The 57,671-nt window shown below is 57.6% G+C and carries 46 protein-coding genes and 1 pseudogene (2 of these 47 cut by a window edge); 26 read left to right on the forward strand and 21 right to left on the reverse strand.

Annotated features, from left to right (window positions below):
- From FEZ21_RS12260 to FEZ21_RS12270, 3 genes and pseudogenes are all read right to left on the reverse strand, one after another.
- Positions 1-149, reverse strand: the 5' end (the start) of a protein-coding gene (locus FEZ21_RS12260) for a DUF1254 domain-containing protein (RefSeq protein ID WP_160627240.1). It extends 1,291 nt beyond the left edge of the window; 149 of the gene's 1,440 nt are visible here — the first part of the coding sequence; its start codon is at positions 147-149; the stop codon falls past the left edge of the window.
- Positions 146-307 (reverse strand): hypothetical protein, encoded by a 162-nt coding sequence (locus FEZ21_RS12265; protein ID WP_160627242.1) that lies wholly within the window; start codon positions 305-307, stop codon positions 146-148. Before FEZ21_RS12265 ends, FEZ21_RS12260 begins: the two co-directional genes overlap by 4 nt.
- Before the next feature lie 9 nt (positions 308-316).
- Positions 317-1,107 (reverse strand): annotated as a pseudogene (locus FEZ21_RS12270) (hypothetical protein).
- 251 nt (positions 1,108-1,358) lie between these two features.
- Between FEZ21_RS12270 and tpx the strand changes: the two are divergent.
- The 5 genes from tpx (at position 1,359) to FEZ21_RS12295 (ending at position 11,083) form a co-directional block, all read left to right on the forward strand.
- Positions 1,359-1,859: a thiol peroxidase gene (tpx, locus tag FEZ21_RS12275; RefSeq protein ID WP_003447601.1), complete on the forward strand. Its 501-nt coding sequence runs from the start codon at positions 1,359-1,361 to the stop codon at positions 1,857-1,859.
- A 281-nt stretch (positions 1,860-2,140) separates the two neighbouring features.
- Positions 2,141-3,442, forward strand: a complete 1,302-nt coding sequence (locus FEZ21_RS12280) for an MdtA/MuxA family multidrug efflux RND transporter periplasmic adaptor subunit (RefSeq protein ID WP_029612455.1) — start codon at positions 2,141-2,143, stop codon at positions 3,440-3,442.
- On the forward strand, positions 3,439-6,540 hold the full coding sequence (locus FEZ21_RS12285) for an MdtB/MuxB family multidrug efflux RND transporter permease subunit (RefSeq protein ID WP_160627244.1): 3,102 nt from the start codon (positions 3,439-3,441) through the stop codon (positions 6,538-6,540). The genes FEZ21_RS12280 and FEZ21_RS12285 overlap by 4 nt, the downstream gene beginning before the upstream one ends.
- Entirely contained in the window at positions 6,537-9,644 is a 3,108-nt protein-coding gene (locus FEZ21_RS12290) for an efflux RND transporter permease subunit (RefSeq protein WP_160627246.1), read from the forward strand. Before FEZ21_RS12285 ends, FEZ21_RS12290 begins: the two co-directional genes overlap by 4 nt.
- Positions 9,641-11,083: an efflux transporter outer membrane subunit gene (locus tag FEZ21_RS12295; RefSeq protein ID WP_010656083.1), complete on the forward strand. Its 1,443-nt coding sequence runs from the start codon at positions 9,641-9,643 to the stop codon at positions 11,081-11,083. Before FEZ21_RS12290 ends, FEZ21_RS12295 begins: the two co-directional genes overlap by 4 nt.
- 34 nt (positions 11,084-11,117) lie before the next feature.
- On the opposite strand, the gene FEZ21_RS12300 is transcribed toward FEZ21_RS12295, so the two are convergent.
- From FEZ21_RS12300 to FEZ21_RS12310, 3 genes are all read right to left on the reverse strand, one after another.
- Positions 11,118-12,191, reverse strand: coding sequence for a GGDEF domain-containing protein (locus tag FEZ21_RS12300; RefSeq protein ID WP_178092375.1), 1,074 nt, complete (start codon positions 12,189-12,191; stop codon positions 11,118-11,120).
- Between the two features lie 178 nt (positions 12,192-12,369).
- Positions 12,370-13,080 (reverse strand): HPP family protein, encoded by a 711-nt coding sequence (locus FEZ21_RS12305; RefSeq protein WP_010656082.1) that lies wholly within the window; start codon positions 13,078-13,080, stop codon positions 12,370-12,372.
- A 190-nt stretch (positions 13,081-13,270) separates the two neighbouring features.
- Positions 13,271-14,191, reverse strand: coding sequence for a MurR/RpiR family transcriptional regulator (locus tag FEZ21_RS12310; protein ID WP_003447610.1), 921 nt, complete (start codon positions 14,189-14,191; stop codon positions 13,271-13,273).
- Between the two features lie 286 nt (positions 14,192-14,477).
- Here FEZ21_RS12310 and iolC point away from each other — a divergent pair, with 286 nt between their 5' ends.
- The 10 genes from iolC (at position 14,478) to FEZ21_RS12360 (ending at position 28,091) form a co-directional block, all read left to right on the forward strand.
- On the forward strand, positions 14,478-16,415 hold the full coding sequence (gene iolC, locus FEZ21_RS12315) for a 5-dehydro-2-deoxygluconokinase (protein ID WP_160627248.1): 1,938 nt from the start codon (positions 14,478-14,480) through the stop codon (positions 16,413-16,415).
- A 367-nt stretch (positions 16,416-16,782) separates the two neighbouring features.
- The gene (iolE, locus tag FEZ21_RS12320; RefSeq protein ID WP_160627250.1) at positions 16,783-17,676 is read left to right on the forward strand and encodes a myo-inosose-2 dehydratase; all 894 of its coding nucleotides are present in this window, start codon (positions 16,783-16,785) and stop codon (positions 17,674-17,676) included.
- Entirely contained in the window at positions 17,673-18,482 is an 810-nt protein-coding gene (iolB, locus tag FEZ21_RS12325; RefSeq protein ID WP_010656080.1) for a 5-deoxy-glucuronate isomerase, read from the forward strand. Before iolE ends, iolB begins: the two co-directional genes overlap by 4 nt.
- Positions 18,483-18,500: 18 nt before the next feature.
- On the forward strand, positions 18,501-20,003 hold the full coding sequence (locus FEZ21_RS12330) for a CoA-acylating methylmalonate-semialdehyde dehydrogenase (RefSeq protein WP_160627252.1): 1,503 nt from the start codon (positions 18,501-18,503) through the stop codon (positions 20,001-20,003).
- Between the two features lie 94 nt (positions 20,004-20,097).
- Positions 20,098-22,035, forward strand: coding sequence for a 3D-(3,5/4)-trihydroxycyclohexane-1,2-dione acylhydrolase (decyclizing) (gene iolD / locus FEZ21_RS12335; protein ID WP_127196709.1), 1,938 nt, complete (start codon positions 20,098-20,100; stop codon positions 22,033-22,035).
- A 39-nt stretch (positions 22,036-22,074) separates the two neighbouring features.
- Positions 22,075-23,112, forward strand: a complete 1,038-nt coding sequence (locus tag FEZ21_RS12340; RefSeq protein ID WP_003447624.1) for a Gfo/Idh/MocA family protein — start codon at positions 22,075-22,077, stop codon at positions 23,110-23,112.
- 118 nt (positions 23,113-23,230) lie between these two features.
- Positions 23,231-24,262: a Gfo/Idh/MocA family oxidoreductase gene (locus tag FEZ21_RS12345; protein ID WP_003447626.1), complete on the forward strand. Its 1,032-nt coding sequence runs from the start codon at positions 23,231-23,233 to the stop codon at positions 24,260-24,262.
- A gap of 152 nt (positions 24,263-24,414) precedes the next feature.
- Complete coding sequence (locus FEZ21_RS12350) at positions 24,415-25,341, forward strand: sugar ABC transporter substrate-binding protein (RefSeq protein ID WP_003447628.1); 927 nt, start codon at positions 24,415-24,417, stop codon at positions 25,339-25,341.
- Positions 25,342-25,435: 94 nt separating this feature from the next.
- Positions 25,436-27,001, forward strand: a complete 1,566-nt coding sequence (locus FEZ21_RS12355) for a sugar ABC transporter ATP-binding protein (RefSeq protein ID WP_003447629.1) — start codon at positions 25,436-25,438, stop codon at positions 26,999-27,001.
- Between the two features lie 61 nt (positions 27,002-27,062).
- Complete coding sequence (locus FEZ21_RS12360) at positions 27,063-28,091, forward strand: ABC transporter permease (protein WP_003447631.1); 1,029 nt, start codon at positions 27,063-27,065, stop codon at positions 28,089-28,091.
- A gap of 484 nt (positions 28,092-28,575) precedes the next feature.
- On the opposite strand, the gene FEZ21_RS12365 is transcribed toward FEZ21_RS12360, so the two are convergent.
- Positions 28,576-29,106 carry a glyoxalase superfamily protein gene (locus FEZ21_RS12365; protein ID WP_003447633.1) on the reverse strand — a complete coding sequence of 177 codons (531 nt, stop codon included), beginning with the start codon at positions 29,104-29,106 and terminating at the stop codon, positions 28,576-28,578.
- A gap of 377 nt (positions 29,107-29,483) precedes the next feature.
- Between FEZ21_RS12365 and FEZ21_RS12370 the strand changes: the two genes are divergently transcribed.
- Together FEZ21_RS12370 and FEZ21_RS12375 are read left to right on the forward strand one after the other, a co-directional pair.
- A complete protein-coding gene (locus FEZ21_RS12370; protein WP_003447634.1) occupies positions 29,484-30,179 on the forward strand; it encodes a tRNA (adenine(22)-N(1))-methyltransferase TrmK in 696 nt (231 codons plus the stop codon).
- Between the two features lie 402 nt (positions 30,180-30,581).
- Entirely contained in the window at positions 30,582-31,880 is a 1,299-nt protein-coding gene (locus FEZ21_RS12375; protein WP_238839921.1) for a hypothetical protein, read from the forward strand.
- A gap of 325 nt (positions 31,881-32,205) precedes the next feature.
- On the opposite strand, the gene FEZ21_RS12380 is transcribed toward FEZ21_RS12375, so the two are convergent.
- The 3 genes from FEZ21_RS12380 to FEZ21_RS12390 form a co-directional block, all read right to left on the reverse strand.
- On the reverse strand, positions 32,206-32,637 hold the full coding sequence (locus tag FEZ21_RS12380) for a GFA family protein (protein ID WP_160627254.1): 432 nt from the start codon (positions 32,635-32,637) through the stop codon (positions 32,206-32,208).
- Between the two features lie 195 nt (positions 32,638-32,832).
- A complete protein-coding gene (locus FEZ21_RS12385) occupies positions 32,833-34,212 on the reverse strand; it encodes a DUF1329 domain-containing protein (RefSeq protein ID WP_003447641.1) in 1,380 nt (459 codons plus the stop codon).
- 39 nt (positions 34,213-34,251) lie between these two features.
- The gene (locus tag FEZ21_RS12390) at positions 34,252-35,733 is read right to left on the reverse strand and encodes an MBL fold metallo-hydrolase (protein WP_160627256.1); all 1,482 of its coding nucleotides are present in this window, start codon (positions 35,731-35,733) and stop codon (positions 34,252-34,254) included.
- 366 nt (positions 35,734-36,099) lie between these two features.
- On the opposite strand from FEZ21_RS12390, the gene FEZ21_RS12395 reads away from it, so the two are divergent.
- The 3 genes from FEZ21_RS12395 to FEZ21_RS12405 all read left to right on the forward strand — a co-directional run bounded on the left by FEZ21_RS12395 (position 36,100) and on the right by FEZ21_RS12405 (position 38,335).
- Complete coding sequence (locus FEZ21_RS12395; protein ID WP_373683731.1) at positions 36,100-36,645, forward strand: hypothetical protein; 546 nt, start codon at positions 36,100-36,102, stop codon at positions 36,643-36,645.
- A gap of 121 nt (positions 36,646-36,766) precedes the next feature.
- On the forward strand, positions 36,767-37,039 hold the full coding sequence (locus FEZ21_RS12400) for a hypothetical protein (protein ID WP_010656072.1): 273 nt from the start codon (positions 36,767-36,769) through the stop codon (positions 37,037-37,039).
- A 249-nt stretch (positions 37,040-37,288) separates the two neighbouring features.
- Positions 37,289-38,335: an alpha/beta fold hydrolase gene (locus tag FEZ21_RS12405; RefSeq protein WP_160627258.1), complete on the forward strand. Its 1,047-nt coding sequence runs from the start codon at positions 37,289-37,291 to the stop codon at positions 38,333-38,335.
- Positions 38,336-38,463: 128 nt separating this feature from the next.
- Here FEZ21_RS12405 and FEZ21_RS12410 read toward each other — a convergent pair whose 3' ends face one another.
- The 5 genes from FEZ21_RS12410 to phnD all read right to left on the reverse strand — a co-directional run bounded on the left by FEZ21_RS12410 (position 38,464) and on the right by phnD (position 43,165).
- The gene (locus FEZ21_RS12410; RefSeq protein WP_003447651.1) at positions 38,464-39,033 is read right to left on the reverse strand and encodes a YceI family protein; all 570 of its coding nucleotides are present in this window, start codon (positions 39,031-39,033) and stop codon (positions 38,464-38,466) included.
- A 332-nt stretch (positions 39,034-39,365) separates the two neighbouring features.
- A complete protein-coding gene (gene psrA / locus FEZ21_RS12415; protein ID WP_160627260.1) occupies positions 39,366-40,544 on the reverse strand; it encodes an iron-containing alcohol dehydrogenase PsrA in 1,179 nt (392 codons plus the stop codon).
- Between the two features lie 136 nt (positions 40,545-40,680).
- Positions 40,681-41,499, reverse strand: coding sequence for a phosphonate ABC transporter, permease protein PhnE (phnE, locus tag FEZ21_RS12420; protein WP_010656069.1), 819 nt, complete (start codon positions 41,497-41,499; stop codon positions 40,681-40,683).
- Positions 41,496-42,299: a phosphonate ABC transporter ATP-binding protein gene (phnC, locus tag FEZ21_RS12425; protein ID WP_160627262.1), complete on the reverse strand. Its 804-nt coding sequence runs from the start codon at positions 42,297-42,299 to the stop codon at positions 41,496-41,498. The genes phnE and phnC overlap by 4 nt, the downstream gene beginning before the upstream one ends.
- Positions 42,296-43,165 carry a phosphonate ABC transporter substrate-binding protein gene (gene phnD / locus FEZ21_RS12430; RefSeq protein WP_160627264.1) on the reverse strand — a complete coding sequence of 290 codons (870 nt, stop codon included), beginning with the start codon at positions 43,163-43,165 and terminating at the stop codon, positions 42,296-42,298. The genes phnC and phnD overlap by 4 nt, the downstream gene beginning before the upstream one ends.
- A gap of 109 nt (positions 43,166-43,274) precedes the next feature.
- Between phnD and FEZ21_RS12435 the strand changes: the two genes are divergently transcribed.
- Together FEZ21_RS12435 and FEZ21_RS12440 are read left to right on the forward strand one after the other, a co-directional pair.
- Positions 43,275-44,168 carry a LysR substrate-binding domain-containing protein gene (locus FEZ21_RS12435; protein ID WP_160627266.1) on the forward strand — a complete coding sequence of 298 codons (894 nt, stop codon included), beginning with the start codon at positions 43,275-43,277 and terminating at the stop codon, positions 44,166-44,168.
- A gap of 243 nt (positions 44,169-44,411) precedes the next feature.
- Positions 44,412-46,115 carry a penicillin-binding protein 2 gene (locus tag FEZ21_RS12440; RefSeq protein ID WP_165439662.1) on the forward strand — a complete coding sequence of 568 codons (1,704 nt, stop codon included), beginning with the start codon at positions 44,412-44,414 and terminating at the stop codon, positions 46,113-46,115.
- A 221-nt stretch (positions 46,116-46,336) separates the two neighbouring features.
- Here FEZ21_RS12440 and umoC read toward each other — a convergent pair whose 3' ends face one another.
- The 3 genes from umoC to FEZ21_RS12455 all read right to left on the reverse strand — a co-directional run bounded on the left by umoC (position 46,337) and on the right by FEZ21_RS12455 (position 48,546).
- A complete protein-coding gene (gene umoC / locus FEZ21_RS12445; RefSeq protein ID WP_160627270.1) occupies positions 46,337-46,846 on the reverse strand; it encodes a lysozyme inhibitor LprI family protein in 510 nt (169 codons plus the stop codon).
- Between the two features lie 368 nt (positions 46,847-47,214).
- Positions 47,215-47,556, reverse strand: coding sequence for a hypothetical protein (locus FEZ21_RS12450; protein WP_010656063.1), 342 nt, complete (start codon positions 47,554-47,556; stop codon positions 47,215-47,217).
- A gap of 294 nt (positions 47,557-47,850) precedes the next feature.
- Positions 47,851-48,546, reverse strand: a complete 696-nt coding sequence (locus FEZ21_RS12455; RefSeq protein ID WP_003447676.1) for an IclR family transcriptional regulator — start codon at positions 48,544-48,546, stop codon at positions 47,851-47,853.
- Positions 48,547-48,652: 106 nt separating this feature from the next.
- On the opposite strand from FEZ21_RS12455, the gene FEZ21_RS12460 reads away from it, so the two are divergent.
- The 3 genes from FEZ21_RS12460 (at position 48,653) to FEZ21_RS12475 (ending at position 53,519) form a co-directional block, all read left to right on the forward strand.
- Entirely contained in the window at positions 48,653-51,028 is a 2,376-nt protein-coding gene (locus tag FEZ21_RS12460) for a cytochrome P450/oxidoreductase (RefSeq protein ID WP_160627273.1), read from the forward strand.
- An 83-nt stretch (positions 51,029-51,111) separates the two neighbouring features.
- Positions 51,112-52,482 (forward strand): aromatic acid/H+ symport family MFS transporter, encoded by a 1,371-nt coding sequence (locus FEZ21_RS12465; RefSeq protein ID WP_160627275.1) that lies wholly within the window; start codon positions 51,112-51,114, stop codon positions 52,480-52,482.
- Positions 52,483-53,219: 737 nt separating this feature from the next.
- Positions 53,220-53,519: a hypothetical protein gene (locus FEZ21_RS12475; RefSeq protein WP_003447680.1), complete on the forward strand. Its 300-nt coding sequence runs from the start codon at positions 53,220-53,222 to the stop codon at positions 53,517-53,519.
- A 696-nt stretch (positions 53,520-54,215) separates the two neighbouring features.
- On the opposite strand, the gene FEZ21_RS12480 is transcribed toward FEZ21_RS12475, so the two are convergent.
- From FEZ21_RS12480 to FEZ21_RS12490, 3 genes are read right to left on the reverse strand one after another with little or no spacing between them, the layout of a single operon-like run.
- The gene (locus tag FEZ21_RS12480; protein ID WP_160627278.1) at positions 54,216-55,244 is read right to left on the reverse strand and encodes an alpha/beta hydrolase; all 1,029 of its coding nucleotides are present in this window, start codon (positions 55,242-55,244) and stop codon (positions 54,216-54,218) included.
- A gap of 25 nt (positions 55,245-55,269) precedes the next feature.
- Positions 55,270-55,773: a cyclophilin-like fold protein gene (locus FEZ21_RS12485; RefSeq protein WP_160627280.1), complete on the reverse strand. Its 504-nt coding sequence runs from the start codon at positions 55,771-55,773 to the stop codon at positions 55,270-55,272.
- A 27-nt stretch (positions 55,774-55,800) separates the two neighbouring features.
- Positions 55,801-56,982 (reverse strand): MFS transporter, encoded by a 1,182-nt coding sequence (locus tag FEZ21_RS12490; protein ID WP_160627282.1) that lies wholly within the window; start codon positions 56,980-56,982, stop codon positions 55,801-55,803.
- 128 nt (positions 56,983-57,110) lie between these two features.
- Between FEZ21_RS12490 and FEZ21_RS12495 the strand changes: the two genes are divergently transcribed.
- Positions 57,111-57,671 carry the 5' portion of a LysR family transcriptional regulator gene (locus tag FEZ21_RS12495; protein WP_160627284.1) on the forward strand. The gene runs 333 nt beyond the window's last position, so only the first 561 of its 894 coding nucleotides appear in the window; its start codon is at positions 57,111-57,113; the stop codon falls past the right edge of the window.

Consider the following 57,671-nt stretch of genomic DNA (forward strand, 5'->3'; position numbering starts at 1 on the left):
TCTCTGGCGATGCTTGTGGCCTCTGCAGGCGACGCGCTGAAGTTCATGGCTGATACCTGGGTTGTCATCAGTGACAGGCAGGCTGCCAGGGCATAAACGGGGGGCTTGAGGTACCTGGCAAAGTCCCTGACTGTGGATTGACTGCTCATGACAGCAACCTGATGTCATCGGGTTTCCAGCTTTTATCGAGGCAAGCGCCGGTCTGGGCGAAGGTTTTGCCCTGTTCCAGGCCTGGAGTGGCCAGCATGACGTGGGCGTGCTCCCGGGGCCGGGCGCTGAAGCCAGAAGCACGAAGCTGCGAATTCATGAAATTTCCTTATTTTCCGAAGGTGACATTAATGCCGGCGAACAGTGTGAATTGCGGCAAGTCATCGCCTTTGCGTTCCACTGTCCATTGTGGTTCCAGGTAGGCGTTGAGGATGTTGCCCCCGGCTTTCCATGCCTTGCCGAAACCCAGGCCGACGGGGATATAGTGGATGTTGTTTTTCAGGTCATAGGTCCAGGTGCCGGTGGAGCGCAAGTACCAGCCCTTTGGCAGGTTGTGGATGATGAACGGCTGGAAGGTGGCGCTCTCGACATGCTGGCGATCACTGTGACCGGCAAAAGAGCTTTGATACTGCACCAGTGCCCCCAGCAGGCCACGGGATGAGGCATCTATGGCATCGCTGCCAGCCCCGCTTGCCATTTGCCGGTGCCCAGTTCGTCATGCTCGGCAGTGGGCGCCGTAATTTGCGGGCCGATGCCCAACTGCACGCCATCGGTCTTGAGCAGGAAAATATCGAACAGGTTGAGATCGCCCATACCGGTGCTGTAACCACTCCTGGGGTCGGGGCGGGTGCTGATGGGCAGGGTGGCACGCAACAGTTGCGGTACGCCGATAAAGTCGTTCGGGGCGACGGGCAGGGCGCCGCGCAGCAGGGCGTCATTGGTGTGGATATTGCTGTCGTAGACCCGGGGCGTGTAGTAGTCCTGCAGGTTCAGGCCCGGGGCCAGGCTCAGTGGGTTGTTACTTTTGTTGGCTATATCGGGATTGTCTGCCAGGGCAGCAGTGACAGGGGCCAGGGCCAGGGTCAGTAAGAGTCCCGAAGCAAGGTGTGTCTTAGCCATGAGCGTCCAATTCCCTGGAAGTCTTAAGAATGCAGCGCTAGGAAGCTAGCAGCAAATGGCGCGACTGCCAGTTCCCGGGGTCTGCTGCCGGGTACTGTTTTGCTCGAGGCCGGGCATTTTTGGAATTTTTCAGTACCGGCACGGTCTTTTTGTTCCGCGGCCCATGACATTTTACCTGCGGGCCGTAGGTCGGCTGCCTGATTCGTGTTTAACTCCGGCTTCTTCAAAAACCGTTAAGAAGGACATCGTTCATGGCTCAAGTGACGCTTAAAGGCAACCCTGTTCAAGTCAAAGGCGAACTGCCGGCAGTAGGCTCCAAGGCGCCGGCGTTTTCGCTGGTAGCAGGTAATTTGTCCGATGTGACGTTGGCCAGCTTTGCTGGTAAACGCAAAGTGCTGAACATCTTCCCGAGTGTTGATACGCCAACTTGCGCGACTTCGGTGCGCACCTTCAACACCAAGGCCAACGATCTGGAAAACACCGTGGTGCTGTGCATCTCGGCTGACCTGCCGTTCGCCCAGGCCCGTTTCTGCGGTGCCGAAGGTCTGGAACACGTACAGAACCTGTCGACCCTGCGCGGCCGTGAGTTCATCGAGAACTACGGCGTGGCAATTGCTGACGGCCCGTTGGCTGGCCTGACTGCCCGTGCGGTAGTCGTGCTGGACGAAAACGACAACGTGCTGCACAGCGAACTGGTTAAAGAAATCGCTGAAGAGCCGAACTACGAAGCAGCCCTGGCTGTTTTAAAGTAAGTCGCAACGCTTCAGCAAAAACGGCCGGGCATTTAATGCCCGGCCGTTTTTTTGTGGGCTGCTACAAATAACGCTGCAGGCGTCGAGCCCGGCCAGTGTCAATGTCACAGCCGTCGGTTAAAACCGAACCGCTCCGACTGCTCCGGCAGGCGATTCACAGGATTCTGGGGCAAACCCGTGGCCTTGACAGCGCTATAACGTAAATACCCGGTAAAGAACCTTTTCATAACCGTGCGCACTGCTTATCTTTCAGCCTCCTGATAATAAGCGCTCGCCGCCCAATGGTTGATCATTCAATGCAATCGTCTGTTTCCCACAAATCTCGTCGCTGGCTGTTTGGCCTGCTGGTCCTGCTGATCGTTGTTGCCCTGTGCTGGTGGCTGTGGCCATCCGCCTCGAAAAAGGCAGCCACTGCTCAGCCCGCCGGGCACACCAGCAAGTCGGGGATGATGCGTCCCGGATTTGGCGGTTCGACCCTGGCGGTGCCGGTTCGGGTGGCGGACGTGACGCGGGGTGACTTTGCGGTCTACTACAAGGCACTGGGTACGGTGACCGCGCTCAACACCATTAATGTACGCAGCCGGGTGGCAGGGGAACTGGTCAAGGTCTATTTCAAGGAAGGCCAGATGGTCAAGGCTGGCGAACTGTTGGCCGAAATCGATCCGCGCAGCTATCAGAACGCCTTGCTGCAAGCCGAAGGCACGCTGTTGCAGAATCAGGCCCAGTTGAAGAATGCCCAGGTCGATGTACAGCGCTATCGCGGCCTGTACGCTGAAGACAGTATCGCCAAGCAGACCCTGGACACCGCCGAGGCACTGGTCAGCCAGTATCAGGGTACGGTCAAGACCAATCAGGCAGCGGTCAACGACGCCAAGCTCAATCTTGAATTCACCAAGATTCGCGCCCCGATCACCGGTCGTGTGGGCTTGCGCCAACTGGACGTCGGCAACCTGGTGGCAGCCAACGACACCACCGCGCTGGTGGTGATCACCCAGACCGAGCCGATTGTGGTCAGCTTCACCTTGCCCGAGAAGGACCTTGCACTGGTGCTTGAGCGTTATCGCAGCGGCGCCAGATTGCCGGTACAGGCCTGGAACCGCGGCGACACCCAGGAACTGGCGACAGGGGTGCTGAGCAGTATCGACAACCAGATTGATATCACCACCGGCACCCTGAAATTCAAGGCCCTGTTCGATAACCGCGATCAGGTGTTGTTCCCCAATCAGTTCGTTAATGTGCACCTGCTGGCCGACACCCTGAAAAACGTGATCCTGGCCCCGACCGCAGCGATTCAGTACGGCACCAACGGTTCGTTCGTCTATGCGATGGACGGCGACAAGAAGGTCAAGATTCGCAGCATCAAGGTCGGTGTCACCGATGGCGATGTGACGGTGATCGAAGAAGGTCTTGAGCCCGGCGACCGTGTAGTGCTTGAAGGCACTGACCGCCTGCGTGATGGCGGCGCGGTGGAAGTGGTCAACGACAGCGCCGAGGTGCCGGCAACCCCGGCGCAACATCTGCAAGGCGGGCCTGAAGCCGATGCAACGGCCGATGGCAAGGTCAAGGGCAAGGCGCACGAATGAATCTGTCGCGGCTGTTTATCCTGCGCCCGGTCGCAACCACGCTCTGCATGCTCGCCATCGTGTTGTCCGGGATCATCGCCTATCGCCTGCTGCCGGTATCGGCCTTGCCCCAGGTCGATTATCCGACCATCCGCGTGATGACGCTGTATCCCGGCGCGAGCCCGGATGTCATGACCAGTGCCGTGACCGCACCGCTTGAGCGTCAGTTCGGGCAGATGCCGGGCCTGACGCAAATGGCTTCCACCAGTTCCGGCGGTGCTTCGGTGCTGACCCTGCGCTTTAATCTCGACATCAATATGGATGTCGCCGAGCAGCAGGTGCAGGCCGCGATCAATGCCGCCAGCAACCTGTTGCCCAAGGATTTGCCGGCGCCACCGGTGTACAACAAGGTCAACCCGGCCGACACCCCGGTACTGACGCTGGCGATCACCTCCAAAACCATGCTGTTGCCCAAACTCAATGATCTGGTCGACACCCGCATGGCGCAAAAAATCGCCCAGATCAGCGGCGTCGGCATGGTCAGCATTGCCGGTGGTCAACGTCAGGCGGTGCGGATCAAGGTCAACCCCGAAGCGTTGGCCGCCAACGGCTTGAACCTGGCGGACGTGCGCACCCTGATCGGCGCGTCCAACGTCAACCAGCCCAAGGGCAACTTTGACGGCCCGACCCGGGTGTCGATGCTGGACGCCAACGACCAGTTGAAGACCCCCCAGGAATACGCCGAGCTGATCCTGGCCTACAACAACGGCGCGCCGTTGCGGCTCAAGGATGTGGCGGAAATTGTCGATGGCGCCGAGAACGAGCGTCTCGCCGCCTGGGCCAATGAAAATCAGGCCGTATTGCTGAACATTCAGCGCCAGCCGGGAGCCAACGTGATTGAGGTGGTGGACCGGATCAAGGCACTGCTGCCAAGCATCACCGACAACCTGCCGGCCGGTATCGACGTCACTGTTCTCACCGACCGCACCCAGACCATCCGTGCCTCGGTGCGCGATGTGCAGTTTGAATTGCTGATCGCCATCGCGCTGGTGGTGATGGTGACGTTCCTGTTTCTGCGCCGTGCCAGCGCTACCCTGATCCCTTCGATTGCCGTGCCGCTGTCGTTGGTGGGCACCTTTGGGGTCATGTACCTGGCCGGATTTTCCATCAACAACCTGACGTTGATGGCCCTGACCATCGCCACCGGTTTTGTGGTCGACGACGCCATCGTGATGCTGGAAAACATCTCGCGCTATATCGAAGAGGGCGACAGTCCGATGCAGGCGGCGCTCAAGGGTGCCAAGCAAATCGGTTTTACCCTGATCTCGTTGACCCTGTCGCTGATCGCCGTACTGATTCCGCTGCTGTTCATGGCTGACGTGGTGGGGCGCCTGTTCCGCGAGTTTGCGATCACCCTGGCTGTGGCGATTCTGCTGTCGCTGGTGGTCTCGCTGACGCTCACGCCCATGATGTGCGCGCGCCTGCTCAAAGCCGAACCCAAGGAAGAAGAACAAGGGCGTTTCTATCGCGCCAGCGGCGCCTTCATCGACTGGATGATCGCCCGCTACGCCAGCATGTTGCAGTGGGTGCTCAAGCATCAGCCACTGACCCTGCTGGTGGCCATCGGCACCCTGGCGCTGACGGTCGTGCTGTATATGGTGGTGCCCAAGGGCTTCTTCCCGGTGCAGGACACCGGGGTGATCCAGGGTATCTCCGAAGCGCCGCAGTCCATCTCGTTCAGTGCCATGAGCCAGCGTCAGCAAGAGTTGGCCCGGATCATTCTGCAGGACCCTGATGTCGAGAGCCTGTCGTCCTACATCGGGGTGGACGGCGATAACCCGACCCTCAATAGCGGGCGCATGCTGATCAACCTCAAGCCCCATAGCGAGCGCAGCGAAAGTGCCTCGCAAGTGATCGAGCGCCTGCAACCGCAGCTCGACCAGTTGGTGGGTATTCGCCTGTACATGCAGCCGGTGCAGGACCTGACCATCGAAGACCGCGTCAGCCGTACGCAATACCAGTTCAGCCTGTCCTCGCCGGACGCCGAGATGCTCAGCACCTGGAGCCAGAAACTGGTGACGGCGCTGAACAATCAGCCCGAGTTGACCGATGTGGCCAGCGACCTGCAGGACAAGGGCCTGCAGGTGTACCTGATGATTGACCGCGATGCGGCTTCACGCCTTGGGGTGTCGGTGGCCAACATCACCGATGCCCTGTACGACGCTTTCGGTCAGCGGCAGATTTCCACCATTTATACCCAGGCCAGCCAGTACCGCGTGGTGCTGCAAGCCCGGGACGGCGAGAAAATCGGCCCCCAGGCGCTGGAGCAGATCCACGTCAAAACCACCGATGGCGGCCAGGTGCGGCTGTCGAGCCTGGCCAAGGTCGAAGAGCGCCAGGCGCAACTGGCGATCTCCCATATCGGCCAGTTCCCTTCGGTGATGGTGTCGTTCAACCTCGCGCCCGGGGTGGCCCTGGGGCAAGCGGTCGAGTTGATCGATCAGGTGCAGAAGGACATCGGCATGCCGGTGGGGGTGAAGACCGAGTTCCAGGGCGCAGCCCAGGCCTTCCAGGCTTCGTTGTCGAGCACCTTGCTGCTGATTCTGGCGGCTGTGGTGACCATGTACATCGTGCTTGGCGTGCTGTACGAGAGCTATATCCACCCGATCACCATCCTCTCGACCTTGCCCTCGGCGGCGGTCGGAGCCTTGCTGGCCTTGATCCTGAGCGGCAATGATCTGGGGATGATTGCGATCATTGGCATCATCTTGCTGATCGGTATCGTGAAAAAGAACGCGATCATGATGATCGACTTCGCCCTCGACGCCGAACGCAATCAGGGCATGGCCCCCGAGCAAGCGATCTATCAGGCGGCACTGCTGCGCTTCCGGCCGATCCTGATGACGACTCTGGCGGCGCTGTTCGGCGCCATACCGCTGATGCTGGCCACCGGCTCGGGCGCTGAATTGCGTCAGCCATTGGGGCTGGTAATGGTCGGCGGTCTGCTGGTGAGCCAGGTACTGACCCTGTTTACCACTCCGGTGATCTATCTGTACTTCGATCGCCTGGGCCGCCGCTGGCGGGGTGATGCGGCTGTGCCCGAGCAGGCGTCGCTATGAACCTGTCCGGTCCGTTCATCAAGCGTCCCGTCGCGACCATGCTTCTGAGCCTGGCGATCATGTTGCTGGGCGGGGTGAGTTTCGGCTTGCTGCCGGTGTCGCCGCTACCGCAGATGGATTTCCCGGTGATCGTAGTCTCGGCCAGTTTGCCGGGTGCCAGCCCCGAGGTGATGGCATCCACCGTGGCTACCCCGCTGGAGCGTTCCTTCGGCGCGATTGCCGGGATCAACACCATGAGCAGCCGCTCGAGCCAGGGTTCTACCCGGGTCATCCTGCAGTTCGATCAGGACCGCGACATCAACGGCGCCGCCCGTGAGGTGCAGGCGGCGATCAACGCTTCGCGCAACCTGTTGCCCAGCGGCATGAAAAGCATGCCGACCTACAAAAAGGTCAACCCGTCCCAGGCACCGATCATGGTGCTGTCGCTGACCTCCGACGTGCTGTCCAAGGGCGAGCTGTACGACCTGGCCTCCACCATCCTGTCCCAGAGCCTGTCCCAGGTCCCGGGGGTAGGTGAAGTGCAGATCGGCGGCAGCTCGCTGCCGGCGGTGCGCATCGAACTGGAGCCGCAACTGCTCAACCAGTACGGCGTGGCCCTGGACGACGTGCGCAATACCATTGCCAACGCCAACGTGCGCCGGCCCAAGGGCGCGGTGTCCGATGGCGATCGCAACTGGCAGATCCAGGCCAACGACCAGCTGGAAAAGGCCAAGGATTACGAGCCGCTGATCATTCGCTACCAGGACGGCGCGGCCTTGCGCCTGAGCCATGTGGCCAAGGTTCAGGACAGCGTTGAAGACCGCTACAACAGTGGCTTTTTCAACAACGATGCGGCCGTATTGCTGGTGGTCAACCGCCAGGCCGGGGCCAACATCATCGAGACGGTGAACGCGATCAAGGCCCAGTTGCCGGCGCTGCAGGCGGTGTTGCCGGCCAGCGTCAAACTGAACCTGGCCATGGACCGCTCGCCGGTGATCAAGGCCACCTTGCACGAAGCCGAAATGACCCTGCTGATTGCCGTGGCGCTGGTGATTCTGGTGGTGTTCCTGTTTCTGGGTAACTTCCGGGCGTCACTGATCCCGACCCTGGCGGTGCCGGTATCGCTGGTGGGCACCTTTGCCATCATGTACCTGTACGGCTTCTCGCTGAACAACCTGTCGCTGATGGCGCTGATTCTGGCCACCGGGCTGGTGGTGGACGATGCCATCGTGGTGCTGGAGAACATCTCGCGGCATATCGATGCCGGTATTGCGCCGATGAAAGCGGCGATGCTGGGGGCCAGGGAAGTCGGTTTTACCCTGCTGTCGATGAACGTTTCACTGGTGGCGGTATTTCTCTCGATCCTGTTTATGGGGGGGATTGTCGAAAGCCTGTTCCGTGAATTTTCCATCACCCTGGCGGCCTCGATCGTGGTGTCGCTGGTGGTGTCGCTGACCCTCACCCCGATGCTCTGCGCGCGCTGGCTCAAGCCCCATGTGCCGGGTACCGAGAACGCCATGCAACGCTGGAGCATGGGCTTTAACGAGCGCATGGTCGCCGGCTATGCCCGCAGCCTGGACTGGGTATTGCGCCACAAGCGCCTGACCCTGTTGAGCCTGCTGGTGACCATAGGCGTCAACGTGGCGCTGTACGTGGTGGTGCCCAAGACCTTCATGCCGCAACAGGACACCGGGCAGTTGATCGGCTTTGTCCGCGGTGACGACGGCCTGTCATTCAGCGTGATGCAGCCGAAGATGGAAATCTTCCGCAAGGCAGTGCTGGCCGATCCGGCGGTGGAGAGTGTTGCCGGCTTTATTGGCGGCAATGGCGGCACCAACAACGCAATCATGATCGTGCGCCTCAAGCCTATTTCCGAGCGCAGGATTTCGGCGCAGAAGGTCATTGAACGCCTGCGTGAAACCATGCCCAAAGTACCCGGCGGGCGCCTGATGCTGATGGCCGACCAGGATCTGCAGTTTGGCGGCGGACGCGAGCAAACCAGTTCGCAGTACTCCTACATCCTGCAAAGCGGTGACCTTGGTGAACTGCGCATCTGGTACCCGAAAGTGGTGGCTGCGCTCAAGGCCCTGCCCGAGCTGACGGCCATCGACGCCCGTGAAGGACGGGGCGCACAGCAGGTAACGCTGGTGGTAGACCGCGATCAGGCCAAACGTCTGGGGGTGGACATGGACATGGTCACCGCCGTGCTCAACAACGCCTACAGCCAGCGGCAGATTTCCACTATCTACGACAGCCTGAACCAGTATCAGGTGGTGATGGAGGTCAATCCCAAGTACGCCCAGGACCCGCAAACCCTGGAGCAGGTGCAAGTGATCACTGCCGAAGGCCAGCGCATCCCGTTGTCGGCCATTGCCCATTACGAGAACAGTCTGCAGGACGACCGGGTGGAGCATGAAGGCCAGTTTGCCTCGGAGACCGTTTCCTTTGACATGGCTCCCGGGGTATCGACCGAGCAGGGCACCGCCGCGATTGAGCGGGCCATTGCCAAGCTGGGCCTGCCCGAAGACGTGATTGCCAAAATGGCCGGCACCGGCGATGCCTTTGCCGCCACCCAAAAGAGTCAGCCGTTCATGATTCTCGGTGCGCTGCTGGCGGTGTATCTGGTGCTGGGGATTCTCTATGAGAGTTATATCCACCCCTTGACCATTCTCTCGACCCTGCCTTCGGCCGGGGTCGGCGCCTTGCTGAGCATCTACCTCACGGGGGGCGAGTTCAGCCTGATTTCCCTGCTGGGGCTGTTCCTGCTGATCGGGGTGGTGAAGAAAAACGCGATCTTGATGATCGACCTCGCGCTGCAACTGGAACGGACCGCCGGGTTCAGCCCCGAGGCGTCAATTCGCAGCGCTTGCCTGCAACGTTTGCGCCCGATCCTGATGACCACCCTGGCGGCCATCCTGGGGGCCGTGCCCCTCATGCTGAGCACCGCCGAAGGGGCAGAAATGCGTCAGCCCCTGGGCCTGACCATTATCGGCGGGCTGATCTTCAGCCAGATCCTGACCCTTTACACCACCCCGGTGGTTTACCTCTATCTTGACCGCGCACGCCATCGTTTCAACAAATGGCGTGGCGTGCGCACTGATGCTGCTCTGGACACTCCGCTATGACTTCTCGTTTGCTTAAACTCGCTCCGCTGCTGTTATCTGGCTTGTTGCTCAGCGCCTGTGCAATAGGTCCGGACTACCAGCGTCCCGAATCGGCGGCAGCAGCGGATTACAAAGAGGCTGCCGGCTGGACCCGGGCCAACCCCAGCGATGCGCTGGCCCGTGGTGCCTGGTGGGAGCTGTATGGCGATGCGCAGCTCAATGGCCTGGTGGAGAAACTCAACAGCAGCAACCAGACAGTGGCCCAGTCCGAGGCCCAGTTCCGTCAGGCCCAGGCCCTGGTGCGCAGCGCCCGTGGGGCCTTTCTGCCAAGCGCCGACTTGAGCGTGGGCAAAACCCGCTCCAGCCAGGGCACCGGTAGCTCCAACTCCAGCCTGACCAGTTCCAGCAGCGGCATTCGCGACACCTTGAACGCCCAGGTCGGGGTCAGCTGGGAAGCCGATGTCTGGGGCAAATTGCGTCGCGGGCTGGAAGCTAACGAAGCCAGTGCCGAGGCCAGCCTGGCCGACCTGGCCGCCATGCGTTTGAGCCAACAGTCGGAGCTGGTGCAGAACTACCTGCAACTGCGGGTGATCGATGAGCAAAAACGCCTGCTGCAAGCCACGGTCGAGGCTTATCAGCGTTCGTTGAAAATGAGCGAAAACCAGTACAAGGCCGGGATTTCCGGCAAGGACGCCGTGGCCCAGGCGCAAACCCAGTTGCGTAACACCCAGGCCAACATGATCGACCTGATCTGGCAGCGGGCGCAATTCGAGAACGCCATTGCCGTGCTGACCGGGCAGGCGCCTTCCGGGTTCAGCCTGGCTGAAACCACAACCGTTCCGGCGCTGCCGCAAATCCCGCTGAGCCTGCCTTCGCAGTTACTGGAACGGCGTCCGGACATCGCCTCGGCGGAGCGCTCGATCATTGCCGCCAACGCCAATATCGGGGTGGCCAAAGCCGCTTACTATCCCGACTTCAGCCTGAGCCTGCAGGGCGGTTACAGCAGCAGTCAGTATCAGGACTGGATCAGCGTACCGAACCGTTTCTGGTCGGTCGGGCCAAAAGTCTCCTTGCCGCTGTTCGATGGTGGCCAGCGTTCGGCCGAGGTTGACCGTAACGAGGCGCTGTATGACCAGACCGTGGCCAAATACCGCCAGACCGTGCTCGATGGCTTGCGCGAAGTGGAAAACTACCTGGTGCAGTTGAAGGTGCTGGGGGATGAGGCCGTGGTCCAGGAGCAGGCACTGGAGTCGGCCCGCGAGTCGTTACGCCTGACCAGCAACCAGTACAAGGCCGGCCTGATCGCTTACCTGGACGTTGTAGTGGTCCAGGCCACTGCCCTGAACACCGAGCGCAACGTGCTCAACTTGCGACAAAGCCGCCTGATCGCCAGCGTCAAACTGATTGCCGCACTGGGTGGTGGCTGGGACGGCAATACCGATTTAAGCCAGGACCGCTAATCAGCCTGAACCTTGCAGCAGCGAGGCACCGGCCCTAATAAAAGGTAAACCGGTCCTTGCCGCTGTGCTTGGACACATACAGCGCCTTGTCCGCCTTGGCCAGGGCCTGGTTCAGGCTGTCATCGTCTTCGACCCGGGTCAGCCCGATACTGACGGTCACCGGGTAAGGGTGCGGGTCTACGCGCACTAGCCGGCACAACTCGTCCATCAACGCCTCGACATCGCTGCGCCGCACACCTGCCAGGTACACCGCGAACTCCTCGCCGCCCAGCCGCGCATACTCATGGTCGGCCATCACCGCCTGGATGCTGGCTGCAGTGCGCTTGAGCACCTCATCGCCAATATCATGGCCGTAAAGATCATTCACCTTCTTGAAGTTGTCGATGTCGATCATCGCCAGGTAGTGATCCTGCTCCCGTGGCCGGGTCGCCAATGCATTGCCGGCCTGGGTCATGAAGGAGCGGCGATTGGGAATCTCGGTCAAGGGGTCAATGTAGGCCTGGCTCACCAGCAGTCTGAACATGGTGAAGTTGTAGAGCTTGATTTTGCGCAACTTGAAAAAGTTGTAGATCGTCAGGCTGCTGAGAAAGGCCAGATAGCACAGGATCAGGGTGCCCCGCAGATCGGTGACCGACACTTGAGTCATCAGGAAAGGGTTGAGGGTCAGCCAGGTGATGGCCACCACTGCGATAAACCCCCGATGGCCCAGCGGCATCACGGAGGCGCCGTAGAGGATGCTGGAGCAGGCCAGAATCAGCCAGATCGGCTGGGCATCGGCCGGCAGGCCAAAAATGATCAGGCGGATACCGATGGCAATCACTGCCACGAACAGGGCATTGAGTATGTCGAAATGCCAGGACTTGCGAATGAAACCCAGAATGATGGTGAGCACCACCAGGGTGCTCAGAAACAGGATGGACAGGGCGGTGAACCCCTGGCGGCCCTTGATGCTGACGATCAGGTTGAACAACAGCCACATGAAGATGCTTGCGCTGAAGGTGAGGCGGCAGAAGTTACGCAGTTTCTCGAAGTCATGTTGGGCGAATTCAGCTCGCAAGGCGTGGGGCGCCGCTTGCTTGGAAATCTCTTTTTCAATGGTCTTGAGCATGGCGGCCTTGATCAGGATCAACCGACGGGATTCGGGCCACCTGTGGGACTGTGCCAAGGGGGCCTCTACGTCCGGGCCGGCAGACACTCTGACAGTGGCTGCACCCGGGCGCTGCACGGATAACCCTAGCAGGAGTTTCGGGCATCAGTGCAACGGCCGGGGCGCTTGCTTCTGGCGGTTAACGGGCCTGGGCGAGCACCTCACCGATACTGCGCCGGCGTGCATAGTGCTCGCTGGCGCGGATCAGCTGTTCAAGGTCTTCGGGGGTCACGTCAATGAACGCATCCATTTGCTCCAGGGCTTGTTGCAGGTCCTGGGCGGTAATGCCCGGGTCGCCCGCGAGCTGGGGGGCGACCGGGTTCGGCTCCGGGGGTTTTTTCGGGTAGCGCACCCGGGTCAGATTGTTATAGGCCAGTGCTGCCACCAGCATGCACGCCGCCGCGAGCATTACCGGCGCCAGCAGGCCCCAGCCCAGGCTGGCGCTGTCCGGATCTGCCAGGACCACCAGCAAGGCCAGCGCCCCGGCGGGCGGGTGCAGGCAGCGCAACAGGCACATGACAATCAGCGCCAGGCCTACCGCCAGGCAGGCGCTGTCCAGATTGCGCCCAAAGAAGTGCGCCACCGCCAATGACACCAGGGTTGCACAGAGGTAGCCGCCCATAATCGACCAGGGTTGCGCCAGCGCCCCTGAAGACACGGCAAACAGCAGAACCGCACTGGCCCCCAGCGGGCCAATCAAATGCATGGCGACCGGCAGGCCGAAAAACAGGCTGCAGACCCAGACACTCAAGAGCGTGCCAAGGGATACGCCAATGGCGGCGCGGCTCCATTCGGTGGGACGGGTATTGGTGGCCGCAGGCAATAGGCGGCTGATCCAGCGGGTATGCATGGTGAGGAAAATCCGGGGGTTGGCGATTGAAAGGATAAAAAAAGGGCTGTGCGGGTTTCCCGGCAAGCCCTTGAAAATGTCCCTTCATTTGGGGGAGGAACGGGAGCAGTGTGCAACAGCTGGTAACAGTCCGCAAATTCATAATAATGCTGATTAACTGCATTAATTTTGATGTTTGGAGCTGTTTGTCCTAGTCGTCAAAGCCCACTTGCTCGTGGATTTCATCCACTTTGAGTTCCAGCCGGTAGGCCACGGCAATAAACAGTGCCTGGCACAGGCACAGGGTTGCGCTCAACGAGCGAAACGCGAACGAACTGCCCTCATTGACCAGCAGCACGCTGTTGGCGCGTTTGGCCAGCGGTGACAGGTTGCTGTCGGTGATGATCAGGGTTTTGGCCTGATGCAACTGGGCAATGCGCAGGCAATGCTGGGTTTCCTTGCCATAGGGGGTAAAGCTGATGGCAATCACCAGGTCGTTGGCCCGCACGCTGCGCATTTGCTCGCGATAACTGCCCCCCAGCCCGGACACCAGATGAATGCGCTTGTTGGTGTGCTGCAGGTTGTACACCAGGTAGTCGGCCACGGCGAAAGAGCGGCGCACCCCCACCACATAGATATTGTCAGCGTTGACCACCAGGTCCACGGCCTTGTCGAAGGACTGGTCATCCAGTTCCAGCCCCAGACGTTCGATACCCGAGAGGGTCGCGTTGATGCACTCACGGGCCAGATCGCCGCCGCTGGCTTTTTGCGACTTGTTGGCAATCATGCTGCGAATACGTTGCTGGTAATTCTGCGCCGGCGTGGCCTTGTGGGTGTAGGCCTCGCGAAACAGCGCCTGCATTTCACTGAAACCACTGAAACCGAAGCGTTGCGAGAAGCGCACGATGGCCGAAGGGTGGACTTCGCACTCGCGGGCAATATCACTGATCCGGTCAACCATGATCCGGTCACTTTGCTGGCTCATATAGCTGGCAATACGTTTGAGCTGACGCGGCAGGCTCTCGTATTCCTCGGTAATGAGCTGCAACAGGCGTTCGGCATTGATCGGTGGGCCGGCCTGTTCGCTCTCTGGCGTTTGCTCGATCGGTGCCGGCTGATCAGGGGAGGGCATAGGGAGTCCTTATGGATGGCTCTTCAGGTCATGGGGCAGTTTAGCCTGCAAAGTCTACAGGGTAGGTGCGCAATAAATCCTGACCGGGCGTTCAAAGACCCTGTGGCTGAATCGTTACAGGGTCGAAAATTGATCCCTTTGGATCAATATGGAACAAAAATTCTACATTAAAAAATTATGGAATAAATATTGTTTATTGTGTCCGGACGTTTTAGTCTTCATCTCACAAAGAGCGCTCAACCTTCGGGGTGATGAGTGCAGGCTGATAAAAATAACAGGAGCCAGCATGGGACAGACTCGTTTTGCCACAGGGCGTGATTTGGATTTGATCTGCCTTGGACGCCTGGGCGTCGACCTCTACTCGCAGCAAGTCGGCGCGCGGCTGGAGGATGTCAGCAGCTTTGCCAAATACCTGGGTGGCTCATCGGCCAACATTGCCTTTGGTACTGCGCGCCTGGGCTTGCGCTCGGCCATGCTGAGCCGGGTGGGGGATGACCATATGGGGCGCTTTCTCACCGAGTCGCTGGCTCGTGAAGGCTGTGACGTCAGCGCCATCACTGTTGATCCGCAGCGTCTGACCGCCCTGGTGCTGCTGGGCCTTAAAGACCGCGAAACCTTCCCGCTGGTGTTCTACCGCGAAAATTGCGCCGACATGGCGTTGCGCGCAGAAGACATCGACCCGGCCTTCATAGCCTCGAGCAAGGCCCTGCTGATTACCGGTACCCATTTCTCCACCGAAGGCGTGTATCAGGCCAGCGTCCAGGCGCTGGAATACGCCGAACAGCACAACGTCAAACGTATTCTGGATATCGATTACCGGCCGGTGCTTTGGGGCCTGGCGGGCAAGGCCGATGGCGAAACACGCTTTGTCGAAGACAGCAAAGTCACCGCCCACGTGCAATCGATCCTGCCGCGCTTTGACCTGATCGTGGGCACTGAAGAAGAATTTCTGATTGCCGGCGGCGGCACCGACCTGCTGGCGGCATTGCGTGCAGTACGGGCGCTGACTGCGGCAACGCTGGTGGTCAAGCTCGGTTCCCAGGGCTGTACGGTGATCCAGGGCCAGATCCCGGCCCGGCTTGAAGACGGTGCCATTTATCCCGGTGTGCGGGTTGAGGTGCTGAATGTGCTGGGGGCCGGGGATGCCTTTATGTCCGGTTTCCTCAGCGGCTGGCTCAAGGATGCCAGCGATGAGCGCTGCAGCCAGCTGGCCAATGCCTGCGGCGGCCTGGTGGTGTCGCGCCATGCCTGTGCTCCGGCGATGCCGACGCCTGCCGAACTCGACTACCTGTTCAGTAGCCCGGTGCCGATCACCCGCCCGGATCAGGATGTGGCATTACAGCGCTTGCACCGGGTCAGTGTGCCGCGCAAGCAGTGGAAACAACTGTTTGTGTTCGCCTTCGATCACCGCTGGCAGCTGGTTGAAGTGGCCCAGCAGTATGGCCGCGATCACAACAGTATCTGCGCGCTCAAACAGCTGTTTATCCGCGCGGTCGAGCGGGTTGAAACTGACCTGCGGCGTCAGGGCATCGACGCCGATGTCGGGTTGCTGGCCGACCAGCGTTTTGCCCAGGACTCACTGAATGCTGCCACCGGTCGCGGCTGGTGGGTTGCCCGCCCGGTAGAGGTCCAGGGTTCACGGCCACTGGCCTTTGAGCATGGTCGCTCGATTGGCAGCAACCTGATTGGCTGGCCCCAGGAACACATCATCAAGTGTCTGGTGCAGTTTCACCCCGACGACGAGCCGCTGCTGCGCCTGGAGCAGGAAGCGCAGATCAAGGGGCTGTATGAGGCATCCCTGGTCAGCGGCCATGAACTGTTGCTGGAGATCATCCCGCCCAAGGATCACCCTTCGACTTATCCCGATGTGCTGTACCGCGCGTTGAAGCGCTTGTACAACCTGGGGATTTACCCGGCCTGGTGGAAAATCGAGGCCCAGACGCCAGAGGTCTGGGAGCAGCTTGATGCGCTGATTCAGGAGCGCGACCCCTATTGCCGGGGCGTGGTGCTGCTGGGCCTGAATGCCCCGGCACAAGCACTGGCAGAAGGTTTCCGGCAGGCACGTCACAGCAGCACCTGCCGCGGTTTTGCCGTGGGCCGCACGATCTTCCAGGAGCCAAGCCGTGCCTGGTTGGCGGGGGAGATCAATGATCAAACATTGATTGAACAGGTGCAGGGCACGTTTGTGCAGCTTATCGAATCCTGGCAAGCGGCCCGCCGCTAACCCGGTTCCTGTATCTGTCCTTGTATCGGCACCTGTATCTACATCGGCACCTGTACCTGTACCTGTACCTGCGCATACATCTACATCTGCGCCTGCATCTGCATCTGCATCTGCGCATACATCTGCATCTGTAGGAGCGAGCTTGCTCGCGAGCTCTTCAAGATCAAAAGCTCGCGAGCAAGCTCGCTCCAACAGATTCAGGTACAGGTACAGGTCCAGAGGTCCAGAGGTTCAGGTCCAGGTCCAGGTCCAGGTCCAGGTCCAGATTCAGGTTCAGAGGTTCAGAGGTTCAGATCCAGCTTCAGGCACAGGTTCAAGTACAGCCGCAGGGGGCTGTTTAATTCAGAAAACAATAATAGGTGCAGCCATGCCCGCTATTCATATTGGCATCAACCCGATTTCCTGGAGTAACGATGACTTGCCGTCATTGGGCGGCGAGACGCCATTGAGCACGGCGCTCAGTGAAGGCAAGCAAATCGGTTACGAGGGTTTCGAACTCAACGGCAAATTCCCCAAGGACGCCAAGGGCGTCGGCGATGTGCTGCGTCCCTACGATCTGGCACTGGTCTCGGGCTGGTATTCCAGCCGCCTGGCCCGGCGCTCGGCGGCCGAGGAGATCGATGCAATCGCCAGTCACGTGCAGTTGCTGGCCGAAAACGGAGCCAGGGTGCTGGTCTATGGCGAAGTCGCCGACTCGATCCAGGGCCAGCGCATTCCATTGGTCGAGCGCCCGCGTTTTCACACCGAACAGGCGTGGCAAACCTATGCCGACAAGCTCAATGAACTGGCACAGTTCACCCTGTCCCAGGGCGTGCGCCTGGCTTATCACCATCACATGGGCGCCTATGTAGAGTCGCCGTCGGACATCGACACCCTGATGAGCCTGACCGGCCCCGAGGTGGGGCTGCTGTTCGACGCCGGCCATTGCTACATGGGCGGTGGCGAGCCGCTCGAGGTGTTGCGCAAACATATTGACCGCGTCTGCCACGTGCATTTCAAGGATGTGCGCAAGGCAGTGGTGCAACTGGCACGCAACAACCTGTGGAGCTTCCCGGACTGCATCATCAACGGCACCTTCACCGTGCCCGGCGATGGCGACATTGATTTCGCGGCATTGCTCGATGTGTTGCTGGCTGCCGATTACCACGGCTGGCTGGTGGTTGAAGCCGAACAGGACCCGGCCGTGGCGCCGAGTTTTGCCTATGCGCAAAAGGGTTATCAAACCCTGCGCGGCCTGCTGGATGCGAGGACCGGAAAATGAGCTTGCTGATCAAGAGTCAGGCCACGGGTAAAACCATGGTCGAACTGCCACAGGGTGCGCTGGAGTACGTGGGTTTTAGCGCTTATCGCCTGGCCGCCGGCGAACATCTGCCGGTCAGCGCCGGCGATCAGGAGCTGTGCCTGGTGCTGCTCAGCGGGCGGGTCACCATCAGTGGCGAAGAGCCGGGCAAGGGCGCTTTCAGCTGGGCCGATATTGGCGATCGCGACTCGGTATTCGAGGACAAATCGCCGTTCGCTGCCTACCTGCCGCCAGGCAGTCAAGCCCGGGTACTGGCCTTGGGCGAGGTGCAAATCGCTGTCTGTGCCGCACCGGGTTCGGCCACCGCCGGGCTGGGTGCACGCCTGATCAAACCCGAGGCCATGAAGCGCAGCGTGCGCGGCAAAGGCGCCAATACCCGCTATGTCTGCGACATTCTGCCCGACACCGAGCCTGCGCATTCGCTGCTGGTGGTGGAGGTGCGTACCCCGTCCGGGCACTCGTCCAGCTATCCACCGCACAAACACGACACCGACGATCTGCCGCACCAGAGCTTTCTCGAAGAAACCTATTACCACCGGATCAACCCGCCCCAGGGCTTCGTGTTCCAGCGGGTCTACACCGATGACCGCAGCCTCGATCAGGCCATGGCAGTGGAGAACAGCGACCTGGTGGTGGTGCCCAAGGGCTACCACCCGGTCAGCGTGCCCTATGGCTATGAATCCTATTACCTCAACGTCATGGCCGGCCCCAAACGCGTCTGGCAATTTCACAACGACCCGCAGCACAGCTGGCTGATGGATCTTTAACGTTTTCGGAGAACAATAATGAGCACTACCCCGGTTATCGGTCACTACCTCAACGGCCAGCTCCAGGACATAGGCGGCGAGCGTTTCAGCGACGTATTCAATCCAGCCACCGGCGCCGTGCAGGCACGGGTGGCACTGGCCAGCCAGCACACCGTAGACGAGGCCGTGGCTTCGGCACTCAAGGCTTTCCCGGCCTGGTCCGAACAGTCGTCCTTGCGCCGGTCGCGGGTGATGTTCAAGTTCAAGCAACTGCTCGACGAACACCATGATGAGCTGGCTGAAATCATCTGCCGTGAACACGGCAAGGTGTTTTCCGATGCCAAGGGCGAAGTGACCCGCGGCATTGAAATTGTTGAATATGCCTGCGGTGCGCCGGCTCTGCTGAAAACCGATTTCAGCGACAACATCGGTGGCGGTATCGATAACTGGAACCTGCGCCAGCCCCTGGGCGTGTGCGCCGGGGTCACCCCGTTCAACTTCCCGGTCATGGTGCCGCTGTGGATGATTCCGCTGGCGCTGGTCACGGGCAACTGCTTCATCCTCAAGCCTTCGGAGCGTGATCCGTCAGCCAGCCTGGTGATGGCGCGCCTGCTGACTGAGGCCGGCCTGCCGGATGGTGTATTCAACGTGGTGCAAGGCGACAAGAGCGCGGTCGATGCGCTGTTGCAGCATCCGCACATCGAAGCCATGTCGTTTGTCGGCTCCACGCCGATTGCCGAGTACATCTATCAGCAGGGCACCGCGCGGGGCAAACGGGTCCAGGCATTGGGCGGGGCAAAGAACCACATGATCGTGATGCCCGATGCCGATCTGGATCAGGCGGCGGATGCACTGATCGGTGCGGCTTACGGCTCGGCAGGCGAGCGTTGCATGGCGATCTCGATTGCCGTGACCGTGGGTGATGTGGCCGACAAATTGATCGAAAAACTGCTGCCGCGCATCGACCGGCTCAAGGTCGGCAATGGCTTGCAGCCGGACAGCGAAATGGGGCCGCTGGTGACCGCTGAGCACAAGGCCAAGGTCATCGGTTTCATCGATCAGGGCGTGGCCCAGGGCGCACAGTTGATTGTCGACGGTCGCGACCTGAAAGTGCCGGGCGCAGAGCAGGGGTTCTTTGTTGGCGCCACCCTGTTCGACCAGGTCACCCCTGAGATGAGTATCTACCAGCAAGAGATTTTCGGCCCGGTACTGGGGATTGTCCGGGTGCCTGACTTTGCCAGTGCGGTGGCGTTGATCAATGCCCATGAATTCGGCAACGGCGTGTCCTGCTTCACCAGCGACGGCGGCGTGGCCCGGGCCTTTGCCCGCACGATCAAGGTCGGCATGGTGGGCATCAATGTGCCGATTCCGGTGCCGATGGCCTGGCATTCATTTGGGGGCTGGAAACGTTCGCTGTTTGGTGATCACCACGCCTACGGCGAAGAAGGTATCCGCTTCTACAGCCGTTACAAAAGCGTGATGCAGCGCTGGCCGGACAGCATCGCCAAGGGTCCGGAATTCAGCATGCCGACGGCCAAATAGCCAACCCCACAACCCCCACCTGACCTGCAGGAGCGAGCTTGCTCCTGCAGCGTGCAGCAAGTAGTCGGGACAGGTATTTTTTCAGGGTGAAAACATGAGTACGACACGACTGACCATGGCCCAGGCCCTGGTGAAATTTCTCGATAACCAATACGTCGAAGTCGATGGGGTCGAGAGCAAGTTTATCGCCGGGATTTTCACCATTTTTGGTCACGGCAACGTGTTGGGGCTGGGCCAGGCGCTGGAGCAGGACAGCGGCGATCTGGTGGTGCATCAAGGCCGCAACGAGCAGGGCATGGCCCATGCCGCGATCGGCTTCGCCAAGCAGAACCTGCGACGCAAGATTTACGCCTGCACCTCGTCGGTCGGCCCCGGGGCTGCCAATATGCTCACCGCCGCGGCCACTGCCACCGCCAACCGGATCCCGTTGTTGCTGCTGCCGGGCGATGTCTATGCCAGCCGTCAGCCTGACCCGGTACTGCAGCAGATCGAGCAATTCCACGACCTGAGCATCAGCACCAACGATGCATTCAAGGCCGTGAGTAAATACTGGGATCGCATCAACCGTCCCGAGCAGTTGATGAGCGCGGCCATCCAGGCCATGCGCGTGCTCACCGACCCGGCTGAAACCGGCGCCGTCACCCTGGCCCTGCCACAGGACGTTCAGGCCGAAGCCTACGATTACCCGGATTACTTCCTGCAAAAACGCGTGCACCGCATCGACCGTCGCTTGCCGACCCCGGCGATGCTGGCCGACGCCCAGGCCATCGTTGCGCGTAAACGCAAGCCGCTGATCATCTGCGGGGGCGGGGTCAAGTACTCCGCGGCCAACGCAGCCCTGCAGGCCTTTGCCGAGCGCTTTGATATTCCGTTCGCCGAAACCCAGGCCGGCAAAAGCGCGATTGTCTCGGCGCACCCGCTGAACGTCGGCGGGATCGGCGAGACCGGTTGCCTGGCCGCCAACTTGCTGGCCGCACAAGCCGATCTGATCATCGGCATCGGCACCCGCTATACCGACTTCACCACCTCGTCGAAATCCTTGTTTCAGCACCCGGAGGTGGAGTTTCTCAACCTCAACATCAGCCCTTGCGATGCCCTGAAACTCGATGGCGTGCAAGTGCTGGCCGATGCCCGGGCCGCGCTGCAAGCCCTGGGCGAGATCCTCGGGCAACAGGGCTATCGCTCAGACTGGGGTGATGCCCCCAAATTGGCCAGGGCGCAACTGGACGCGGAAGTCGACCGGGTTTATCAGGTCGACTATCAGCAGCCGGACTTCGCCCCCGAGATCACTGACCACCTTGACCCGGCGGTGCTGCGCGAGTTTATCGAGCTGACCGGCTCATGCCTGACCCAAAGCCAGGTGCTGGGCGTGCTCAACCACAGCCTGGCCGACGACGCGGTGATCGTGGCCGCGGCAGGCAGCCTGCCCGGTGACTTGCAACGGGCCTGGCGCAGCAAGGGGGTCAACACCTATCACCTGGAATACGGCTACTCGTGCATGGGCTACGAAGTCAACGCGGCGCTGGGGGTCAAGCTCGCCGAACCCGGGCGTGAGGTCTACGCGCTGGTGGGCGACGGTTCCTACATGATGCTGCACTCCGAGCTGCCGACCTCGATTCAGGAGCGGCGCAAGATCAACGTGGTGCTGTTCGACAACATGACCTTCGGCTGCATCAACAACTTGCAGATGGGCAACGGGATGGACAGCTTCGGCACCGAATTCCGTTATCGCAATGCGCAAACCGGCAAGCTCGACGGTGGTTTTGTGCCGGTGGACTTCGCCATGAGCGCGGCGGCCTACGGTTGCAAAACCTACAAGGTCAGCACCCTTGAACAGTTGCATATGGCACTGGCCGATGCACGTTTGCAAACGGTCTCGACCCTGATCGACATCAAGGTGCTGCCCAAAACCATGATCCACAGCTACCTGACCTGGTGGCGGGTGGGTGTGGCCCAGGTGTCCACCAGCCCGCGGACCGATGCGGCGGCACAAAAGCTCAACCTCGCACTTTCCAAAGCCCGGCAGTACTGATCGCAAACCTCTGACAAAAAATCCAACAGGAGCAGGCATATGTCGTTGAACACTAATTCCCTGAAGCTTGGCGTGATCGGTACCGGCGCCATCGGTCGTGACCATATCCGTCGGTGCAGCCAGACCTTGCTCAACAGCCAGGTGGTGGCCGTTACCGATATCAATCTGCTGCAAGCCGCCCAGGTGGTGGCTGATCTGGGGCTGAGCGCCGAGGTGTACCCGGACGGGCATGCCCTGATCAATGCACCGGAAGTCGATGCGGTGCTGGTGACATCCTGGGGGCCAAGCCATGAAGAGTTTGTGCTGGCCGCGATCAAGGCCGGCAAGCCGGTGTTCTGCGAGAAGCCGTTGGCAGTGACGGCCGCCGGCTGCCGGGCCATCGTTGATGCAGAAGTTGCCCATGGCAAGCGTCTGGTCCAGGTCGGCTTCATGCGTCCGTATGACGAGGGCTACCGCGCACTCAAAGCCGTGATCGACAGCGGCCAGATCGGCGAGCCGTTGATGCTGCACTGCGCGCACCGCAACCCGACGGTGGGCGAGAACTACAAGACAGACATGGCGATCACCGACACCCTGATCCATGAACTGGACGTGCTGCGCTGGTTGCTGGATGACGACTACGTTTCGGTGCAAGTGGTGTTCCCGCGCAAGACCAGCAAAGCCCTGGCCCATCTCAAAGACCCGCAAATCGTGCTGCTGGAAACGGCCAAGGGCACGCGGATCGATGTTGAGGTGTTTGTTAACTGCCAGTACGGCTATGACATTCAGTGCGAAGTGGTGGGCGAGACCGGGATTGCCAAACTTCCGGAGCCGTCGCAAGTGCAACTGCGCAGCGGCGCCAAGCTGTCCAACGCCATTTTGATGGACTGGAAAGACCGTTTCATCGGCGCCTACGACGTTGAGTTGCAAGCGTTCATCGACGCCGTGCGTGCAGGCCGGGTAGGCGGCCCCTCGGCATGGGACGGTTTTGCTGCTGCGGTGGCAGCCGATGCTTGCATCGAAGCGCAGCAGAGCGGGGCAATCGTCAAAGTGCAGTTGCCGGAGCGCCCGGGGTTTTACGGCCCGCACGCCCAATAAACCAAATACCAGAAAACCTGTAGGAGCGAGCTTGCCTCGCGAGCTCTTCAAGATCAAAAGCTCGCGAGGCGAGCTCGCTCCTGCAGGAGACAGGTTCGCCCGGGTACATGGAGGCTTTATGCGTATTGGACTTGTCGGTTTTGGCCACGGTGGCCGTTTTTTTCATGCTCCGCTGATTGCCAGTTTGCCCGGCATCACGTTCGCCGGGGTTGTCACCCGCTCGCCTGAGCGGCGCCGCTTGTTGGCCAGCGAATACCCCGGGGTCAAGGCCTGGGACAGCCTGGGCCAGATGGTCGAAGCCGGGGTTGATCTACTGGTGATTTCTACCCCGCTGCAAGGCCGCCCGGAGCTGGTCATGCAGGCCATCGAGCTGGGTGTGCCGGTGGTCAGTGACAAGCCTTTCGCCGCCGATACCCATCAGGCCGAACAATTAGTGGCCGCAGCTCAACGTCAGAACGTGCTGTTGAGCGTGTATCAAAACCGGCGCTGGGACTCGGATTTTCTGACCATCCGCAAATTGCTGGATGCCGCTGCCCTGGGCCAGGTCACCCGCTTTGAATCATTCGTTGAGCGCTTTGCTCCCGATTCGGTGGGGGATGCCAGCGGCGGTGGCTGGCTGCGGGATCTGGGCAGCCATCTGGTTGACCAGGCGCTGCAGCTGTTCGGCCCGGTGCAGACGGTTTACGCCGAACTGGCCGATAGCCCCGGGCACCCCGGCATCGATCACACTTTCTTCATCGCCCTGACCCATGCCAATGGCGTGGTTTCCCACATCGGTGGCAGTTGCCTGCAAAGCAGTCCACGCCCCAGGTTTCGGGTGACCGGCAGCCTGGGCAGCTACAGCGTTGAAGGCTTTGACGGACAAGAGGCGGCAGTGCTCGCCGGGTTGTCGCCCAAAACCGAAGGTGAGCGTTGGGGCGCCGAAGAGCATCGGCGCTGGGGCTGGTTCGAGCAGGGGGCCGAGCGTGAGCGGGTACCCACCGAACATGGCCGCTGGCAGCAGTTTTATCTGCAAATGATCGACGCGGTAAAACACCAGGGGGCAGTGCCGGTGGACCCGCAGGATGCGTTGCAAGCCTTGCGGGTGCTGGACGCGGCGCGCCTGAGTGCCGAGCGCAGGCAAGTCATCCGGCTCGATCAGGCAAGCTAAAATAGAATTATTTTTTTAATAAATTCTAAATACGGTTGATATAGAAATTATTTTCCAATAGAGTCAATTCCAGGTCAGCGAGACCTGGCCTCAGCTGTCATTCAAGTACGTACCGCATCTATAAAACCAACAAGAATGTGGAGACTGCCCTAATGAAACACCGCCTACGTTTTGCTTCCCTTGCACTGTCGATGATGCTGGCCAGCGGCGCAGCCATGGCCGACGTAAAAATCGGTGTGAGCATGTCCCAGTTCGATGACACGTATCTGACTTACTTGCGTGAGTCGATGAACGAAAGAGCCAAGAGCAACCCCGAAGGCGTGCAGTTGCAGTTTGAAGATGCCCGCGCTGACGTGGTCAAGCAGCTGAGTCAGGTCGAAAATTTTATCAGCCAGAAAGTCGACGCCATTGTGGTTAACCCGGTGGACACCGCCGCGACCCGCAAAATCACTGAAGCAGCGGTCAAGGCCGGGATTCCGCTGGTCTACGTCAATCGCCGCCCGGATGATGAAAAACTGCCGCCAGGCGTTGCCACCGTGGCCTCCAAAGATATAGAAGCCGGTCAGATGCAGATGGAATACCTGGCGAAAAAAATGGGCGGCAAGGGCGATATCGTCATCCTGTTGGGCGATCTGGCCAACAACGCCACCACCAACCGCACCAAAGGCGTGAAAGAGGAACTGACCAAGTACCCCGATATCAAGGTTGACCAGGAGCAGACCGGGATCTGGCTGCGAGACAAAGGCATGACCCTGACCAACGATTGGCTGACCCAGGGCCGCAAGTTTGATGCGGTGGTCTCCAACAACGACGAGATGGCCATCGGTGCGGCAATGGCCTTGAAGCAGGCCGGCATCGAGCCCGGCACTGTGCTGATTGCCGGTGTCGACGGCACCCCCGACGGCGTGCGTGCGGTGGAGAAGGGCGAGCTGGCGCTCACGGTGTTCCAGGACGCCAAGGGCCAGGCCTACGGCTCGGTCGATACCGCCCTGAAAATGATCAAGAAAGAACCGGTAGAGCAGGCGGTCTGGGTGCCTTTCCAGCTGATCACCAAAGACAATGCCAAGGATTTCAAGTAGTCGTCATCTCAATCCAATAACAACAATATGCGGCAGGGCTCAAGCCTTGCCCGCTGTCTCGGACATTCACCGAGGCATCTGAGGAGTACTGGCTATGCTCGCGTCAGCGACTGTTTCAAGCACCTCGACCATGGCGCCCGCGCCTGCGGCTCTCCCTCAAGAGGTTCCTTATCTGCTGGAGGTGGTCAACGTCAGCAAGGGTTTTCCCGGCGTAGTGGCGCTTGATGACGTGCAACTGCGGGTACGTCCGGGTTCGGTTCTGGCCCTGATGGGGGAGAACGGCGCCGGCAAGTCGACCCTGATGAAAATCATCGCCGGTATCTATCAACCCGACTCCGGCGAGTTACGACTGCGGGGCAAACCCGTGACCTTCGCCGGTCCCCTGGCGGCTTTGCAGGCAGGGATAGCCATGATCCATCAGGAACTGAACCTGATGCCGCACATGAACATTGCGGAAAATATCTGGATCGGCCGCGAGCAGCTCAACGCGCTGCACATGATCGACCATCGCGAGATGTTCCGTTGCACTGCGCAACTGCTGGAGCGTCTGCGGATCAACCTCGACCCCCAGGAACTGGTAGGCAACCTCAGCATCGCCGAGCGGCAGATGGTGGAAATTGCCAAGGCCGTGTCGTACAACTCGGACATCCTGATCATGGATGAACCGACCTCGGCCATTACCGACAAGGAAGTCGCCCACCTGTTTTCGATCATTGCCGACCTCAAGTCCCAGGGCAAAGGCATCATCTACATCACCCATAAAATGAACGAAGTGTTCAGCATCGCCGACGAAGTGGCAGTGTTTCGCGATGGTGCCTATATCGGCCTGCAGCGGGCCGACAGCATGGACGGCGACAGCCTGATCTCGATGATGGTGGGGCGCGAATTGAACCAGCTGTTTCCGGTGCGGGAAAACCCGCTGGGCGAACTGCTGTTGTCGGTCCGCGACCTGAGTCTGGACGGCGTGTTCAAGGGGGTTACGTTTGACCTGCACGCAGGCGAGATCATGGGCATTGCCGGTTTGATGGGCTCGGGACGAACCAACATCGCCGAAACCATTTTCGGCATCACCCCGAGCAGTGGTGGAGAAATCCAGCTGGACGGGCTGCCCGTGCGTATAACCAGTCCCAACATGGCCATCGAGAAGGGCTTCGCCCTGTTGACCGAAGACCGCAAGCTGACCGGACTTTTCCCCTGCCTGTCGGTGCTGGAAAACATGGAAATGGCGATTCTGCCGCATTACGCCGGCAATGGTTTTATCCAGCAAAAAGCCCTGCGCGCCCTGTGCGAAGACATGTGCAAAAAGTTGCGGGTCAAAACCCCTTCCCTTGAGCAATGCATCGACACCCTGTCCGGCGGCAATCAGCAAAAGGCCTTGCTGGCCCGCTGGCTGATGACCAACCCCCGGGTATTGATTCTGGATGAGCCGACCCGGGGTATCGACGTCGGGGCCAAGGTCGAGATTTACCGGCTGATCTCCTTCCTCGCCAGCGAAGGCATGGCGGTGATCATGATTTCATCGGAACTGCCTGAGGTGCTGGGTATGAGCGACCGGGTCATGGTCATGCACGAAGGTGAACTGATGGGCACCCTGGACCGCAGCGAGGCGACCCAGGAGCGAATCATGCAATTGGCCTCCGGTATTACCGCGATTCATTAATGACTTCAGTGCAGCGGCCCGACAGGGTCAGTGGCGCAGCAGAACAAGAGAGAAAACGTCCATGAACGCAATAACTGAAAACAAGCCTGCCGTGGCCCCGCCTAAAACCAAAAGCCGTCGTCGGTTCCCCACCGAGCTGAGCATCTTTCTGGTGCTGATCGGCATTGGTCTGGTGTTTGAAGTATTTGGCTGGATCGTGCGTGACCAGAGTTTCCTGATGAACTCCCAGCGTCTGGTGCTGATGATCCTGCAAGTGTCGGTGATTGGCTTGCTGGCCATTGGTGTCACCCAGGTGATCATCACCACCGGTATCGACCTGTCATCGGGCTCGGTGCTGGCGCTGTCGGCGATGATTGCCGCCAGCCTGGCGCAAACCTCTGATTTCACCCGGGCGGTATTCCCGTCGCTGACCGACCTGCCGGTGTGGATCCCGGTGCTGGCCGGGCTTGGCGTGGGGCTGCTGGCGGGGGCGATCAACGGCAGCATCATTGCGATTACCGGGATTCCGCCCTTTATTGCCACCTTGGGCATGATGGTGTCGGCCCGTGGCCTGGCGCGTTACTACACCGAAGGCCAGCCGGTGAGCATGCTCTCGGACTCCTACACCGCCATCGGACATGGGGCGATGCCGGTCATCATCTTCCTGGTGGTGGCGCTGATATTCCACATTGCCCTGCGCTACACCAAATATGGCAAGTACACCTACGCCATCGGCGGCAACATGCAGGCGGCGCGTACCTCGGGGATCAACGTCAAGCGTCACCTGATCATCGTCTACAGCATCGCCGGTCTGCTGGCGGGTCTGGCCGGCGTCGTGGCGTCGGCACGGGCTGCCACCGGGCAGGCGGGCATGGGCATGTCCTATGAACTGGATGCAATTGCCGCGGCAGTGATTGGCGGTACCAGCCTGGCGGGCGGAGTAGGGCGCATTACCGGTACGGTGATCGGCGCACTGATCCTTGGCGTCATGGCCAGTGGTTTCACCTTTGTCGGGGTTGACGCCTATATCCAGGACATCATCAAGGGCCTGATCATCGTGGTGGCGGTGGTGATCGACCAGTACCGCAACAAGCGCAAGCTCAAGCGCTAACCCCACGCCCTGTAGGAGCGAGCTTGCCTCGCGAGCTTTTCCGATGCGGCCCGAACAGCTCGCGAGACAAGCTCGCTCCTACAGATAATTCATGTACCCGGCAGCCGAATCGATAGCCCACAACCCCTGTAGGAGCGAGCTTGTCTCGCGAGCTTTCCGATACGCCCCGAAGAGCTCGCGAGCAAGCTCGCTCCTACAGATAATTCATGTACCCGGCAGCCGAATCGATAGCCCACACCCCTGTAGGAGCGAGCTTGCTCGCGAGCTTTTCCGATACGCTCCGAAGAGCTCGCGAGGCAAGCTCGCTCCTACAGATAATTCATGTGCCCGGCAGCCGCATCGATAGCCCACACCCCTGTAGGAGCGAGCTTGTCTCGCGATCTTTCCGATACGGCCCGAAGAGCGCGCGAGCAAGCTCGCTCCTACAGATAATTCATGTGTCCGGCAGTCGAAGCGCCAAGCCCACGCTCAATCCGACAACGTCTTAGTCCTGACAGAAGCGGATGCGGTTGCCGAAGGGGTCATGGACTTCCAGAACCTGCCCCCAGCCCTGCTGAACAATCTCCGGGCGTCCGTAGCCGTAGCGCTTGCCCTGGAGTTCGTCATGCAACAACTGAATATTGTGCATCGGCACAAATAGGGTCGCCCCGGGGCTCGCATCGCCATGGTGCTCGGAGAGATGCAGTTGCAGACCGTTGCGGCTGATCCCCAGATACAGCGGCAGATCCGCTTCGAAGCGGTGCTCGAATTCGACGCTGAATCCCAGAAAATCCAGATAGAACTCCCGGGCCTTGGCTTCGTCAAACATCCGCAGGATCGGGATGGCCTTGTCGAACCTGATGACCGGCAAGGGATTCTCGGCGGGCAGTATTGCTGACGCAGTGTTCCAGTCCTTGTAGCCCAGCAAGTGCGCCACCGTTTCCAGCGCCGTGGCATGAGTCAGCTCTTGCGCGAGCAGTTCCCGGGAGGCACGCAGCCGCCTGGCCATCTGTTTGGCTTGTTCGATCGAAATCATGGTTGTTCTCCTGAGGTCGAGGCGCACGGTGCCCGCATTGCCAAACCTCGACTGTCAAAAGAAACGGGAGGATTCGGGAACAGAAACAATACTTTCACCTTTCCTTGCGGACGCGAGCGGCAGGCAGTATCAGCCTGCGCTGATATTACATAGCGCGCAACGAGCGCGAAAGGGCAACCCGTATCTATCGCCAGGCGCTAGCGACTTCGAGCGGTAACGGGCCACCCGCGGCCAGTAAGCCGGTTATGCTTGTCGCTCAGCTTTTGTCACAATGGGCAGGGGGCATGACGACCAACGCTGGCATGCAAAGCTGCTCCCCCGATAGAGGCGTGAGCCAGCCAGAGGGGTCGGACATTCGTGGTGATAAGGAACTGCAGTTGAACCAACATACATTGTCCATGCGCCTGGAGCGTGTCGCGGCGCATGTGCCGGCGGGTGCGCGTCTGGCCGATATCGGCTCGGACCATGGCTATTTGCCGGTGGCGTTGATGCGCCGTGGCCTGATCACCTTTGCGGTGGCCGGCGAGGTGGCATTGACGCCTTTCAGTGCGGCCGAACGTACCGTGCGCGAGAACGCAATGGAGCAACGCATTACTGTGCGTCTGGCCAGCGGGCTGGCGGCAATCGCCCCGGGCGACGCAATCACTGCCATCAGTATCTGTGGCATGGGCGGTGAAACCATCCGTGACATCCTCGACAGTGGCAAGGCCCGCCTCAGCGGCCAGGAACGGCTGATCCTGCAGCCCAACGGCGGCGAACAACCATTGCGCCAATGGCTGATGGAGAACGGCTACCGGATCCATCACGAGGAATTGCTCCAGGAAAACCGGTTCGATTACGAAATCATCGTTGCCGAACACGACGGGCCGGTGTTGTACAGCCCTGAGCAACTGTTCTTCGGACCGTTGCAGATGCAGGCCCGCAGCCCGGCGTTCCTGCTCAAGTGGCAGCGCATCCTGCGCCACAAGCAGCAGAACCTGGCCAACCTGGCACGGGCGCAGCAGGCCGTGCCAGAGCACAAGGTGCAGGAGATCGCCCGGCAAGCGCAGTGGATCATCGAACTGCTGGCTTGAATCCGCCAGATCCAGCGCGGGCCTGTACCAGTGGCCCGCATGACATCGAACCAGACACTTGCTCAGCGCAGTTCCATTCCCGGCTCAAGAGCAGCTTTTTTTACCCCGGGCCGGCTCCCCAATAGTTATGTACCTTCGCGGGCCACAACAAAGTTCGAATTAACCACTGTGTTCACAAACAGATAAAGACCCTATGGCTTTTGTAATGTCGCCGTCTACACGGGCTGGTTGTGTTCGACGTAAACAGGCCGCTATACACTTTATTTCGTAACTTGCATACAGAGGTGGCTGCCCTCGCAAGTTGTATTGATATCTTGATGTGCCGATGGGTTGGGTGCAGCCAGGATATTTATTGTTCAGTCCGTTACTTAAATTAGTTTATTCATTATAAAGGATGAACCCATGTCTATTATTGACTCGTCGCCAACACAGGCGACTAATTGGAAACAGCTTTCGTACTTCCGAGTGTTTGTCGAGAACGACGCGCACCTGCAAAATGCCCGTTATCCGCTGCTGAACAATAAGCGCCAGCAGTTACGCGTTACCGTGCGTCTGGCGGCGAAAGATGCGGCAGGTAATGTTGCAACTATCCCGAAAAGTGATCTGGATCAGATTCGACTGATTGATTACAACACGTCGGCCCTGATTGATTATAATGATAACTTTTCCGGAGACTGGACCAGTTCATGGCACCATCGAGGCTTTATCTGGGATCGAGGCTTTCTTGATTCAATCAGATCCCTGAGGCTGGAACAGCCGCAGCTGTTTGAAACCAGTGACAGCAGCGCTGATGATGCAGATTATGCAGATGATCCAGACGCGAAAGTCTCCGAGCCTATTGAGCAAACATCTGAATCATTCGGCCCGGCTCTAATCTCTCCTTCGATGGACGCAATCCTGGCGGACTGCCCCGGCGGCTACCAGTGCGTCACTTTTTATGTTTCAACCGGCGCCCGCGCTGCGCGCCGATTGGCGGCACGCATTACTAACGGTGATGGCACGGTATTTCGCAGCAACTACAGCGATGTGACCGACGACCTGGGTGAGGGTGATAAACGCGGGCGCTTCAACTCTTCGTTCGAGGTGGAGCCTGTCAGCTTCCCGTCTTTGCCGAACGAGAACTTTGGTGATCGAAAAGCCGACGGCTCAGGTTATCTGAGGGATACGTTGGTTACATCGAATAAGTTTTCTGGGGGTGAGTATCGTGCATTTGAACAACACGTTAATATCCGCATGCCCAACGGCCGTAAAGTGCCAATCAAATCGGTCACTTCTCACCCGAGCGGTGCTGATGGAGCGATAGGGGGCGAGATGATGTGGGCATCTCGAGGCCCTGTGACTCGCTCAAAAACAACGTTTACCTATATTTCCTATCCTGGCGAAACCCACGTGCGAATGCAGGAACCACCTAATTGGTATGGCGACAATGGCCGCTTTCTTAAGCTGTACAGTCTCTTGGCCGCGGCCTTTACAAATTATACACCGCGTATCTTCAACCCTCGTGCCGGTGAAGTTGTGATCGGGCATTTTCTCACTGATCAGAATTATCAATTTTATTATCGGGCACAGGGCGGGGCCGAGCATCAGGTGCCGAATAAAATGATAATGCCGCTCCACCTGATGGATATTTATGGCACCGAACACCGTCTTCGACTCGGACTGGTGTCCACCCATAATTATTTGACGTTGAATAAAGTTTAATTTGTCGGAGAGGGATCAAGTGGCGGCGGTCACCCTTGCCCAAGGGATTGTTCCTTCGCGAATCATGATCCGTTCGCGGTGCTTGCAATAGCTTGAGCATATTTGCCCCGCCACTCCTTAGCCCTCGTCAAGCAAGCCACCTGTATGTTGTGGATGCAGGCATCCTGGGGTCAGGGCGCAGCCGGTAGTTCTGCCGGATGCGCCCTGACCCTCTTTGTTATCCGTATTGCTATCTATTTGCCGCGACTCGGGCAGTAGCCACCATGGGTCAGCCCGCCTGACCCGTTCGTACCTTTGCAGTTCCCAAGCTGACGCCACTGGCCGGTCATTCGGGCTGGTTGACGGTCTGCCCGTCGATGGGTTCCCGGGGGCATGTTTGCAAGGGTGTGTACCAGTGAACGGCAGAAGCGACATACAGGTGTTGTTGCTTTGGCGGCGTAAAGGGCGTGTCCAGAGTGCCCAGCGCTATGGAGACCCATTCGCTGAATTGGCCTTCAGAGCGTGACCAGAACAAGGTCGAACCACAGTGCATGCAGAACTCGCGCAGCACCGAGGCCGACGAGCAATAGCCCGTGATGCTGGTGCTGCCGCTGAGTATCCGCAGTGCGCTGCGGGGCACGCTGGCATAAGACGCGAATGCGGCACCATGGCCTTTGCGACACTGGCTGCAATGGCAATGACTGACGGCCTTTGGCGCTGTAAGCAGTTCATAGCTGACGGCTGCGCAAAGGCAGCTGCCCTGGTAGACCCTGGTCATGTCGTCGTCCCTGAAAAAGATCCCGGCTTGGTGTCTGACTGAAAGTCGTCGCCATGCATAGTGCCTTGACCGGACGGTGCAAGAAAAGGGTGAGCTTCAATCCGCTCACGGCTGGTGATTGGCAGGCGTACAAAGAGCAGTGCCAATGCCCGCATTTACCGACGGGCAGGCAGTGCTCTGTGGCCGGGAGCAGGCTTAGCGGCCGCTCGCTCTCAATGCATCGGGGGTGTACATATCGGCCGTCAGCTTCAGATTGTTCATGATCGGGCCTTTGCGCTCTTCGTTGGTCAGCCCGTAAGCGGTGTACTGCCTCGAACTCAGGTCATAGAAAAACTGCACCCCGGAAATCGCCAGCTTGGCGTCCGGATGCTGGAAGTAATTCATCATGGCGTGCTTCCAGATTTTTCCGCGGGCATCGTAGTTGTCCGCCAGTGTGCCGGCCCAGGTATCCTCATCCAGGTAAATGACCCGCTTGCTGTACAAATGGCGATAGCCTTCTTTCAAGTTGGCCTCCAGCACCCAGACTCGACGCAGCTCAAAGCGCAGGTAGTCAGGATCAGGGTGAGAGGGGGTCAGCAAGTCACTGTATTTAACTGCACCACTGTTGACGCGAAAGGCGTTGACCGGGATGTAGATCTCTTTTTTACCCAGGTTTTTCCACTCGTAACGTTCAGGCGAGCCGTTGAACAGGCGGTCGTCATCCACGACCATGGTGCCATTGGTGCCAATCATCGGCTGGTCGAAGCCAAACCCGGGCAACTGTCGAACCCGTCGAGTCCCGGGGTTATAACTCCAGGCCAGACGCCCTTGTTTGCTCCAGTCGTAGTAGTCCTGTGAAACCGTGCTGACACCTGCATCCCGTTGTGGCTGCATGGTGAAGTTCCAGGAAAATGCACGCACGCCCTCGGAGACCGGTAGCTCGTTCGGATTATTGGCAGGTGACAAGCCGCGAAGACGGGTTTTACCCCAGCCAATACTGCCGTTAGGCAGTACCGATGCGTTTGAACGGGTGATGTCCTGGGTCCAGGGCCCGGCGATCAGCATATGGTTCCACAGCAATTCCAGGCCGCTTTTAGGAATAGGGAAAGGCACTTGCCCCAGGCCCTTGATACCCATTCCGTCATTCACCAGTTCGGCGTTCAGGGCATTCCACTGAGCGTGCTGGCAGACATAATCGGGTACTCCAAAGATCCGCTTGCCCGCATAAATGTTCATTTTGTAGCTGTCAGGGTATTTCTCGAACAGGACTTTCTGGCCCTCGGTCAGATTGGCCGCGTGTTCCTTGTAGTTGCTTGAAGTGAGCACCAGAACGGGCACTTCATCCTTGAACGGGTCTACGGGTTGGTCACCGGAATACAAGGTGTGATTCCAGCCCGGTACTTGATCTACATACTCGCCGGTAAATGCGGGGATGCTGCCGGCAGCGTTCCCTGCACGTTCTGCACCCAGGCAGGTAAGGTTTTTCCCCAGTTGAGCGGCTTCCTCAGGTGTGACTTTGGAAAACGCAGTGCAAGAGGCGGTGAGTCCGGCCAGTAAAGATAAGGTCAATGCCATATTTTTTTTATTGGTTTTCATTTTAACCTGCAGGAACTGGTGCGTTGAAAAAGAGGTGGGTCAGAGGGATGCGCTACTCTGGTCTGGCGGGTTATTCAGATGCTTCAAACGTTGCTTGAGCGTGAGCATGTGTTCCAGGTAAACCGTCACTTCTTGAGTGGGAACGCCTGGCACAATGCGTCTGGAGTACGCATCCAGAGATGCTTGCAGGACGTCTTTATTATCCGGTGCCGCAAAGTAGGCCATGTCTGCCAGTTTGCAGGCCAGGGCCGGATTAACGTCCTGCAATACCCGAATTCGGGCGGTCAATTTGTCGATTCCGCCGCTCAGGTCGACTATTTCACTGCCAAAGGCCGAGAGCGGGGCAGGGGACCAATCCGAAGGCACGCCATTCCACCAGCCGCCATCTTCTTTCAAGACCATTTTTGCAACGTCTTGAAAGCGGTTGTATGTCTGCGCCATGTCCGTGCGCCCTTGCAGTTTTTCAGGCAGCTTGACGGCATCCACGATTTCATCTGGACGTTTATCGTCATTGAGCCCGTTGGCCACTTGGGTGACAGCCGAATCCAGCATCTGGGCAGCTGCCAGCAGCTTGTCTTGAGCTTCAGCGCCAGAGACCATTGCCGCGCCATGCATGGGCAGTACCCGTTGCGGTCTGGTTGCGGCCATATCGCGTAATGCCTGTGCCCATTCGGCGACATGGCGCTGACGGCGCTTGCCATTGCCGGCATTGAGCAGGAAGGGTTGCCAAAAGTCGGCGCTGACCACCACTTTGCGTGAAGGTACGCTCACCCAAAGCTGGTCGGCAGACTCTCCGCGGGCCTGGGTCAATACGAAGTCTTCGCCGCCAATGCTAAGGGTTTTGGTGCCGTGGAAGGTTTCGGTGGGCAGGATGGTATCTTCCATGCGCCGCGGAACATCCCGCGGGTCCTGGTTGTTGAGGCGCACCATGGAGAAGTTGACCAGCCTGATGTCAGTGGCCAGTTCGGAAAGAAAAGTGTCAGTGGTAATGATGCGCGGCTTCTCTCCGGCCGCGAGCAGCGCCCAGGCACCAAATGCATGGTCGGCATGGTGGTGGGTGATAATAATGGTGTTAACCGGCTTGTCACTGATCTTGCGCAGCGCCTCAAGCAGAGCCGGCCCTGCGGGTGCATAACCGCTATCGACCAGCACCAGGCCCTCGGCCGTTTCGAATACCGCGACATTGACAAAGGGCAGGCGTAACAACCAGGTCCCCTTGCCCTGTGGCTCTATGGTCAGCTTTGAGCGCGCATCGTCAATCGCGGCCTGGTTGGTTCTACTGTACATATGATTGGCAATGGCCGCGGATACAGGGCCGCCAAAACCGGCGTTCGGATTGGAGCGCAGGGTATTCAATATGTTGGGGTATTGCTTCATCAGGTCGGTGCGTAGTTCAAACCGTTCAATGGCTTTAGGGTCTGGCGGTGCGGTGGATATTGGCACTTGAGGCGCAGCCTGCAGCCCCCCCGCGATCACACTCAAACCCATTGCCAGTAATGCTTTCTTATAATTGTTATGCATGTTTATAAATAACCTTTGATTGATAAGATAAATCAATAATGGCTGTCAATAGTTACTGCAGACATTGAAATAAGTCGGGCCACAGGATGGCGGCCTTGACTATAAATATTTGAAGAGGGGCAGCATCGTCCGTGCGGACTAGATGATATTGCCGATAACCTGAAATTGATTATCGTCATTAGTCATAGGGCTATTTCTATAGAGTGTGACGGATGTCACAGAAAAAAGACTGTTTATAAAACAGCGGTGCAAGTTTTTTCTGTGAGTCGTGATCACGGATGGCAGATGCATTGAAAAACAAAGGGCTCCCGGCAGGTTGATCTATTATGCAAGGCGTGCTCAAGACATGATGATTGGGGAGGGAGAGTGAGCGGGAGTGATTTTTTACGAGACTTGTGTGGCCCGGGGGGCGGTGTGATTGGCGCCTGTTGGAAGAACTTCAAATCCAGTGCATTGCTTACCGGCGCGGGCTATTGCTTTGTGATCGCATGTTCGCTGAGCTTTTTTTATCTGTACTGTTACTGGGATGAACCAAGGCCGGTAGAAAGGGTATTAGTCACGACGGAAGGTACACTATATGCGTATGCGGACAGTTCTCAGTATTCGACCTCGTTTCTGGTTAAAGAAAACAGTGGCAAGCTGATCAAGTTAACGGCGGTGCCTGATTATACCCGCCTCATCAAGGGGTTTGGTTCTAATCTTGGTAAAGCTATTGTGGTCAGGCATTACGAAGGCAGGGTTATAGCGTGTCGTATAGAAGGTGTGGAGTTTTGTATACCGCAGTGCTTTACTTCCTGGGAGTGTCAAATCAAGGTGGTTGAATCAGACGCCAGGGCAATGAGGAAAACCATCTATACAGTGTTGTTTATGGGAGTTGGTTTGGTGCTGGTGTTCATGTACAGGAAGTTGTAAAAAATAAGCAATTAAAATCGTCCCGACGCTGTGCAAAAGACTTTGCGCGGCCGGCTGCTATATTTAATCCGCCTGACGGCTTCCGTGCCCTGCAAACAACCCCGTTGCGTTAAAGGACGACATGATCGACTTTCTCTGCGCCATCCTCGAATTGCTGGGCCTGATTGATTCCCGGGTCAGAGCACAAGGCCCTTCCAGATGGTATCGACGCCATCCAAAATTGATCCGCAGTGTGCTCAACATTTGCTGGATCCTCGTTTCGGCAGTGTTTTTGATCTATGTGCTGCAATGGCTGAGCATCCTGGGCCCGTGGGTACAGGGACTGGTGGCAGGAGTGATCGCGATGCAGGTGGTCGGTTTTTTAATTTTGCTGTTACGCCGGAAAAAATCTTAGACCCCCCCCTCTGTTACAGGCTCCCGGAAGGTTTGCCGGCGCGGTTGCTATCGCTCCAGTTACTGACTTCTGGTGGCTGGCCCGTTCTCGACAAAGACCCCCGGGACCTGATGCGTATAGTAAAGGTGCCTTGCAGGATGGCGGTACCGATCACTGCGTTGTGCGACGCAGCGGCAAGTACGTGCCCTGAGGGGCGGTGTTCGCGCCTGTAGTCGGGCTCGGCTTTCATAATAAGTACAAGAGGATGTCATGTTGAAAAAGCGATTTGTTACTGTGCTCTGCCTGCCTTTTACCGTCTGCGCTGCACTCGCGAGCACTGAGCAGCCAGTTGTCGTACAGAGCGATTTTGATCAGATGGCGACCCCGGTGCATCAATGGTCGGACAAGGGAAAAGAGCTGTTTTATATCGACGAGGGCCCTAAAGACGGGATCGCAGTTGTGTTTGTCGGGGGCAACGGCACCAGTGCAAGAGCCCTGGAACTGACCAATTTTCTGCGCTCTACCCGCGAGCAATTAAAGCTGCGGTTCATCACATTGGAACGTAACGGTTTTGGCCAGAGTGCCTTCGATCCGAAAGGCGATTACGGCAGCTACAGTGCCGATGTCCATGCCTTGCTTGACCATCTGGGCGTTGATGAATTTTCCTTGCTGGCGATCTCCGGTGGTGGTCCTTATGTCGCCCGGATCGGAGCCGACCTTGCGCCCCGGGTGCGTTCGATTCACTACGCTGCGGCCTATTCCCAGCCTGGGGTGGGCAAGCCCGCTGAGCGTTGCAAGCTGTCCGATGAGCAATTGGCGACGACTGCCCTGGCTTATACGGTGCCCACGCAGTGGTGGGCCATGCCTGCCGACAGTTCAATCAAACACATCCGCGGCTGGCAAGATGCGGCCTACGATGATGGTCTGCGCACCTTCTTCATGAAAGGCACCCAGGACGTGAAACCTCTGTTGCATGAGTGGCGCCTGTATTGCCAGCAACCGGTGGCTTCCGGGGCGGCAGTCAAGTCACCGGTGTTCATTTATGCGGGCACCGCCGATAGCGTAGTGCCCATGGAGCACAAGGATTTCTGGGCCGCGCATTATTCAAACATTGCTGCCGTACGCGCTTATCCGGGGGAAGGGCATGACGTGCAGTACCGGCACTGGGGCCAGATTCTCAGCGACATCGCTTATCAGGGTAAGCGCCTGCTGATCTGTGATCAGGGGCAGTCACTCTTGCTGCCTGAAGAGGTGGCGCAACAAAAAATCACCCGGGGCGCAACCCTGGATATATGCGCCTGGCAAAAAGCAGGCTGAAGGATTGCCCTCATCGCAGGCAGTTGATACTGCCGGTGGTGAGGGCAGCGGAGACCGGACGCCAGCCAGCACAAATCAAGGGATATTGACTTGAAGAACGCGAGCCAGGGTCTCAGGCCGCAGTCGAATCAATGTTCCGGCGCAACCATCCGAAACTGTATGTCTATATCGTTGGAAACCAGACTGTCAGACCACTCGCCAGCCCCGACGTTGAAATCACTGCGTTTGAGCACCAGCTCTGCGTCGAAAATGCCGATGCTTCGCTCTGATTTCAGAAGCATCGGCACTGTTACCTCCCTGGTAAGGCCCCTGAGTGTAAGGTTGCCAATGATCTGGTAGCGGTTGTTGCCCAGGTCTTTAATGCGCGTCGATTCAAAGGTCGCCACTGGATAAGCAGTGGTGTCGAACCAGGCAGGCTTTTGCAATTCAGTGTTGGCGTCTTCGCTGCCGGCGTCGATGCTGTCGAGGTAGATGGTCAGTTTGGCCTGAGCCGCCTCGGGGTGTTCGGTGTCGAAACCGAGGGTCCCGACAAACTTGCCAAACGTGCCATACACCTTCGAGCCCATCTGGTGGTAGGTAAAACTTATGGTGCTGGCGGCGGGATTGACGTGGGTGTATTCGACGGCATCAGCTCCGGGAAAAAAGCCGAGGGTAAAAGTGACAGCCAGTGCGGTGGTACGTAGAGATCGAGGACTCATTGCACTCTCCAGGACCGGCCCCTTATGGGTCGAAAGGTGTGGCAGTAGCTGAGGTGAAGCAAAGACTGGCCGTTTGTTGCAACCCGCAGAGGGCTCAACTTTTACCTGGCTGCGTACCAACCCCTGCCGGGTGTTGGCAGGGGTGACGCTATCCTCGGAATGCGCCCTTCAGGAATCTTAGCAGTGTTCGAGAAAGCGTTTTAAACACTCAGGCCCCGATGCCCTCAGTAACGAGTGGCAGTCAATGGCGCCGGGGAGAAGGAGGGGCGTCGAGCATGACGCACCTCGCTTGCTGCTTTTGGTTGCTGCTGTCCGGGGGCGGCCACTGTCAATTAGCGGCCGCTCTCTTTTGCGAGGGCAGCAGGCAATCGTCGCGGCTCGTCATGTCGCTGACAGTACTTGTCGAGTGTTGGCAGGGGCCATGCGGCTTGAGAGCCGATAAAGTTTTTGCCCCTTGCGCCCTGCATGGCGCACAGAATCATTTGCTCGGCTTGCTCCGCCGTTACGCCATAGTCGGAAAATTCCGTTTTCACGCCCAGGCTATGCAGGAATTCGCGCAACTGATCCTGAGCTTTGTCCAGGTCGTTGCCGAAAATTCGTTGCAGAGTAAGGTCGCGCGCTGCGTCGCGACCCCAGGCCAGGCCCAGCACCAGCGGCAATGTAAAGGAGCAGGCAATGCCATGCGCCAGGCCGTATTGCAGCGTCATCTCGTAAGAGATCGAGTGGGCAAGGGCGGTTTTGGTGTTGGAAAACGCCAGTCCTGCCTTGAGGGCGGCCAGCGCCATGCGCGAACGCAGTTCTTTGTTGGTGAGATCACGACGCAGCTGCGGCAGGCATTCGAAAATGTCCGCAATGGCGGAGATGGCGAAGGTATCGGAAACCGGATTGGCATTGATGTTCCAGACCGACTCCAGCGCATGGGACAAGGCATCCAGCCCGGTAGAAACGGTGACGCCGCCAGGCACGGTCAGCATCAGTTGCGGGTCGATAATCGCGACTTTCGGCCAGGTGCATTCAAGGTGCAGCGAGTATTTTTTATGGCTGGCCGAATCCCAGATCGTCGCCCAGGGCGTCACCTCGCTGCCGGTACCCGCCGTGGTGGGCGCCGCGATCAGTATTTTGCTGCGCGCCGGGACGAAGGGTTTGCCGGTTGCCAGCAATGCGAGCAATTCATCAAAGTGCCCCGATTCAGTGCCCACGATCAACGCCTTGGCGGTGTCGATGGCACTGCCGCCGCCTACTGCGATGACCGCATGGCAATCGCCGGCTTGCTGCCAGAATCGCTCATAGGTGTCCCGTAGCCGGGCCACGTCAGGATTGGGCTGGACATCTTCAATCACATACACCAGACGGTCGCCCAGCAGATCCTGAATGCGATCAACCAATCCCAGCCCGCGCGCTTCGGGAAAGGTCACTAGCGCGACTTTCTGGTTTTCAGTGATGTCGGCAAGCTCAAGCAGGCTGCCCCAGCCGAATCGTGTATCAACGGGATTGTGGAATCGGGCAATCATGGCGGGTCCTTTATTTTTGTTGTTGGAAGTGGCCCCATACTCGGGGGGCTTTTCCAACAGCTCAAATCGATAATTCGCAGGCATTAATCGGCAGAACCGATACTTGATTCAATGTGAGTGCCTGGGGCAGGGATGTTCAGTTGTGAGCGCCACGCTGGATCGCGTTGCGCAATCGACCCGACACCGCATCAGCGACGATCACCATCAGCGTGATGACGATGATGCAGGTGGCAGTCTCCTGGTACTTGAACAGTTTCAGGCTGCTCACCAGCTCAAAACCAAGCCCCCCCGCACCCACCATGCCGAGTACGGTCGCCGAGCGTAAATTGACTTCGAAGCGGTAAAGAACCACTGCAATCCAGGCCGTGATGACCTGCGGCAGTACCCCGAAAACGATGACCTGCAAGGGCCGTGCGCCGGTGGCCTGGAGCGCTTCAATCGGGCCTTGGTCGATCTCCTCGATACTCTCGGCAAAGAATTTTCCAAGCATGCCCAGGCCATGCAACGCCAGCGCCAGCACGCCGGGGAAGGGCCCAAGGCCTACCGCCGAGACAAATATCAGGGCCAGAATCAGCTCATTTATGCTGCGAGTGAAATTAAGAAACTGCCGGGTTGCGTGGAACACCAACCGGTTTTTGTTCAGATTGCGGGCCGCAAGAAATGACAGCGGAATGGCCATCAACACGCCGAGCAATGTGCCCCAAATGGCAATTTGCAGCGTCTCCACGGCAGGCGCCAACAGTCGAGGAACAATGCTCAGGTCGGGTGGGACGGTGCGTGCAAGGAAATCACCAATTTGTGGCAACCCTGCCGCCAGTTCAGCCACGCTTAATTGCGCGCCAGTGGCACTCCAGTGCAGTGTCAGAATGACCGCCAGCACGATTGCGCCAGTGGACAGCCACCCACGCGGTCCGCGAGGCAGGCTCACGGTCCACAGATAACTTTGCTGTTTCATGCTTGAGCCCTCACTTGCGCGACGGGGGTTATCAGTTCGTCCGCTCTCGCAGTGGCGCCCTGGGGGGCTGTTGTCTGGCCGGGGTATATGCGCTGCAAGTCGTCTTCGGTCATGCTGCAAGCGCTACCGTCATACACCAGTTTTCCGTGGGCCAGGCCTACGATCCGGTCTCCAAACTCCCGGGCGTAATCGACCTGGTGCAGGTTGCACAACACCGTGATACCCAGCTCCCGCGTGGCGTCGCGCAAATATTGCAGCACCAGGCGCGCAGTCTTCGGGTCGAGACTGGCCACCGGCTCGTCGGCCAGAATCACTTTTGGGCGTTGCGCCAGGGCACGTGCGATGCCCACGCGTTGCATCTGCCCCCCGGACAGCGAATCGGTCCGTTCGCGGGCTTTGTGCGCCAGCTCGACGCGCTCCAGGCATTGCATGGCCAGCGCCACGTCCTCGCGCCGAAACAACTGCATGATGGAGGTGAGCGTTGACACCGCGCCCAGGCATCCGGTGAGTACATTCTTCAGTACGCTGAGACGCGGTACGACGTTGTGGTGCTGAAAAATCATTGCCGCCTGACGTCGCAGAACGCTGGTGTCGCGGCAGGCCAGTGCGTCAATGCCTGCCACTGAGAGTGTTCCGGAATCGGCCTGGACCAGTCGGTTGATACACCGCAGCAAAGTAGATTTACCCGCACCGGACTGGCCCAGCACCACCACGAATTCTCCTGCTGCCACCTCCAGGTCGATCCCGCGTAGAACCGGGTTTTGGCCGTAGTGCTTGGTCAGTTGGCGGATGCTGATCATTTGAGCCTCCGCAAATCGAGATTGAGCACCTTGGCGGTTTCGCGGACGACGTCGTAAGCCGCATCGGTAGTGGGCTGGAAGCCATCCAGTTGGCCCTGGTCACCCCAAGGCACGTCCTTCACCGAAGCCAGGGCGGCAGCGACTTTTTTCTTGAGTGCCGGGTCGAGGTTTTGCCGCCAGACCATTGGAGACTCCGGGATCGGACGCGAACTCCACACCACCTGGAAGTCATCCTGCTTCACCAGTCCTCTGGCCACGGCGTTGGTCAGAATGCGGTCGGCGACGGCGCCAGCATCTACCTTGCCGTTGGCTACAGCGAGGATGCTTGCGTCATGGGAACCGGAGAACACCACTCGCGAAAACAATGTTGCGGGATCAAAACCGGCCTGTTCCAGCCCGGCTTTGGGGAACAGATGGCCAGAAGCAGAGCTGGGGTCGACAAACGCGAAGGTGTGATTTTTCAGATCGGACAATTGCTGAATGCCGCTGTCCTTGCGCGCAAGGATCACGCTCTTGTAGGCGCTTTGCCCGGTTTTTTTGGTGACGGCTACTGCGAACGCTTCGACGTCTGCTACCGACGTTGCCAGAACATAGGAGAAAGGGCCGAGGTAGGCCACATCCAGTTTGCCTGCACGCAGCGCTTCGATGATGCCGTTGTAGTCCGTGGCGACAAAGGGTTCGACGGGCATGCCCAGTTTGGCTTCAAGGCTGCTGAGCACTTGCTTGCTCGACTCGATCATCGCCTGGGAGTCTTCCGACGGGATCAGGCCAATTCTCAATTTCTCGTTCGCTCCTGCTTGGCAGACAGCGCTTATGGAGAGGCAGGCAATAGCGGCGACACGCAAAAATCCGGAGAAATTATTCATGGCATTCCAGGCGATTGGTTGGAGTGACCTCAGGCTAGAAATGTCACGTGACAGTCATACGATCAATTCAATATAGGTTTTCGCAGCTAAGTATTGATGGAGTCTATGGATGTCGACCGCCAGGATGCGTGCCTTCCTCGCCGTGGCACTTCACGGAAGTTTCAGTGCCGGCGCACGGGCCCTTGGGCTCAGCCAGCCGACGCTCACCACACAAGTCCAGAGCATGGAGCGGCAATACAATCTGGAGCTGTTTCACCGTCGCGGGCGGCGCATTGAGTTGTCCGATGTCGGCCGGCAATTACTGCCCATTGCTCAAGCGATGGCTGCGCTGGATCTGGACGCGCACAACTTGCTGCGTGACTCCGGGCGGCTTGACAGTGGCCAGCTCAAGATAGGGGCGGTGGGGCCTTTTCATGTGATCGAGATGGTCGACAATTATTTTCAGCAGCATCCGCGTATCGATGTTTCGATACGGGTTGGCAACTCGGCGCAGGTGCTGGCCGATCTTGAGAGTTACGTGACCGATATTGCGGTATTGGCCGGATGGCACGAAGATCCAGGACTCTGCGCCGTGCATTACGCACGTCACGCCATCATCCTGTTTGCCCACCATGAGCATCCTTTCGCAAAACGCGAGTCAGTACGACTCGAGGAACTGGACGGCCAGCGGCTACTGCAACGGGAGCCTGGTTCCACTACTCGTCTGGTCCTGGAACAGGCCTTGTTGGCGGCACAAGTTGTGCCCCGCATCGCCATGGAAATCGGCAGCCGCGAGGCATTGCGCGAAGCTGTGGTGCGTGGGATCGGGCTGGGGGTGGTCTCCGAAGCGGAGTTCATCGCCGATCCCCGTATTCGCACGATCCGCATCGAGGGCGATCCGCTCTACACCGAAACCTATCTTTATTGCCTGGCCGAGCGTCGCTCCAGTCGACTCATTACATCGTTTTTTGATGTGGTTCTTTCGGCGCAGGTGAACGACTCACATTCGGCTGGCGAATATTGAAAGTCCGCGATTGGCCGATTGGAGGGGCCAGGCAAATCAGGAGAATTAGTAAAACCTGGCAAGGAGCTTGTTTTGCCAACAGTCGCGCCAATGATAACTATCCAGTGGTGCTAAATCTCTCAGCCAGATTTTCCACCGAATACACTGGAGATCAATCGCTCACGCAACGATGTTTCTTAATATTACAAAGCAGGATGATAATAATTTAGTTAGGGTGGTTTTGTTTTGAACGTATAAATCAGGATGTACAGCGTGAGTTCCCTAGCAACAAATCCAAGATTTACCATCGTGATCGCTATCTTTTGTTTCCTCTCAATGGCGCTTGCGGCCAAAATAACTTACCTCATGGTTTTTTCTCATGAGTTCTTGAGCAATGAGGGTCGTAAACGCTCAATGCGGTTGATTGAAACAGCTCCCGTACGCGGTACTATATTTGACAGGTTTAATCAGCCCTTGGCAGTTTCCACACCCGTGAGTACCTTATGGGTAAATCCCAGGCAGTTTGCCCCAACGAATCGGCAGGCAGTCATCCTGGATGAACAGCTTGATATTGATGCCTCGCGGATCAGGGCGTTAACATTGAATGAACAAGGTAAATCTTTTGCCTATTTGGCCCGAAGAATTAATCCTGAGCGCGCGAACAAGATCATGAAGTTATCTATTCCAGGTGTTTATGAGCGCCAGGAATACAAAAGGTTTTACCCTCAAACGTCGATGCTTGCCCAGACATTAGGCTTCACTAATATTGACCAGCAGGGTATCGAAGGCATCGAATTGATGTACAACCAAAAGCTTTCTGGCAAGCCTGGCCTGGAAGAACGCACCTTGAACTTACACAAGCGAGTCACCCGTGAGATCCTGGTGCACAAGCCCGTTACCCCCGGAGAAAATCTGCATTTAACAATTGACTCGACACTTCAATATTATGTTGAAAAAGCTTTGCTCAAAGGGGTAAAGAACAATGCAGCCAGGTCGGCAAGTGCAATTCTCATACACGCCAGAACAGGAGAAATACTGGCACTGTCTACGATGCCTTCCTTCAATCCAAACGCACGTAGAGGTTTCAACGCGGAGCGTATTCGAAATCGTGTGTTTACTGATGTGTATGAGCCAGGCTCGGTAATAAAACCATTCAGTATGGCCGCCGTTCTCACAGCCAATATAATTGACAAAAATGCCATTATCCCAATTGCACCAGGTTTCATAAAAATCAATGGATATACCATTCGGGATGTAGGCAGAGACAGCCAGTTGGACTTGGCGGGAATCATCCGTCGCTCTTCAAATGTCGGCATGAGCAAGGTTGCTATTCCGACAGGAGGAGCAGTGATTTCGCAATTGCTTACTGATCTGGGGTTCGGAAACAATACTGCGATTTACTTTCCAGGGGAAAGTATTGGGACAGTTCCCGTCAGGAGGGTATGGTCAGATATCGCTACGGCGAGTCTCTCATACGGGTATAGTTTGTCGGTCAACCTGGCGCAACTGGTTCAAGCCTATACCGTATTTGCCAATGATGGGGATCTTATACCGCTATCGTTAATCAAGGGTGAGAAGCAGCCGCCACGCAATGTCATAAGCCCGGAGGTCGCCAACAACATTCTGGACATGATGGTACATGCCGTGGATGGACCCGGAGCAGGTGGAAAGCGCGCAGCAATCGAAGGTTATGTCATTGCGGGTAAAAGCGGGACCTCACGCAAGGCATCCAGCGGTGGATATAAAAGTAATGAATATAGAGCCATGTTCGTAGGGATCGCTCCGGCCAACGCGCCTGAATTCATTATGGCTGTAGTCGTGGATGAGCCAACTGCCAATGGTTACTTTGGGGGCGCTATTGCAGCGCCGATTTTCAAGGAAATAATTGAAGATGTGCTTCGGGTCAGGAATATACCTGGCAATGCAAGTGAAGTCCTTCCAGCAGCACTGGCCCCAATCGTTCAGTAGGCGCTGTCTTTGTTGCAGCAGTCAGGGTCGGCTTTAATACCCCGTACGACTGCCGCTTTTGGCAAAACTGAGTGTGACCAGCTGCTGCTGCCCTTGATTGAATGCGGTTTATTTACCCTGGACCAGTATTGACAGTCACCTGACTGCAGATGGATTGAGTTGAGCCTTGACTGCGATACTGGCCATGCCCGCATGGAGTGGCTCACGACCTGTGAGCTTGACTACGCCCCTGGCTCGGAAAGTTGCTTCGTTCTCCAGCGCATCAAATCGACTTTGCAAGCACTTAAAATATCTCCAGAGCCCGATCCCCCCATCATGGAATCACTTTCCCATTGGCACTGTGCATCCTTGAATTTTTCAAAGGCCTTCTGAGAGGCGAGCAGCGATTCAAGGGCTTTGGCCGTCGCACTCGAATCGATTTCTTTTGTTTGAGCTTCCAGTTTTTTGTAGGCGCTATTCATTTGTGAAGTGATTTCGCGAGTCTTGCCCTCAAGGCAGCTTTGCAAAGCTGTCCGGGGCTGATCGCCGATGGAGTTGTTGCATTCGTTCAGTGCTCCGGTTTGAGCATCGTTGGCCACTGCAATTTTTGCTGCGCCAGTACCAGGCGCAACTGCGGTATTGATAGCGCTATTTGCGATTGGGTTCACATCTGGTTTCGCGGGTGCTTGAGCGAATGCAGTACCCATGGCAAATGTAGTCGCTACAGCAACCACCGAAATGAGTTTTCTCAATTTATCTATCCTTTGGAAGGCGTTTTTCGAGGGGCAGAAACAACTTTTGATGCTTGGCCAATTGCGTACTACGTCTGCAAGACTAGCTCTAATGGCGTTCACAGCCCAAGGCCTGTTTGACTGCATCTTGGGCAAACTGTTCATAAAGGTCGGGGGGAGATGCCGGGAATTGCAAATCAGGGTGAAGCATCATTGGATGGGCGGACTGAAGTGGCAGGGTCAGCCTTTGGGTCAAGCATGGTCGCAGAGAGGGGCAGAGTTGAATCTGCTCTGGCTCTTGATGTTGCGAGGGGGCCCGTGGATTTAATCAGCCACCCACACAGCAGTGTGCTGCACTTCAAATCTCGGGGCCGGGAGAGTTCCATCCGTTACGCGCGGTAGCTCCAGACCATTTCCACCACCCGTGCGGAAATCAATATATAGACGAGCACTATCAAAAGCTGAAAGACGAGGTGGTAGCGCAGTTGGGCCAGGCGGCGAATACCATCACTGACGTTCAGCAGCATGAGTATTGCAGATATGGTGATCACCCCCCACCCAGCCATGTTGGTGGCCGTGATGCTCATAAAGAGCTTGTGATCACTGTGCAAAGCGTTCGTACCCGCTGCAAACAGAAGCGCGCACAGAACCATATTTTTGAAATTGTCGAAGATCTTGGCATTGAGATCCTTGTCGAGCAATTGCGAGTAGCGCATCCATAATTTTTGCATGTTCACTGCCTCAAGAAGGATCAATCAAGCACAGTTCGTCTCAACAACTGCTCAAAGAGTATCGGGCACGCGTTGCATTCTGAAACGCGCCACCGCCAGTTCAAGTTCGTTGGGCCGGTTGGGTGGGGACGCTGTTGTAGCTGGCTTCAAGTGTAAGGATTTAGCCAGCGCGCTTCTACGGCTTTGCGAACGTCTTCTGTTGGCCGCAAGCAGCCTTTCACGCAGGACTGCTTACGGCTAGAAGCGTTCTCTGACAGACCGTGGCGCGGCCTTGCCGAGTTACGTCTGTGCAGCTTATGCCGTGGCAGCACCGAGCAATTGACTAATGATCGCCGCCGCTTCAGGTACAGCTTGAGTGGCGATATCCAGATCCAGCGAGTTCAAGGCAACAACACCCACGCAGGCTTCAAAAAAATGCTGGTTGTGAGGGCGACTGATCGGGCTCGCCACGCCAATGGCCCCGGGCTGCAATTGACCGTGAGTCAGGCTATAGCCCAGCTCACGCCCCTGTATGACGGCCTCCGAGTCTTCGGGATGCGCCTTGCGGCCAGAAAGAATCGCAATCCCGGCCGCGCCCTGGTGAAGAGGGTGGCGGCTACCGATTCGATACCCGACGCGCATCAACGACTCTTCGGGGTCGGCAACCATGATCACCATGCATTCATTGCCCTGAGTAACGGAAATGAAAGCACTGGCTTGAGACTGTTTGGCCAGGTCGAACAGCGGTTGCTGTGCTACAGCCCTCAACCGGGGTTCGAAGCGAGCTGCAAGGAGAGTTGCTCCAGCGCCAAGACGGATAACACCTTCAGCCCCGCGACTGATCAGAAAGTGATCCTCCAGCGTGGTCACGATTCGATAGGCAATGGCCCGATGCACCTCAAGGCGAGCGGCCAGTTCGGCGATGGATATACCGCTGTCCTGTTGAGCAATGATGCTTAAAGCCTGAAGCCCTCGATCGAGGGTTTGCAGGGTGTTCTTGCTCTTTTCCATAGGAGGACGCTCCAGGTTCTTTGACGCAAACAAAAGAACGGCATATGCTCTTTTTCTATATTAGTACACAGTTGTGCGATAAAAGTAAAACAATAAGAGGTCAACCATGTCTCAGCCCAGTGCGCCGGAAAAGACTGCATCCCGTGAAGCCGGTCAATCAGTCAGTGCCGGAAAATGTCCGTTCGATCATGGCCAGATGAAACCCGCTGCAAGTGCGGGGTGTCCGTTCTCTGCGGCGGCGGCCAGCTTTGATCCTTTCGACGAGCCGTATCAGCTGGATCCTGCCAGTGCCTTGCGCTGGTTCAGGGATCAGGAGCCGGTGTTTTACAGTGACAAGATGGGTCACTGGATTGTCAGCCGCTACGAGGATGTGAAAGCGATATTTCGTGACAATCGGATTTACTCGCCCGCCAACGCACTGGAAAAGGTCACACCTTTTGCCCAGGAGGCACAGGACGTGCTGATGGGTCACGGTTACGCCATGGATAGAACACTGGTCAATGAAGATGAACCGGCGCACATGGATAGACGCCGGGCGCTGATGGGGTCGTTTTCGGTAGAGGAGTTGGCCCACCATGAGCCAATGGTGCGGCGTTTAACGCGCGATTACATCGATCGCTTCATCAATGCCGGCAAGGCCGATCTGGTGGATCAAATGCTCTGGGAATTGCCGCTGACGGTAGCGCTGCATTTTCTGGGCGTCCCCGAAGAGGACATGGACACTCTGCGCAAGTACTCGATCGCCCATACCGTGAACACATGGGGCAGGCCCTCTCCAGAAGAGCAGGTGGCCGTCGCCGAAGCGGTTGGACAATTCTGGCGGTATGCCGGCCAGGTACTGGAAAAAATGCGCAAGGAGGATTCGGGCGAAGGCTGGATGGGCTATGCCCTCCAGCGGCAGAAGGATATCCCCGAGATCGTGACCGACTCTTATCTGCACTCCATGATGATGGCCGGTATCGTCGCTGCGCATGAAACCACCGCGCATGCTTCAGCCAATGCCTTGAAGTTATTGCTGACCCACCGTACGGCCTGGGATCAACTGTGCGCCGATCCCGCATTGATTCCCAATGCGGTGGAGGAGTGCCTGCGTTTTTCCGGCTCGATTGTCGCGTGGCGGCGGTTGGCGACCGAATCGACGCGCATTGGCAATGTCGAGATCCCCAAAGGTGCCAAGTTGATGGTGGTCATGGCCTCCGCCAACCATGATGAGCGACACTTCGAAAACGCCGACGAGCTGGATATCTACCGAGACAACACCACCGACCATCTATCGTTTGGTTATGGCAGCCACCAGTGTCTGGGCAAGAATCTGGCGCGTATGGAAATGCGCATTTTCATTGAAGAATTCACCAAGCGTCTGCCTCACATGCGGCTGGTGGAGAACCAGAAGTTTGAAGGTATCCCGAATATTTCATTCCACGGGCCGGAGCACTTGTGGGTTGAGTGGGATCCAGAGCGCAATCCGGAACGGGCCGTACCAGGGATCGTTGACAGTCACCTTCCACTGAAAATAGGTCCACCCGCGCGGGCCGATATTTACCGCCATGTGATCGTTACGCAAGTAAAGGAGGAAGCCGACGGCGTTTTGGGTATCACGTTGGCCGATCCAGGCGGGAGTAAGCTGCCGGGTTGGACGCCGGGCGCCCACATCGATGTGATCGCAGGTGACTATGTTCGTAAATATTCGTTGTGTGGCATTTTGCACAATGGCCACGAACTGAGAGTTGCTGTTCTCAAGGAGGGAAGCGGCAGAGGCGGCTCTGCCTTTATCCATCAAACGGTCACCGAAGGCATGGCGCTGAAAATTCGCGGCCCGAGGAACCACTTTCGACTGGATGAGACGGCGGATGACTACCTGCTGATAGCAGGCGGTATCGGCATTACACCGATCATCAGCATGGCAGACCGCCTCAAACAATTGGGTAAGCGATATCGCATTCATTACGCCGGGCGCTCACTGCAATCAATGGCTTTTATCGAGAGGCTCACGCGTGACCACCTGGAATGTGTGCAGTTTTATTCCGCGGAACAAGGGGGGCGCCTGCAGGTCAGCTCGCTGCTGGATACGGCTACGGCGGGGACCCAGCTATACGCTTGCGGCCCAGAGCGGCTGCTGACTCACTTGCAAGAGCAGGTGCTCTGTAGGCCAGACCTGACCTTGCGCATCGAACATTTCAGTGCCGCGCTCAAGCCGCTTGATGCGAGCACTGAAAAGGGCTTCACGGTCGATTTGCAAGACTCCGGGCTGACCATCCAGGTGGCCCCCGAGCAAACGCTTTTGCAGGCCCTTCAAGCCTTCAACGTGGATATTCCCAGTGACTGTGGCGAAGGCCTCTGCGGCTCATGCGAGGTGCGCGTTGCTCAGGGTGAAGTGGATCACCGGGATCAGGTCTTGACCCCCTCGGAACGGCAGGTAAACGATCGAATGATGGCCTGCTGTTCAAGAGCCAGGACCGGCCGACTGGTATTGAAGCTTTAGGGCTTCAAGGTGCGGGTGGCATTCGCACACCCGCGCGCTGTCACCCATTGCTTACCCAAACAATAATAATCAGGTAAACAACCATGCAGGATCAGATCTCGAATTTTCGTGCGACCCTGGATCGCCACCCGATCTCAGGATTTCAATGGCGGCTATTACTGTTACTGACGTTGCTGTTGATCACCGACGGCTACGACGCGCTCGGGCTTGGTTACGTCGTGCCGGCACTGGCTCAGGAATGGAACGTAGATAAAGTACTGTTCGGCCCGGTGTTCAGCGCTAACTTGCTGGGACTGACGTTTGGATCACTGCTGGTCACGCCCCTGGCCGATCGAATCGGCATTCGCGTTGTACTCATAGGCTGCGTATCGGTCTATGGCCTGCTGACGTTGACAACGGCGCTGGTCAACTCCATCGAGGGGTTGGTCTGGGTTCGCTTCATTTGCGGAATCGGCATGGGTGGTGCCATGCCCTGCGCAATGGCGCTCATGTCCGAGTACTCGCCACCTCGCCAGCGCACATTGATGGTAACGCTGGCGGCATGTGGCTTCTCCCTGGGCGGGGCAATGGGCGGTTTCGTGGCCGCAGCATTGATCGACCGATTTGGTTGGCAGTCGGTATTTCTCACCGGCGGTATCGCCCCCTTGATGCTCTTGCCGGCGTTGCTCTTGTTCCTGCCGGAGTCGTTGCCAAGGTTGCTCAAAGACGGAGCCCCTTTTGTTCGGTTGCGCAAGTTGACGCGCAGAATGAAACTCGACTGGGAGCCGTTGCCGGTATGGGATGCGCAGTCGAAGGCGTCTCAATCCCCCAGTCGCTTTGCCGTGGTCGAGCTGTTCCGCAATGGCTATGCCCGCCCCACGCTCATGATCTGGGCAACGTTCTTTATGGCGTTGATCTTGCTGTACTTCATGGTGAGCTGGTTGCCGACCTTGCTCAAACAGAACGGCGTCAACCTCAGTGAAGCAAACTTGATCACGTCATTGTTCCTGTTTGCCGGGACGATCGGCGCAGGCGCGATGTCCTACTTTGCCGACCGTGTCACCAACAAGGCAAAACTGTTGTGTGTGGTGCTTGCCGCAGCTGGATTGTTCACCTTCCTGATTGGTCTGTTTCACGACAATAAGGTCGTGATGATCGGGTTGGTTTTCGCCACCGGTATGTGTGTGATAGGCGGACAACTGACACTTAACGCGTTTAGCAGCAACTTCTACCCGGCCCATTGCCGCGCTACAGGGGCCGGTTGGGCCTTGGGAGTAGGGCGCTTTGGTTCGATTCTGGGGCCACTGTTCGGCAGCCTGTTTATCGGTATGCAGATGCCGGTCAGTCAAATTTTCATCCTCAGCGCTATTCCGGCGATTCTGGCGGCGCTGTTCATATCTCAGGTGAAGGCACCCAAGGCGAAGGATGAAGTCCGCGAGTGGAAAGGGCAGGTCAAGGAAAGCAGTCCGCTTTGAGGTCGCCACGAAGAGTGGTTTGAGGCCAATGGGGCATAAATCCATCGACGGTTCGTTGGGTAAATATCTGCCGGCTGCGACCGGCAGATATGGGCCGATAGCAGCCTGTCGCGAGGGACTACAATCGGCCAGAAGCAGCCGCTCAAAGGCGTCCAGGAAAGTCGGGGCAATTCATCCTGAGCGGATCCATCCGATTAAATGATGAGTAGCGCCCTCATCGCTTAAGGCTTTGTGTTGGCACTCCCGAACCGACTCGACCAGAGACTCAGCCTCTAGCCACAAACGTACCGCCACTTCTGTGGAGACTTGAGAATTTCGCCCCCCTGTTAGTTAGTCAAGGCCGTTTAGGTCGCTTCGCACACAGTACCTGCCGTGGAGATTTTGTCGACAGCCCGGAATAGGGAATCGCCGAACTTTATAGAACTTCATAAGCAGTATCGTCATTCTTAAATTTAGTGCGACAGACAGGAGTCTCCCACGGCGCACGACCTCATCAAAGTGCAAAGCGAAACTTCCTCACTCTCTCGAACAAGAAATAAATTGCAACAAAGGCCTGTTGAAATATTCTAAACACCAAGAAACCAATGTTTACCGACCAAAAATGAGAAGCCTTGCCTTTTATAGCTGGATGGAAACCCAGTTCAATAAAACCACACCCAATGGTAACGTATGCTTTCGCATTGCTCAGAACAAGAAAAAACATGAGCAAACTTGTTGATTGAATAAAGGATTAACGAATGACTATCGAGCGAGAGATTTTCTCGGCCCTTATCGCGCAGAACGCATTTCAAGGAGAAAAGCCAAGCGTACATAGCTTCGCCCAGCTAGCTGTAGACAAGGGGTTTAGAGCACTTTCGTCAAGGCAGCAAGCGGTGGTAAACCCCTTCCTGAAAAAACAATGCGAGGGGATAAAACAACCAAATGAAAAACATAACAACTGCAAAAATAGTATAGGCGGTCGTGATTTGGTTACAGCGCTTGAAAATTCCGAAAGTTATAAGGGATGGCGCTGCGAGAGCTGCCGAAGCGCAGTTTAAAAACAATAAAGCAACACAAGAGAGTAGCGACCCAGGACTCTACAAAAACATAAACACTATTGCTCTCGCTACTCCTGAATATTACTGCAGCAGGCCATCATGGCCTGCTCGCAGGTCTTTATTTTCTTTAAGCCCTATCAGCCCACCATCAAAACGCTGCTCACTCGTCACTCATTTGAGCGCTTCGAAAAAATAGTGCACGATGCAGCCAAATTTTTCTGCGCATCTAATTTTCCAGAGAGAAAATAGTGCCCATATATCAGGTAGTACTACTGTTTGTTTTCGGTATCGCAACACTCTGGTTGGGCTGCCAGTTGGATAAGAAGAACCGTCAAAATGAACTGGCCGCAAAAGACAAAGCGAAACCCGGGCCTCTTAGGGTCGCTGGCAGACATCCCTGGTATACGTCTGCACCGCTCTCAAGGCTGCTTGGTCGGCAATGATCCCTGTCCTGATATCGAAAACCGTTAGAAAAATAAATGTGTCCCCTTTTCATAGGACGCCACCTCTCACTCAAGTGCGTAGATCAAGCCGGCATATTGCGCTGTCCGCACTACTGCAAAACGGTAGCTGAACTCGTATCTTAACTGTCCGCTATTGGCCGATAGCAGCCTGTCGCGAGGGACTACAATCGGCCAGAAGCGGACCTTGGACAAACACCGTTCAAGCCGAATGGTTAATTCGACTTCACTGTCATCACTTCAAATTACTCTGGAAAAAGCTCGCCAGTTTTTCAAAAGGAATGAGATCGACGCGATCATAAAGGTCAACATGGCCAGCGCCAGGAATGATGACGAGCTCCTTGGGTTGACCCGCAAGCTTGTAAGCTTCTTCGCTGAACTCTCTGGAGTGGGCATCGGCTCCGGCAATGAATAGCATCGGACGAGGTGAAATCGTCTCGATGTCATTGAAAGGGTAGAAGTTCATGAATTTGATGTTGCTAGTAAGCGTTGGGTGCGTGGTCAGCTCTCTGGACGAGCTGGCTGGTGTGTATTCGCCACGGGGTGTGCGATAGAAATCATAGAACTCACGCTGAATCGGGTGAGTATTTTCGTCCAGTTGGTGGACCGTGCCGCTGGTGTAGAGCGTTTCACCGCCGGTGAACTCTACATACCGCTGCTGTGCGGCTTGCGCGATGGTCTCTTTGCGCTGCTCAAGCGTCTGCCCATGCTTCAAACCGTTACGATTGGCTGCGCCCATGTCATACATGCTGACCGTTGCAATGGCTTTCATGCGTGGGTCGATCTTGGCTGCGCTGATAACAAAGCTGCCGCTCCCGCAGATGCCGAGTGCGCCTATCCGCTCTTTATCGATAAAAGGCCGGGTGCCAAGAAAATCCACCGCGGCACTGAAGTCTTCGGCATAAATATCCGGCGAAACTGCATTGCGTGGCAGCCCCTCGCTTTCGCCCCAGAATGAAAGATCCAGTGACAGTGTCACAAAGCCCTTTTCTGCCAATTTAGTGGCATACAGATTAGCGCTTTGCTCCTTGACCGCGCCCATCGGGTGACCAACAACAATCGCAGGGCTTTTGGTGTTGGCGTCGAGGTTTTTAGGGATGAACAGATTGCCTGACACGTTCATTTGGTACTGGTTTTTGAAATTGACCTTCTGCACGGTCACTTTGTCGCTGGTATAGAAATTATCCGCGCCTCTGGACATATCGGCTCCTGTTGCTGAGAGTGAACTGACAAGAAGGGTGAGTAAAACCATGAGCTTTTTCATTGGTAGCCCTATCGAAGCAGAGTAGTCAGTTTTGGGAGATAGTTACTTTCACGGCATGTCGGCCCAGCACTTGTGCAAGGTTCGCGTTTTCGTCCACATGTCCAAGGCGTGTGTAAGCGTATGTCGATTCAAAGGTCGTATAGAAAACAACCAGGGTGTCATTGCCATACAACATCAGATCACCCGCGTGGATCGTTCCCGGCTTGCTCGCATTGGAGGGCAGGGCTGCAGGAAGGCTGGCGTATTTTTCATTGCTGTTGAGATCGTTCATCTCCAGCGTGAGTGGCAGGAGCGTGGCAAACGTCCGAGCGGCTGCGTTGTCGGCCAAGGTGATGGCGAAGCGTTGTTCGCCGACTGTCATCCACATGGGATATTTCTCCGTGATCGAGGACGCCGACGCGGCATCATTCATTAGGATGTAACTGCCAAGCACGAGAGCTGAATACAGCACGCCAGGCCAACCAAATGACCGCTTGCCCCAGCCTTCGCGCTGCGGGGTATTTGCGGCGGGGTGAATGCTCCCGGTCATGACCCGTCTCCAGGATCGTTGCGTGGTTCAAGCGGTTCGAGCGTGGGTAGCCGCCAGGACGGTCACCGCGGCACCCAGCAGCAGCACAATTGCACTAGCGACAAACGTGCTCTGATAGCCGTGACTATCGAACAGCATTCCACCCACGGTTGAGCCCAGAGCAATGGACAGTTGAATCACGGCTACCATCAGGCCGCCGCCAGCCTCGGCATTATTCGGCATGGCCTGTGCGATCCAGCTCCACCAGCCCACCGGGGCCGCAGTCGCCAACAGCCCCCATAAGCCCAGCAGTGCAGCAACAGCGATGATCGAGTGGCCAAAAGGGATCAGTGCCAGCGCGATCAAGGCCATCAAGACCGGAATGACTATCAACGTCTGGAACAGGCGGCGCCTCAGAACCCGGCCGATGATCAGGGTGCCGATAAAGCCTGCCGCACCGATCACCAGCAAGATCAACGACAACGTGGATACATCGACGCGCGTTACCGTTTCAAGGAAGGGCCGCAGGTAGGTAAACAGCGCAAACTGCCCCATGAAGAAGGCTGCGCAACCGGCCATGCCCAGCGCCACGGATCGATTTTTGAACAGTTTGAATACATTTCTGGAGCCTGGTTTGCGCGGTTCCACCGGCATGGGCGGCAGGCTGATGAGCATCCAGACCAGAGCAATCGCCGCGACGGGTACAACACAGAAAAAAGCCCCGCGCCAGCCAATAATGGAGCCCAGATAACTGCCCAGCGGTGCGGCAACTACGGTCGCCAGCGCGTTACCGCCATTGAAGATGGCCAATGCCTTCGGCACCTGCGCAGCGGGTACCAAGCGCATGGCCGTCGCCGCGGACATCGCCCAGAAACCGCCAATGACCACACCGATGAGCGCACGGCCGACCATGTAAGTTTGATAGTCGGGTGCCAGCCCGACGATCAAGCCCGAGACAGCCATCAACCCGGCCAGTGCCAACAGCAGCAGCTTGCGATCGAGGGTTCTGGCAAACCACGAGATCGACAGGCTGGTCAGCACGGCAAATGCCCCGGAAATCGCAATGCCTTGCCCGGCCATTCCTTCGCTAATCCGAAGATCAACGGCCATCGGCGTCAGCAGGCTGACAGGCATGAACTCAGAAGCGATCAGGGCGAAAACACACAGCGTCATCGCAAAGACACCGCTCCAGTAGGCAGGCGCCTGGTTGCTGGTTGAAACAGTGCCCATCGGGGCCTCGCGCTTATTCGTATTCATAGCGGTAATGGTGACGAACGATCACTCCCGGGACTAGCTAATGAATACTTAACAAGGCTATAAGCTGAGCTAATTAATAGCTGTGAAAGGTGCTGCATACCATGGTCAGAGGAAACCTCAACGATCTGCTTTCATTCGTGACAGTGGCGCGCGAAGGTAGCTTCACCCGTGCCGCCGGGGTACTGGGCGTTACCCAGTCGGCACTGAGCCAGGCCATCAGGGGTCTGGAAGCGCGCCTGCAAATCAGGCTACTGACGCGCACCACCCGCAGCGTTTCGCCGACTGTCGCGGGCGAGCGACTGCTGCAAGCAATCGGTAATCGCTTCGATGAAATCGAGGCAGAGCTGGATAACCTGACGCAAATGCGCGACAAGCCTGCGGGCACCGTACGCATCACTTGCGGCGATCATGTTCTGCGTACCACGTTGCTACCCAAGCTCACCGCGCTGCTCCACGAATACCCGGACATCAACGTTGAGTTCGACGTGAGTTACGGATTCAGAGACATTGTGGCGGATCGTTTTGATGCAGGCGTGCGCCTGGGTGACACTATCGACAAAGACATGATCGCAGTCCCGATAGGCCCGCCATTGCGGATGGCTGTTGTCGCCGTGCCAGGGTACTTTGCCAGCCGCGGCATTCCCGAAAACCCGCGCGACCTG

It is taken from the genome of Pseudomonas sp. 9.1(2019) (genome assembly GCF_009910445.1).
GTDB classification, from domain to species: domain Bacteria; phylum Pseudomonadota; class Gammaproteobacteria; order Pseudomonadales; family Pseudomonadaceae; genus Aquipseudomonas; species Aquipseudomonas paraversuta.

What these genes read in the sequence shown, in the direction of transcription:
- FEZ21_RS12355 (WP_003447629.1), top strand. Translation starts at nt 25,436, where the DNA reads ATGCTCGCGTCAGCGACTGTTTCAAGCACCTCGACCATGGCGCCCGCG.
- iolB (WP_010656080.1), top strand. Translation starts at nt 17,673, where the DNA reads ATGAGCTTGCTGATCAAGAGTCAGGCCACGGGTAAAACCATGGTCGAA.
- FEZ21_RS12295 (WP_010656083.1), top strand. Translation starts at nt 9,641, where the DNA reads ATGACTTCTCGTTTGCTTAAACTCGCTCCGCTGCTGTTATCTGGCTTG.
- FEZ21_RS12280 (WP_029612455.1), top strand. Translation starts at nt 2,141, where the DNA reads ATGGTTGATCATTCAATGCAATCGTCTGTTTCCCACAAATCTCGTCGC.
- FEZ21_RS12455 (WP_003447676.1), bottom strand. Translation starts at nt 48,546, where the DNA reads ATGGAAAAGAGCAAGAACACCCTGCAAACCCTCGATCGAGGGCTTCAG.
- FEZ21_RS12365 (WP_003447633.1), bottom strand. Translation starts at nt 29,106, where the DNA reads ATGATTTCGATCGAACAAGCCAAACAGATGGCCAGGCGGCTGCGTGCC.
- FEZ21_RS12340 (WP_003447624.1), top strand. Translation starts at nt 22,075, where the DNA reads ATGTCGTTGAACACTAATTCCCTGAAGCTTGGCGTGATCGGTACCGGC.
- FEZ21_RS12480 (WP_160627278.1), bottom strand. Translation starts at nt 55,244, where the DNA reads ATGAAAAAGCTCATGGTTTTACTCACCCTTCTTGTCAGTTCACTCTCA.
- FEZ21_RS12400 (WP_010656072.1), top strand. Translation starts at nt 36,767, where the DNA reads ATGATCGACTTTCTCTGCGCCATCCTCGAATTGCTGGGCCTGATTGAT.
- iolD (WP_127196709.1), top strand. Translation starts at nt 20,098, where the DNA reads ATGAGTACGACACGACTGACCATGGCCCAGGCCCTGGTGAAATTTCTC.
- FEZ21_RS12350 (WP_003447628.1), top strand. Translation starts at nt 24,415, where the DNA reads ATGAAACACCGCCTACGTTTTGCTTCCCTTGCACTGTCGATGATGCTG.
- FEZ21_RS12460 (WP_160627273.1), top strand. Translation starts at nt 48,653, where the DNA reads ATGTCTCAGCCCAGTGCGCCGGAAAAGACTGCATCCCGTGAAGCCGGT.
- FEZ21_RS12410 (WP_003447651.1), bottom strand. Translation starts at nt 39,033, where the DNA reads ATGAGTCCTCGATCTCTACGTACCACCGCACTGGCTGTCACTTTTACC.
- FEZ21_RS12330 (WP_160627252.1), top strand. Translation starts at nt 18,501, where the DNA reads ATGAGCACTACCCCGGTTATCGGTCACTACCTCAACGGCCAGCTCCAG.
- FEZ21_RS12285 (WP_160627244.1), top strand. Translation starts at nt 3,439, where the DNA reads ATGAATCTGTCGCGGCTGTTTATCCTGCGCCCGGTCGCAACCACGCTC.
- phnE (WP_010656069.1), bottom strand. Translation starts at nt 41,499, where the DNA reads ATGAAACAGCAAAGTTATCTGTGGACCGTGAGCCTGCCTCGCGGACCG.
- FEZ21_RS12305 (WP_010656082.1), bottom strand. Translation starts at nt 13,080, where the DNA reads ATGCATACCCGCTGGATCAGCCGCCTATTGCCTGCGGCCACCAATACC.
- FEZ21_RS12360 (WP_003447631.1), top strand. Translation starts at nt 27,063, where the DNA reads ATGAACGCAATAACTGAAAACAAGCCTGCCGTGGCCCCGCCTAAAACC.
- FEZ21_RS12300 (WP_178092375.1), bottom strand. Translation starts at nt 12,191, where the DNA reads ATGCTCAAGACCATTGAAAAAGAGATTTCCAAGCAAGCGGCGCCCCAC.
- FEZ21_RS12290 (WP_160627246.1), top strand. Translation starts at nt 6,537, where the DNA reads ATGAACCTGTCCGGTCCGTTCATCAAGCGTCCCGTCGCGACCATGCTT.
- psrA (WP_160627260.1), bottom strand. Translation starts at nt 40,544, where the DNA reads ATGATTGCCCGATTCCACAATCCCGTTGATACACGATTCGGCTGGGGC.
- FEZ21_RS12435 (WP_160627266.1), top strand. Translation starts at nt 43,275, where the DNA reads ATGTCGACCGCCAGGATGCGTGCCTTCCTCGCCGTGGCACTTCACGGA.
- FEZ21_RS12405 (WP_160627258.1), top strand. Translation starts at nt 37,289, where the DNA reads ATGTTGAAAAAGCGATTTGTTACTGTGCTCTGCCTGCCTTTTACCGTC.
- phnC (WP_160627262.1), bottom strand. Translation starts at nt 42,299, where the DNA reads ATGATCAGCATCCGCCAACTGACCAAGCACTACGGCCAAAACCCGGTT.
- FEZ21_RS12485 (WP_160627280.1), bottom strand. Translation starts at nt 55,773, where the DNA reads ATGACCGGGAGCATTCACCCCGCCGCAAATACCCCGCAGCGCGAAGGC.
- FEZ21_RS12390 (WP_160627256.1), bottom strand. Translation starts at nt 35,733, where the DNA reads ATGCATAACAATTATAAGAAAGCATTACTGGCAATGGGTTTGAGTGTG.
- FEZ21_RS12380 (WP_160627254.1), bottom strand. Translation starts at nt 32,637, where the DNA reads ATGACCAGGGTCTACCAGGGCAGCTGCCTTTGCGCAGCCGTCAGCTAT.
- FEZ21_RS12265 (WP_160627242.1), bottom strand. Translation starts at nt 307, where the DNA reads ATGAATTCGCAGCTTCGTGCTTCTGGCTTCAGCGCCCGGCCCCGGGAG.
- iolE (WP_160627250.1), top strand. Translation starts at nt 16,783, where the DNA reads ATGCCCGCTATTCATATTGGCATCAACCCGATTTCCTGGAGTAACGAT.
- FEZ21_RS12490 (WP_160627282.1), bottom strand. Translation starts at nt 56,982, where the DNA reads ATGGGCACTGTTTCAACCAGCAACCAGGCGCCTGCCTACTGGAGCGGT.
- FEZ21_RS12385 (WP_003447641.1), bottom strand. Translation starts at nt 34,212, where the DNA reads ATGAAAACCAATAAAAAAAATATGGCATTGACCTTATCTTTACTGGCC.
- iolC (WP_160627248.1), top strand. Translation starts at nt 14,478, where the DNA reads ATGGGACAGACTCGTTTTGCCACAGGGCGTGATTTGGATTTGATCTGC.
- phnD (WP_160627264.1), bottom strand. Translation starts at nt 43,165, where the DNA reads ATGAATAATTTCTCCGGATTTTTGCGTGTCGCCGCTATTGCCTGCCTC.
- FEZ21_RS12310 (WP_003447610.1), bottom strand. Translation starts at nt 14,191, where the DNA reads ATGCCCTCCCCTGATCAGCCGGCACCGATCGAGCAAACGCCAGAGAGC.
- FEZ21_RS12465 (WP_160627275.1), top strand. Translation starts at nt 51,112, where the DNA reads ATGCAGGATCAGATCTCGAATTTTCGTGCGACCCTGGATCGCCACCCG.
- tpx (WP_003447601.1), top strand. Translation starts at nt 1,359, where the DNA reads ATGGCTCAAGTGACGCTTAAAGGCAACCCTGTTCAAGTCAAAGGCGAA.
- FEZ21_RS12375 (WP_238839921.1), top strand. Translation starts at nt 30,582, where the DNA reads ATGTCTATTATTGACTCGTCGCCAACACAGGCGACTAATTGGAAACAG.
- FEZ21_RS12440 (WP_165439662.1), top strand. Translation starts at nt 44,412, where the DNA reads ATGTACAGCGTGAGTTCCCTAGCAACAAATCCAAGATTTACCATCGTG.
- FEZ21_RS12345 (WP_003447626.1), top strand. Translation starts at nt 23,231, where the DNA reads ATGCGTATTGGACTTGTCGGTTTTGGCCACGGTGGCCGTTTTTTTCAT.
- FEZ21_RS12450 (WP_010656063.1), bottom strand. Translation starts at nt 47,556, where the DNA reads ATGCAAAAATTATGGATGCGCTACTCGCAATTGCTCGACAAGGATCTC.
- FEZ21_RS12475 (WP_003447680.1), top strand. Translation starts at nt 53,220, where the DNA reads ATGACTATCGAGCGAGAGATTTTCTCGGCCCTTATCGCGCAGAACGCA.